Annotated in this window: 58 protein-coding genes (2 of these 58 only partly in view); 33 read left to right on the top strand and 25 right to left on the bottom strand. The window is 67.0% G+C overall.

The annotated features are described in order from the left end of the window. Both ASF79_RS16680 and ASF79_RS16675 read left to right on the top strand, forming a co-directional pair. Positions 1-2,260, top strand: the 3' portion of a protein-coding gene (locus tag ASF79_RS16680; RefSeq protein WP_235500806.1) for a family 16 glycoside hydrolase. The gene continues 977 nt to the left of window position 1, outside the view; the window shows 2,260 of its 3,237 coding nt (coding positions 978-3,237); the start codon falls outside the window, past its left edge; the stop codon is at positions 2,258-2,260. Positions 2,261-2,365: 105 nt separating this feature from the next. Next, positions 2,366-4,555 carry an MMPL family transporter gene (locus ASF79_RS16675; protein ID WP_055857201.1) on the top strand — a complete coding sequence of 730 codons (2,190 nt, stop codon included), beginning with the start codon at positions 2,366-2,368 and terminating at the stop codon, positions 4,553-4,555. Here the strand turns inward: ASF79_RS16675 and ASF79_RS16670 are convergent, their stop codons facing one another. The 3 genes from ASF79_RS16670 to ASF79_RS16660 are packed head-to-tail and all read right to left on the bottom strand — an operon-like array spanning position 4,556 to position 8,324. Then, a complete protein-coding gene (locus tag ASF79_RS16670; protein ID WP_055857198.1) occupies positions 4,556-5,845 on the bottom strand; it encodes an MFS transporter in 1,290 nt (429 codons plus the stop codon). It lies immediately after the preceding gene. Beyond that, on the bottom strand, positions 5,842-6,852 hold the full coding sequence (locus tag ASF79_RS16665) for an ABC transporter permease (protein WP_055857195.1): 1,011 nt from the start codon (positions 6,850-6,852) through the stop codon (positions 5,842-5,844). The genes ASF79_RS16670 and ASF79_RS16665 overlap by 4 nt, the downstream gene beginning before the upstream one ends. Further along, positions 6,849-8,324: a sugar ABC transporter ATP-binding protein gene (locus ASF79_RS16660; protein WP_055857342.1), complete on the bottom strand. Its 1,476-nt coding sequence runs from the start codon at positions 8,322-8,324 to the stop codon at positions 6,849-6,851. Before ASF79_RS16660 ends, ASF79_RS16665 begins: the two co-directional genes overlap by 4 nt. 226 nt (positions 8,325-8,550) lie before the next feature. On the opposite strand from ASF79_RS16660, the gene ASF79_RS16655 reads away from it, so the two are divergent. Then, positions 8,551-9,606: a substrate-binding domain-containing protein gene (locus ASF79_RS16655; protein WP_055782166.1), complete on the top strand. Its 1,056-nt coding sequence runs from the start codon at positions 8,551-8,553 to the stop codon at positions 9,604-9,606. 82 nt (positions 9,607-9,688) lie between these two features. Next, the gene (locus tag ASF79_RS16650; RefSeq protein ID WP_268751152.1) at positions 9,689-10,831 is read left to right on the top strand and encodes a Gfo/Idh/MocA family protein; all 1,143 of its coding nucleotides are present in this window, start codon (positions 9,689-9,691) and stop codon (positions 10,829-10,831) included. A gap of 68 nt (positions 10,832-10,899) precedes the next feature. Here ASF79_RS16650 and ASF79_RS16645 read toward each other — a convergent pair whose 3' ends face one another. Further along, entirely contained in the window at positions 10,900-12,087 is a 1,188-nt protein-coding gene (locus ASF79_RS16645) for an ROK family transcriptional regulator (RefSeq protein WP_055857192.1), read from the bottom strand. Positions 12,088-12,146: 59 nt separating this feature from the next. Then, the gene (locus ASF79_RS16640) at positions 12,147-12,527 is read right to left on the bottom strand and encodes a PLDc N-terminal domain-containing protein (protein WP_055857190.1); all 381 of its coding nucleotides are present in this window, start codon (positions 12,525-12,527) and stop codon (positions 12,147-12,149) included. 114 nt (positions 12,528-12,641) lie between these two features. On the opposite strand from ASF79_RS16640, the gene ASF79_RS16635 reads away from it, so the two are divergent. After that, the gene (locus ASF79_RS16635) at positions 12,642-13,049 is read left to right on the top strand and encodes an arsenate reductase ArsC (protein ID WP_055857339.1); all 408 of its coding nucleotides are present in this window, start codon (positions 12,642-12,644) and stop codon (positions 13,047-13,049) included. Positions 13,050-13,052: 3 nt separating this feature from the next. Continuing rightward, on the top strand, positions 13,053-13,556 hold the full coding sequence (locus tag ASF79_RS16630) for a 2'-5' RNA ligase family protein (RefSeq protein ID WP_055857187.1): 504 nt from the start codon (positions 13,053-13,055) through the stop codon (positions 13,554-13,556). Here the strand turns inward: ASF79_RS16630 and ASF79_RS16625 are convergent. Continuing rightward, positions 13,553-14,146: a DUF998 domain-containing protein gene (locus ASF79_RS16625; RefSeq protein WP_055857184.1), complete on the bottom strand. Its 594-nt coding sequence runs from the start codon at positions 14,144-14,146 to the stop codon at positions 13,553-13,555. The genes ASF79_RS16630 and ASF79_RS16625 overlap by 4 nt on opposite strands. A 59-nt stretch (positions 14,147-14,205) precedes the next feature. Next, entirely contained in the window at positions 14,206-16,353 is a 2,148-nt protein-coding gene (locus tag ASF79_RS16620; protein WP_055857182.1) for an acyltransferase family protein, read from the bottom strand. 86 nt (positions 16,354-16,439) lie between these two features. On the opposite strand from ASF79_RS16620, the gene ASF79_RS16615 reads away from it, so the two are divergent. The 3 genes from ASF79_RS16615 to ASF79_RS16605 all read left to right on the top strand — a co-directional run bounded on the left by ASF79_RS16615 (position 16,440) and on the right by ASF79_RS16605 (position 18,869). Continuing rightward, positions 16,440-16,862 (top strand): VOC family protein, encoded by a 423-nt coding sequence (locus ASF79_RS16615; RefSeq protein ID WP_055857178.1) that lies wholly within the window; start codon positions 16,440-16,442, stop codon positions 16,860-16,862. A 130-nt stretch (positions 16,863-16,992) separates the two neighbouring features. Continuing rightward, positions 16,993-18,072, top strand: a complete 1,080-nt coding sequence (locus ASF79_RS16610; protein WP_055857175.1) for an NYN domain-containing protein — start codon at positions 16,993-16,995, stop codon at positions 18,070-18,072. Positions 18,073-18,146: 74 nt separating this feature from the next. Further along, positions 18,147-18,869, top strand: a complete 723-nt coding sequence (locus ASF79_RS16605) for a tyrosine-protein phosphatase (protein ID WP_055857172.1) — start codon at positions 18,147-18,149, stop codon at positions 18,867-18,869. 148 nt (positions 18,870-19,017) lie between these two features. On the opposite strand, the gene ASF79_RS16600 is transcribed toward ASF79_RS16605, so the two are convergent. Beyond that, positions 19,018-19,671 carry a YitT family protein gene (locus ASF79_RS16600; RefSeq protein WP_082496003.1) on the bottom strand — a complete coding sequence of 218 codons (654 nt, stop codon included), beginning with the start codon at positions 19,669-19,671 and terminating at the stop codon, positions 19,018-19,020. A 99-nt stretch (positions 19,672-19,770) separates the two neighbouring features. On the opposite strand from ASF79_RS16600, the gene ASF79_RS16595 reads away from it, so the two are divergent. Further along, the gene (locus ASF79_RS16595) at positions 19,771-20,244 is read left to right on the top strand and encodes an Lrp/AsnC family transcriptional regulator (RefSeq protein ID WP_055857169.1); all 474 of its coding nucleotides are present in this window, start codon (positions 19,771-19,773) and stop codon (positions 20,242-20,244) included. Positions 20,245-20,323: 79 nt separating this feature from the next. Here ASF79_RS16595 and ASF79_RS16590 read toward each other — a convergent pair whose 3' ends face one another. The 6 genes from ASF79_RS16590 to ASF79_RS16570 all read right to left on the bottom strand — a co-directional run bounded on the left by ASF79_RS16590 (position 20,324) and on the right by ASF79_RS16570 (position 23,504). Next, positions 20,324-21,058, bottom strand: a complete 735-nt coding sequence (locus ASF79_RS16590) for an SDR family NAD(P)-dependent oxidoreductase (protein ID WP_156366310.1) — start codon at positions 21,056-21,058, stop codon at positions 20,324-20,326. Between the two features lie 8 nt (positions 21,059-21,066). Further along, positions 21,067-21,591 carry a hypothetical protein gene (locus ASF79_RS16585; RefSeq protein ID WP_055857162.1) on the bottom strand — a complete coding sequence of 175 codons (525 nt, stop codon included), beginning with the start codon at positions 21,589-21,591 and terminating at the stop codon, positions 21,067-21,069. A 37-nt stretch (positions 21,592-21,628) separates the two neighbouring features. After that, on the bottom strand, positions 21,629-22,105 hold the full coding sequence (locus tag ASF79_RS16580) for a hypothetical protein (protein WP_055857161.1): 477 nt from the start codon (positions 22,103-22,105) through the stop codon (positions 21,629-21,631). 30 nt (positions 22,106-22,135) lie between these two features. Then, positions 22,136-22,228, bottom strand: coding sequence for a hypothetical protein (locus ASF79_RS17905; protein ID WP_442853845.1), 93 nt, complete (start codon positions 22,226-22,228; stop codon positions 22,136-22,138). A gap of 31 nt (positions 22,229-22,259) precedes the next feature. Beyond that, on the bottom strand, positions 22,260-22,880 hold the full coding sequence (locus tag ASF79_RS17600; RefSeq protein WP_055857158.1) for a DUF2510 domain-containing protein: 621 nt from the start codon (positions 22,878-22,880) through the stop codon (positions 22,260-22,262). A 93-nt stretch (positions 22,881-22,973) separates the two neighbouring features. Continuing rightward, a complete protein-coding gene (locus tag ASF79_RS16570) occupies positions 22,974-23,504 on the bottom strand; it encodes a hypothetical protein (protein ID WP_055857155.1) in 531 nt (176 codons plus the stop codon). An 81-nt stretch (positions 23,505-23,585) separates the two neighbouring features. Here ASF79_RS16570 and ASF79_RS16565 point away from each other — a divergent pair, with 81 nt between their 5' ends. The 5 genes from ASF79_RS16565 to ASF79_RS16545 all read left to right on the top strand — a co-directional run bounded on the left by ASF79_RS16565 (position 23,586) and on the right by ASF79_RS16545 (position 27,279). Then, positions 23,586-24,662 carry an alpha/beta hydrolase gene (locus tag ASF79_RS16565; protein ID WP_055857153.1) on the top strand — a complete coding sequence of 359 codons (1,077 nt, stop codon included), beginning with the start codon at positions 23,586-23,588 and terminating at the stop codon, positions 24,660-24,662. 51 nt (positions 24,663-24,713) lie between these two features. Next, entirely contained in the window at positions 24,714-25,304 is a 591-nt protein-coding gene (locus ASF79_RS16560; RefSeq protein WP_055857151.1) for a hypothetical protein, read from the top strand. Between the two features lie 71 nt (positions 25,305-25,375). Further along, positions 25,376-25,642, top strand: coding sequence for a hypothetical protein (locus ASF79_RS16555; RefSeq protein WP_055857148.1), 267 nt, complete (start codon positions 25,376-25,378; stop codon positions 25,640-25,642). 123 nt (positions 25,643-25,765) lie between these two features. Next, positions 25,766-26,518: an SDR family NAD(P)-dependent oxidoreductase gene (locus ASF79_RS16550; protein ID WP_055857332.1), complete on the top strand. Its 753-nt coding sequence runs from the start codon at positions 25,766-25,768 to the stop codon at positions 26,516-26,518. 77 nt (positions 26,519-26,595) lie between these two features. Continuing rightward, positions 26,596-27,279, top strand: a complete 684-nt coding sequence (locus ASF79_RS16545) for a cyclodeaminase/cyclohydrolase family protein (RefSeq protein WP_055857145.1) — start codon at positions 26,596-26,598, stop codon at positions 27,277-27,279. A 15-nt stretch (positions 27,280-27,294) separates the two neighbouring features. Here ASF79_RS16545 and ASF79_RS16540 read toward each other — a convergent pair whose 3' ends face one another. Continuing rightward, positions 27,295-28,272 (bottom strand): NAD(P)H-quinone oxidoreductase, encoded by a 978-nt coding sequence (locus ASF79_RS16540; RefSeq protein ID WP_055857144.1) that lies wholly within the window; start codon positions 28,270-28,272, stop codon positions 27,295-27,297. A gap of 347 nt (positions 28,273-28,619) precedes the next feature. On the opposite strand from ASF79_RS16540, the gene ASF79_RS16535 reads away from it, so the two are divergent. The 3 genes from ASF79_RS16535 (at position 28,620) to ASF79_RS16525 (ending at position 35,526) form a co-directional block, all read left to right on the top strand. Further along, positions 28,620-32,936: a beta strand repeat-containing protein gene (locus ASF79_RS16535; protein WP_055857141.1), complete on the top strand. Its 4,317-nt coding sequence runs from the start codon at positions 28,620-28,622 to the stop codon at positions 32,934-32,936. A 91-nt stretch (positions 32,937-33,027) separates the two neighbouring features. Beyond that, positions 33,028-34,530 carry a SpaH/EbpB family LPXTG-anchored major pilin gene (locus ASF79_RS16530; protein ID WP_055857138.1) on the top strand — a complete coding sequence of 501 codons (1,503 nt, stop codon included), beginning with the start codon at positions 33,028-33,030 and terminating at the stop codon, positions 34,528-34,530. Between the two features lie 9 nt (positions 34,531-34,539). Further along, the gene (locus ASF79_RS16525) at positions 34,540-35,526 is read left to right on the top strand and encodes a class C sortase (protein WP_235480648.1); all 987 of its coding nucleotides are present in this window, start codon (positions 34,540-34,542) and stop codon (positions 35,524-35,526) included. Here the strand turns inward: ASF79_RS16525 and ASF79_RS16520 are convergent. Continuing rightward, positions 35,456-36,955, bottom strand: a complete 1,500-nt coding sequence (locus tag ASF79_RS16520) for a SulP family inorganic anion transporter (protein WP_055857135.1) — start codon at positions 36,953-36,955, stop codon at positions 35,456-35,458. The two genes, ASF79_RS16525 and ASF79_RS16520, sit on opposite strands and share 71 nt — an antisense overlap. Before the next feature lie 72 nt (positions 36,956-37,027). Between ASF79_RS16520 and ASF79_RS16515 the strand changes: the two genes are divergently transcribed. From ASF79_RS16515 to ASF79_RS16505, 3 genes are read left to right on the top strand one after another with little or no spacing between them, the layout of a single operon-like run. After that, positions 37,028-37,651 carry a MerR family transcriptional regulator gene (locus ASF79_RS16515; RefSeq protein ID WP_055857133.1) on the top strand — a complete coding sequence of 208 codons (624 nt, stop codon included), beginning with the start codon at positions 37,028-37,030 and terminating at the stop codon, positions 37,649-37,651. Continuing rightward, on the top strand, positions 37,651-38,646 hold the full coding sequence (locus ASF79_RS16510) for a hypothetical protein (RefSeq protein ID WP_235500805.1): 996 nt from the start codon (positions 37,651-37,653) through the stop codon (positions 38,644-38,646). Before ASF79_RS16515 ends, ASF79_RS16510 begins: the two co-directional genes overlap by 1 nt. Beyond that, entirely contained in the window at positions 38,643-38,993 is a 351-nt protein-coding gene (locus ASF79_RS16505; protein ID WP_055857130.1) for a DUF2834 domain-containing protein, read from the top strand. The genes ASF79_RS16510 and ASF79_RS16505 overlap by 4 nt, the downstream gene beginning before the upstream one ends. Positions 38,994-38,996: 3 nt before the next feature. Here the strand turns inward: ASF79_RS16505 and ASF79_RS16500 are convergent, their stop codons facing one another. Then, entirely contained in the window at positions 38,997-40,037 is a 1,041-nt protein-coding gene (locus ASF79_RS16500) for an NAD(P)-dependent alcohol dehydrogenase (protein ID WP_055857126.1), read from the bottom strand. A 164-nt stretch (positions 40,038-40,201) separates the two neighbouring features. On the opposite strand from ASF79_RS16500, the gene ASF79_RS16495 reads away from it, so the two are divergent. Further along, positions 40,202-41,881: a RecQ family ATP-dependent DNA helicase gene (locus ASF79_RS16495; RefSeq protein ID WP_235500804.1), complete on the top strand. Its 1,680-nt coding sequence runs from the start codon at positions 40,202-40,204 to the stop codon at positions 41,879-41,881. 16 nt (positions 41,882-41,897) lie between these two features. On the opposite strand, the gene ASF79_RS16490 is transcribed toward ASF79_RS16495, so the two are convergent. After that, positions 41,898-42,080 carry a hypothetical protein gene (locus ASF79_RS16490; protein WP_055782239.1) on the bottom strand — a complete coding sequence of 61 codons (183 nt, stop codon included), beginning with the start codon at positions 42,078-42,080 and terminating at the stop codon, positions 41,898-41,900. Between the two features lie 157 nt (positions 42,081-42,237). On the opposite strand from ASF79_RS16490, the gene ASF79_RS16485 reads away from it, so the two are divergent. Then, complete coding sequence (locus ASF79_RS16485; protein ID WP_086462586.1) at positions 42,238-42,444, top strand: hypothetical protein; 207 nt, start codon at positions 42,238-42,240, stop codon at positions 42,442-42,444. An 11-nt stretch (positions 42,445-42,455) separates the two neighbouring features. On the opposite strand, the gene ASF79_RS16480 is transcribed toward ASF79_RS16485, so the two are convergent. Next, positions 42,456-43,112: a TetR/AcrR family transcriptional regulator gene (locus tag ASF79_RS16480; protein ID WP_055857119.1), complete on the bottom strand. Its 657-nt coding sequence runs from the start codon at positions 43,110-43,112 to the stop codon at positions 42,456-42,458. 164 nt (positions 43,113-43,276) lie between these two features. On the opposite strand from ASF79_RS16480, the gene ASF79_RS16475 reads away from it, so the two are divergent. Further along, positions 43,277-43,597, top strand: a complete 321-nt coding sequence (locus ASF79_RS16475) for a DUF3072 domain-containing protein (protein WP_082496015.1) — start codon at positions 43,277-43,279, stop codon at positions 43,595-43,597. A gap of 23 nt (positions 43,598-43,620) precedes the next feature. Here ASF79_RS16475 and ASF79_RS16470 read toward each other — a convergent pair whose 3' ends face one another. Together ASF79_RS16470 and ASF79_RS16465 are read right to left on the bottom strand one after the other, a co-directional pair. Then, positions 43,621-44,697, bottom strand: a complete 1,077-nt coding sequence (locus tag ASF79_RS16470) for a Gfo/Idh/MocA family protein (protein ID WP_055857116.1) — start codon at positions 44,695-44,697, stop codon at positions 43,621-43,623. A gap of 19 nt (positions 44,698-44,716) precedes the next feature. Further along, entirely contained in the window at positions 44,717-45,082 is a 366-nt protein-coding gene (locus tag ASF79_RS16465; protein WP_055857113.1) for a DUF1801 domain-containing protein, read from the bottom strand. Positions 45,083-45,354: 272 nt separating this feature from the next. Between ASF79_RS16465 and ASF79_RS16460 the strand changes: the two genes are divergently transcribed. Then, positions 45,355-46,359, top strand: coding sequence for a hypothetical protein (locus ASF79_RS16460; protein WP_055857110.1), 1,005 nt, complete (start codon positions 45,355-45,357; stop codon positions 46,357-46,359). A gap of 108 nt (positions 46,360-46,467) precedes the next feature. Next, the gene (locus tag ASF79_RS16455) at positions 46,468-48,201 is read left to right on the top strand and encodes a chaplin family protein (RefSeq protein WP_055857107.1); all 1,734 of its coding nucleotides are present in this window, start codon (positions 46,468-46,470) and stop codon (positions 48,199-48,201) included. Positions 48,202-48,316: 115 nt separating this feature from the next. Here the strand turns inward: ASF79_RS16455 and ASF79_RS16450 are convergent, their stop codons facing one another. Genes ASF79_RS16450 through ASF79_RS16440 form a run of 3 tightly spaced genes read right to left on the bottom strand, consistent with a single transcriptional unit; the run spans position 48,317 to position 49,892 of the window. Continuing rightward, on the bottom strand, positions 48,317-48,805 hold the full coding sequence (locus ASF79_RS16450; protein WP_055857104.1) for an SRPBCC family protein: 489 nt from the start codon (positions 48,803-48,805) through the stop codon (positions 48,317-48,319). A gap of 11 nt (positions 48,806-48,816) precedes the next feature. Further along, entirely contained in the window at positions 48,817-49,221 is a 405-nt protein-coding gene (locus tag ASF79_RS16445; protein ID WP_055857100.1) for a ribosomal maturation YjgA family protein, read from the bottom strand. Next, positions 49,218-49,892 (bottom strand): nucleoside/nucleotide kinase family protein, encoded by a 675-nt coding sequence (locus ASF79_RS16440; RefSeq protein ID WP_235500803.1) that lies wholly within the window; start codon positions 49,890-49,892, stop codon positions 49,218-49,220. Before ASF79_RS16440 ends, ASF79_RS16445 begins: the two co-directional genes overlap by 4 nt. A gap of 66 nt (positions 49,893-49,958) precedes the next feature. Between ASF79_RS16440 and ASF79_RS16435 the strand changes: the two genes are divergently transcribed. The 5 genes from ASF79_RS16435 (at position 49,959) to ASF79_RS16415 (ending at position 54,361) form a co-directional block, all read left to right on the top strand. Beyond that, positions 49,959-50,606, top strand: a complete 648-nt coding sequence (locus ASF79_RS16435; protein WP_055857096.1) for a dienelactone hydrolase family protein — start codon at positions 49,959-49,961, stop codon at positions 50,604-50,606. A gap of 117 nt (positions 50,607-50,723) precedes the next feature. Beyond that, on the top strand, positions 50,724-51,626 hold the full coding sequence (locus tag ASF79_RS16430; protein ID WP_055857093.1) for an ABC transporter ATP-binding protein: 903 nt from the start codon (positions 50,724-50,726) through the stop codon (positions 51,624-51,626). Next, positions 51,623-52,477 carry an ABC transporter permease gene (locus ASF79_RS16425; RefSeq protein ID WP_055857091.1) on the top strand — a complete coding sequence of 285 codons (855 nt, stop codon included), beginning with the start codon at positions 51,623-51,625 and terminating at the stop codon, positions 52,475-52,477. The genes ASF79_RS16430 and ASF79_RS16425 overlap by 4 nt, the downstream gene beginning before the upstream one ends. A gap of 61 nt (positions 52,478-52,538) precedes the next feature. Next, on the top strand, positions 52,539-53,759 hold the full coding sequence (locus tag ASF79_RS16420) for a sensor histidine kinase (RefSeq protein ID WP_055857088.1): 1,221 nt from the start codon (positions 52,539-52,541) through the stop codon (positions 53,757-53,759). Further along, positions 53,756-54,361: a response regulator transcription factor gene (locus ASF79_RS16415; protein WP_055782273.1), complete on the top strand. Its 606-nt coding sequence runs from the start codon at positions 53,756-53,758 to the stop codon at positions 54,359-54,361. Before ASF79_RS16420 ends, ASF79_RS16415 begins: the two co-directional genes overlap by 4 nt. On the opposite strand, the gene ASF79_RS16410 is transcribed toward ASF79_RS16415, so the two are convergent. After that, positions 54,358-54,879: a DinB family protein gene (locus ASF79_RS16410; protein WP_055857085.1), complete on the bottom strand. Its 522-nt coding sequence runs from the start codon at positions 54,877-54,879 to the stop codon at positions 54,358-54,360. The genes ASF79_RS16415 and ASF79_RS16410 overlap by 4 nt on opposite strands. A 99-nt stretch (positions 54,880-54,978) precedes the next feature. Between ASF79_RS16410 and ASF79_RS17770 the strand changes: the two genes are divergently transcribed. Continuing rightward, on the top strand, positions 54,979-55,278 hold the full coding sequence (locus ASF79_RS17770; protein ID WP_055857082.1) for a DUF2470 domain-containing protein: 300 nt from the start codon (positions 54,979-54,981) through the stop codon (positions 55,276-55,278). 108 nt (positions 55,279-55,386) lie between these two features. Beyond that, positions 55,387-55,931 carry the 5' portion of a biliverdin-producing heme oxygenase gene (locus ASF79_RS17765; protein ID WP_055857080.1) on the top strand. It continues 109 nt past the right edge of the window, so the window shows 545 of its 654 coding nt (coding positions 1-545); the start codon lies at positions 55,387-55,389; the stop codon falls past the right edge of the window.

The following is a 55,931-nucleotide window of genomic DNA, read 5'->3' as shown; positions in this document are numbered from 1 at the left end:
CGTGCACGACGACGAGAACTTCTACGTCAACCTCTCGGTCGCGATCGACAACGGGGGCGCGACGACGGTTCCCCAGCCCGGCGAGAACCGTGGAACGGCCATCAAGATCAACCGCACCACAGGCGAGGTCGGCTACATCGCCGGCGGCCTTCGCACCCCCAACGGTGTCGCGCTCAGCAGCAGCGGAGAGCTGTTCGCAACAGACAACCAGGGCGGCTGGCTTCCGGCCTCGAAGCTCGTTCACGTGAAGCAGGATCGCTTCTTCAACCACTTCACGACACCCGCGGGCATGTTCGACGCCAACCCGGTGACACCGCCCGCGGTCTGGATTCCGCAGAACGAGATCGGCAACTCGCCCAGCGCGCCGCTGATCCTCGAACAGGGTCCGTTCGCCGGACAGATGCTGATCGGCGACGTGACGTACGGCGGGCTCCAGCGAGTCTTCCTCGAAGAGGTCGACGGTGAATACCAGGGTGCGATCTTCCGCCACTCTGCCGGCTTCGAGGCGGGCATCAACCGCACGATCGTCGGGCCGGATGGCGCGATCTACGTCGGCGGCATCGGCGAGGGCGGCAACTGGGGCGAGTCCGACAAACTCAAGTTCGGCCTGCAGAAGCTCACCCCGGTGGCCGACAGCACGTTCGATATGAACACCGTCAAGGTCACCGAGACCGGGTTCGCGATCGAATACACGCAGCCCATCTCCGACGAGACGGTCGCGAACATCGCCTCCGCCTACCAGGCGCAGCAGTGGCGCTACGTCGCGACGTCGAACTACGGCGGGCCGAAGGTCGATGAGGAGACCCTGCTGGTCTCCGGTGCGACGGTCTCGGAGGATCGCAAGACGGTGAACATCGCGGTCGACGGTCTGAAGCCCGGCTACGTCGTTCACCTCCGATCCCCGCGTCCGTTCGCGTCGGCATCCGGTGCCGAGCTGTGGAATACCGAGGCGTGGTACACGCTCAACTCGATTCCCGGCTACGTGCCCCCGGCGGACCGCGGCTGGTACGAGGCTGAGAGCGCCTCGCTGACGGGCGGCACGAAGACCGACACCGAGCACAACGGGTATTCCGGCAGCGGTTTCGCCGCAGGAATGCAGAACACCGGCGCCGCGGTCTCGTTCACGACCTCGGTGGAGGCCGCGGGCAACTACCCCGTGAACCTGCGCTACGCCAACGGCCCCAACCCGTTCGACGGCACGAAGACAGTGTCTGTGTACGTGAACGGCCAGAAGCAGCCGACGTGGTCGCTGCCGAGAACCGGCGACTGGAAGACGTGGGCCACCGTGACCCGCAACCTCGATCTCGTCGCGGGCACGAACACCATCGCGATCAAGCAGGATGCGGGGGACTCCGGAAACGTGAACCTCGATGCGCTGTCAGTCGGTGCCAGCACCGACATCTGCGCGGCGGCACCCGTGGAGGAGGGCTACACCGGCCTCTTCGACGGAACGCTGGCGAGCTTCGAGAAGTGGAAGCTGTCGGGGCCGGGATCCTTCGGCCGCATCACCGACGATTGCACTCTTCGGGGAAGCGGGGGCCTGGGTCTGCTCTGGTACACACCCACGAAGTTCGACTCGTACAGTCTCAAGCTCGACTGGAAGCTCGTCGCCGACCACAACGGAGGTGTGTTCGTCGGTTTCCCTGATCCCGGCAACGATCCTTTCGTCGCGGTCAACAAGGGCTACGAGATCCAGATCGATGCCACCGATGCCGCCGACCGCACGACGGGATCGATCTACACGTTCCAGGGCGCGAACCCGGAGGCGGTGACAGCGGCCCTCAAACCCGTCGGCAGCTGGAACTCCTACGAGATCGTCGTTCAGGGGCAGACGATCAAGGTCGTACTCAACGGCACGGTCGTGAACGAGTTCGTCAGCACCGACCCGGCACGCGACATCTCCAAGGGATTCGTCGGAATCCAGAACCACGGCAACGGTGAGGCGGTCTCGTACCGCGACATCAGGATCAAGAAGATCGATCCGGCCATCGTCGTGACGGCGACCGCCGAGGTGCGCTGTGTCGCCGGCAAGGCGCTAGTCGCCGTGCGTGCGACGAACGGCGACACGGTGAATACCGACCTCGCCATCAAGACGACTTACGGCGATAAGTCGCAGGCCGCCGTGAAACCGGGCAGTGCCCTGTTCCACACCTTCACTACCCGCCTGAAGAGCCTTCCCGAGGGCTCGGCGACCGTGACCGCGACGGGATCAGGACGAACGGGAGAGGTCTCCGTGACCTGGCCCGCGAAGACCTGCTGACCTGATCCCTCGGGGGCGGGCCGACCGTGAAGACGGCCGACCCGCCCCCGAGGACTTTCCCGCATCACCCCCACCCGTCACATCCGGCCCCGGAAGGACCACCTCATGCTCGAATCGATCGGACGATGGGTCGCGCGGCGTCGCCGAATCGTGCTCACCGCCTGGGGCGTGCTCTTCGTCGGCGGGATCGTTCTGGGCGGCGGAGTCTTCGACAAGACCTCGCCGGTCGAGGACTCTCCGGCAGGCAGCGAGTCGATGGCCACCCAGCTGCGACTCGACGACCTCGATCCCGAGGGCGAGATCGTGACCGCGGCGATCACTGGAACAGACTTCTACTCCCCCGAACTCAGGCAGAACGCGACCGACGTGATGCAGCAGCTGCGCGAGGCGCCCGGTGTCGTCGAGGTGAAGGATGCCTACACGTCCGGTGGAATCGTCGGCGATGACGGCTCCAGCTCGCTGGTCACCGTCGAACTCGCCCAGGCACTCGACGAGGAGCAGCTCCTCGTCGCCACGGCAGAGATCTCGAATCTGCTGCACAGCATCGAGCCGGCCGATGTGTTGGTGGGCGGCAAGTTCCTCGCCGAACAGGAGTTCGTCGACCGGGCCGTCACCGACGCGGCACTGGGAGAGGGCCTCGCGATCGTCGCGCTGTTCGTGTTGCTCGCCGTCGTCCTCGGCGGATTCCGCGTCGCGGCCTTCCCGATCGTGGCGGCCCTCGCCGTGATCGCCGTCGCTCTGCTCGCACTCTCGGGCCTGATCACGGTCGTTCCCGTCAACGAGTTCGCCGTGAACATCGTCACCATCCTGAGCCTCGGTCTCGCCGTCGACTACAGCCTGCTCGTGCTCGCACGCTTCCGGGAGGAGCGTCGTCGGGCGCCCGGGGTCGGCCTCGAACACGTGATCGGTCTCACCGTGGCATCATCCGGTCGAGCCGTTCTCGTGTCGGGCCTCGCCGTGTTCATCGCACTGGTCGGACTGATGATGCTCGGCGACCCGCTGCTCTCGGGCATGGCGATCGGCGGAGCAGCCTCAGTGCTGCTCGCGACCCTCGCCGGGCTCACGCTGCTTCCCGCGCTCATCGCCCAGTTCCCGGCCTTCGTGCCATCCCAGGGCAGGCGGCTGTGGCCGCTGCGCTCAACACCGGATGGCGCATCGCCCCGCGCCGGGGCTCTGGCCCGCCTCGCGGGTACGGCCCAGCGCCGGCCCGTTCTCGTCGCCGTCGGTGCCGGGGCGCTCCTCCTCCTGCTCTCTGCCCCGATCGCCACGCTGACGCTCGGCAGCTCCGACATCCGCGCGCTGCCCGTCGAAGCCGAGGAGCGGCGGACCAGCGAGTTCATCACCACGGGCTTCACCGACGTGAGCGAGACGGCCGTCACGGTGCTGATCGACACACCGGTCAGCGATGCCCGCGTCGTGGCCCTCCTCGATGAGATCGCGGCCGACGACCTCGTGATCGACGCCGATCAGGTGCTCGATCTTCCCGCAGACGTGACCGTGGTCGATTTCGCGACCCGGGGAGACACCACCGGAGCCGACGCTCAGGAACTGGTGCGGAACATCCGCGAGCTCGGCGCAGCCGCCTCCGCCGACGGCGGCCCGATCGTGCAGGTCGCCGGTCCGGCCGCCGAGGTCGTCGACACCGAGTCCCATCTCATGGAGCGACTGCCCCTGGCACTCGGCGTGGTGCTCGTGGCGACGTTCGCACTGCTGCTGTGGCTCACCCGATCGGTGGTCATCCCGCTCAAGGCCGTGGTGCTGAACGCCCTCACCGTCGCCGCGACCCTCGGCACCCTGGTCGCCGTCTTCCAGTGGGGATGGGGCTCGAGCGTACTGGGCTTCGCTCCGTGGGGCGCCCTCGATGTGACGACGCCACTGCTCATCGGCCTGCTGTCGTTCGGGCTCTCGATGGACTACGAGGTGTTTCTGCTCGCACGCATCACAGAGGAATGGACGGCACGCAATCGCACGATCAGTTCGCGGCTCGCCAACGACCGCGCCGTTCTCCGTGGCATCACCGCCACAGGCCCGGTCGTCACGACGGCCGCAATCGCAATCGGGGTCGTCTTCGTCGGATTCGCGACGAGCAGCCTGGTCGGCATGAAGGAGGTCGGCGTCGGCATGGTGATCGCCATAGCGCTCGACGTCACCATCGTTCGAGGGTTGCTGCTGCCCGCCCTGATGACGCTGCTCGGCCGATTCAACTGGATCGGGCCCGGCCGCCGGAAAGTCATCGACCTCGAGGTGACGCGCAACGACGACGCTCGCGACCGGGTCACGGTCGGCGCCCGCTAGTCAGCTCCGTTCGAGCTGCCCGGGTCTGCAGGCCACGATGCCGCTCACGAGGAGCACGCCCAGGGTCACATAGAGAAAGACGTACGAGCCGCCCCAGCCGCCGCCGAGGTCGTGCAGCACACCGATCAGCAGAGGTCCGACGCAGGCCAGACCGTAGCCGATGCCCTGCATGGCTCCCGACAGCAACGACGAACCGGCCGGGGTCTTCGTGCGCACGTTGACGAGAGTGAGGCACATCGGGAACGTGCTCACCCCGAGCCCCAGGGCGATGACCCAGATCACCGCTCCGTCGAGCGGTGCGATGAGCAGCCCCGTGTAGCCCACGGCGAGCAGGGCGACGCAGACGATCACGATGACGACCGGATTGCGCATGCCCACCGCGAGGGGAGGCACGACGAAGGCGGCCCCGAGCCCGAAGACGGAGAAGAGGGCGAGCAGCGCCCCGCCCAGAGCCGGATCGGCGCCGGCGTCGACCAGGATGGTGGGCAGCCAGGTGATGATCGCGTAGGTATTGAGCGCCGTCATGCCGAACATCAGCACCATGCTCCACAGCAGACGCGACCGCCACGCACCGGGCACGGGCGACCTCGTGTCGTTGCGTGCAGCGACGGCGTCTGCAACGGTGTGCGCGGGCGCCACCGCCTCAGTGGATGCGCCGAGGGCCGCTGCACTCGCGCGGGTACGGCGGCGCGAGGCCGCGAGCGCTGCGACGAACCACAGCGCGAAGGCGAGCGCGGTGAGCACGGCCCACATGCCGACGGCCACCCGCCATCCGGCCGCCATCGCGACGGGCACGGCGAGCAACGGAGCCGTGAACTGGCCGAGCTGCAGGAGCGACAGATAGAGCGAGGTGATCGACTTGAGCCGGCTCGCGAAGTACTGCTTGACGATCGGCACGATGAGCACGTTGGTCATGCCCACACCGGCGAAGGCCACGACGGTCGACAGGATCAACGCGGTGGCACTCGGGCTGGCCGCGCGCAGCACGACGCCCACGGTCGTGGCGGCCGTCGCGATGACGAGCGTCCACTCCAGGCCGAAGCGGCGCGCGATGGCCGCGGCGGCGAAGCCGAAGACGGCGAACGACGCGGTGACGATGGTGCCGAAGGCCCCGAAGAGCGACGGACCGAAGGACAGTTCGGCGCCGATGGTGTCGAGGAGCGGGCTGAACCCCGTGACGGCTGTGCGCAGGTTGAACGCGGTCAGAACGATGGCGGAGATCAGCAGAACGGCCGATCGGCCCCCCGAAGTCGAGGGGCCGATCGGCTGTGCGGTCTGTGTACGCGTCACTTGCGCGAGCGATTCGCGAAGCGCTGCTGCAGCATCACGGCGACGACGATGATGGCGCCCTTCGCGATGGCCTGCACCGAGGTCGACAGGTTGTTCTGCGTGAACACGTTCGTGAGGGTCGAGAAGATCAGCACGCCGAGGACGGTTCCCATGATCGTTCCGCGACCACCGATGAGCAGGGTGCCGCCGACCACGACCGCGGCGATAGCATCCAGTTCGTAGAGCGTGCCGTGCGTCGACGTTCCCGCCGTGGTGCGGGCCAGCATCATGACGGCCGCGATTCCCGAGGTGAGGCCCGCGAGGATGTAGACGTACATGAGGTGGCGCTTCACCTTGATGCCGGCCAGCCGGGCCGCCTCGAGGTTTCCACCGATGGCGACCGTTCGGCGGCCGAAGGTGGTGCGGTTCAGCAAAAACCAGCCGGCGATGACCACGAGTACGAAGATCCAGATCAGGATCGGCACGCCGATGAGCTCTCCGCGCATCGCACCCAGAAATCCGGGCTCGTTCACGATCTGCGTGGTGCGGTTCGCCAGCACCTCGGCGAGGCCTCGCGAGGCCACGAGCATGGCGAGCGTCGCGATGAAGGCCACGACGTTCCCATAGGCGATCACGATCCCGTTGATGAGTCCCGCTGCCCCTCCCACGGCCAGTGCGACGACGACCATCACGATCCAGCTCGATGAGGAGGCGAAGTTCTGCACCCAGGAGAGGGTCGAGACGACCGTGGCCAGGCCCATGACGGATCCGACCGAGAGGTCGATGCCGCCGGCCGTGATGACGAAGGTCATTCCGATGCTGATCACGCCGATGATCGAGGCGAAGCGGATGATCGTGAGGATGTTGTCGAAGCTGGCGAAGCGATCTCCGGCCGTGATCGTGCCCACGATGAAGAGCGCGACCAGGGCGATCACGAGGCCGAGGCTGCGGCCGGCCGAGCCGCCGAGCATCCTGCTGAGAACGGGACGCGTGTCGCCGTCGTGGACATCTGCAGCGTGAGTGCTCATGCGGCACTTCCTTTCATGACGAGGTCGAGCACGTCGTGCTCGGTGATGGCCTCAGCGGCGCTTTCGTGGATGATGCGACCGTCGGCGACCACGAGGACGCGGTCGGACAGGCCGAGGACTTCTTCGATCTCGCTCGAGATGACGACGATCGCCGTGCCCTGCGCTGCCAGCTTTCTGATCAGCGAATAGATCTCTGCACGGGCGCCGACATCCACCCCTCGGGTGGGTTCATCGAGAAGAAGGATGCGGGTGCCGTGCACGAGCCACCGGGCCAGCAGGATCTTCTGCTGGTTTCCGCCCGAGAGCGTTCGCGCGGGCCGATCGGGATCGGCGGGGCGCAGCTCGAGCGCTTCGAGCTGCTCGCGGGCGGCCTGTCGTTCGGCCCGCTCGTTGAGGATGCTGCCACGTGCCCACCGGGCGAAGCTCGCCAGGGTGACATTGCGATAGACAGGCTCGTCGAGGATCAGGCCTTGGCTCTTGCGCTCCTCGGGAGAGAGTCCCATTCCTGCGTGAACGCCGGCACGCACGGATCCAGAAACAAGGGGTGCGCCGTCGACGAAGACGACCCCCGCGGTCGCCTTGCGCGCGCCGTAGACGGTCTCGACGATCTCGGAACGACCGGAGCCGACGAGGCCCGCGAGCCCCACGATCTCGCCGGCTCGCACAGAGAAGTTCACGTCGTCGAAGACACCGGCGAGCGCGAGCCCCTCTACAGAGAGGAGCACGGGCGCGTCGGAATCGACCGGAACGCGCTCGGGGAACACGTTCTCGAGCGAGCGTCCGGTCATGAGCTCGATCAGCTTGTTCGTGGGGGTCTCTGCGACGGGGAGGTTCGTCGCCATCGTCCTGCCGTCTTTGATCACGGTGATGCGGTCGCCGATCTCCCGGATCTCCTCGAGACGGTGCGAGATGTAGATCACGGCGATGCCGGCCTTCGTGAGTTCGCGCACGACTCGGAACAGGTTCTTCACCTCTTCGGAGTCGAGCACGGCGGAGGGCTCGTCCATGATGATCAGTTTGGCGTCGTGCGACAGGGCGCGGCCCATGCTCACGATCTGCTTGTTGGCGGCCGAGAGCGAGCCCACTTCTCTTCCCGGTCCGATCTGGGGGTGACCGAGACGCGCCATGATCTCGGAGGCCTGCCGGGCCGTGCTGCGCCGATCGGTGACGCCGGCGCGATCGACCTCGTGCCCCAAGAAGATGTTCTCCGCCACGCTCAGGCCGTCGACGACATCGAGTTCCTGGTACATGGTGGCGATGCCGATCGAGATGGCGGTCACCGGATCGGAGATGGACACGAGCTCGCCCTGCCAGAAGATCTCTCCATCGTCTGGCTGGTTGATGCCGGAGAGCGTCTTGATGAGCGTCGACTTGCCGGCTCCGTTTTGACCGAGGACGCAGTGGACTTCACCGGGCAGCACTTCGAGGTCGACTCCCTTGAGCGCCTGAACGCCGGAGAAGGACTTCTTCAGGCCTCGAACGTGGAGTAATGACTGTTGATGGTCGACTTTGATCACTCAATCAACATAACAGACCCCGCAGACGTTTACTTATGTCGATCAACCAAAATAAGTTGAAGCGTTCTCGTCGACTTCTGATATCGTGACTTTCGTCAGCGCAGACACGCACGAGTCCTCTCAGGCTCTGCAGTTGTCTCCCTCGGCACCCGCAGCAGCAATCACATCCAGGAGGAACACAATGCGAAGCACACGTCACGTCATGGGGAGGCTCGCCCTCACCACAGGAGCAGCGGTTGCAGCCCTCTCGCTCATGACCGCCTGCACGTCGGGATCGACAACCCCCGAGACATCGGCCCCCAAGTCCAGCTCCTCGAGCGAGGGTGGCGGCGGCGCGGCCGACGGCACGATCACCATCGGCTTCTCTGGCCCCGCAGCAGACCACGGATGGCTCGGAGCAATCAACTCGGCAGCGATCTCCGAAGCAGAGAAGTACGACGACGTCGACTTGATCGTGGCCGAGGGAACCAACGACGCCAACCTGCAGATCAGCCAGGTGGAGACGTTCATCAACGATGGCGTCGACGCGATTGTGCTGCTGCCGACCGACGGAGCCGCGCTCACCGATGTCGCCACGCGCGCCATGGAGGCCGGAATCCCGGTGATCAACGTCGACCGCGAGTTCTCCAGCACGTTCGCCGCGCGGACCACCATCCTAGGCGACAACTACGGCATGGGCGTCAGCGCCGGAAACTACATCTGCGAGCAGCTCGACGGCAAGAAAGACGCGGTGGTCGCCGAGATCGCCGGCATCGACAGCCTTCCGCTGACCCAGGATCGCAGCAAGGGCTTCAAGGACTCGCTCGAAGACTGCGGCCTCGAGGTGTCCAACCGGGTCGCCGCAGACTTCACAGTTCAGGGCGGTGAGGCTGCGGCCTCGCAGCTCCTGTCGGCCGCACCCAAGATCGATGCGCTCTGGAACCACGACGACGACCAGGGCGTCGGCGTCCTCGCCGCCATCGATGCGGCCGGTCGCGACGACTTCTTCATGGTCGGCGGCGCCGGTTCGGCGAACGTGATGCGCTCGATCCAGGCCGATGACACCGTGCTCAAGGCGACCGTCATCTACCCGTCGACCCAGGCCGCAGACGGTGTCTCGCTCGCGCGTCTCATCGTTCTGGGCGAGGGGCTCGACGAGCTCACCGGATCGTCCATCCCGCGCACCATCCAGCTCGATGCGCCGGTCGTGACCAAGGACAACGTCGAGACGTACCTGCCGACCGCCTTCGAGTCCTGATCCATATCGGGCGGGGAGACGCGGTCTCTCCGCCCGATAGCGCCTCGGCGCACCACTCACCACCAGAGAAAGACGTACCATCGTGACCTCCTCCCCCTCGCCTCTGCGAGTCGCACTCATCGGCAACGGATTCATGGGAGCAGCTCACTCCCAGGCATGGAGGGTCGCTCCCCGCTTCTTCGATCTGCCGCTCCGTCCCGAGATGACGGTGCTCGTCGGCCGCGACGCCGCTCGTGCCGAAGACGCTGCAGAGCAATGGGGATGGGCGGAGAGTTCCGACGACTGGCGCTCGGTCGTCGCCCGTGACGACATCGACGTGGTCGACATCGTCACTCCCGGCGACTCGCACGCCGAGATCGCCTGCGCCGCCCTCTCTGCCGGCAAGCACGTCATCTGCGAGAAGCCGTTGGCCAACAGCGTCGACGAGGCCCGAGCGATGGCCGACGCCGCGCGATCGGCCACAGCAGACGGCGTTCTCGCGATGGTCGGATTCACCTATCGTCGCGTTCCCGCCGTCACCCTGGCTCGCGACCTCGTCGCGCAGGGCCACATCGGCGACGTCAGGCAGGTCACCGCCTCCTACCACCAGGACTGGCTGGTCGATCCGCAGTCGCCCTTCACCTGGCGCCTCGACAAGTCGCTCGCCGGCTCAGGAGCCCTGGGTGACATCGGCGCGCACGCTATCGACCTCGCCCAATTCGTGACCGGGTACACCGTCACGTCGGTCAGCGGCACGATCGAGACTCTCGTGCCAGAGAGACCGGATGCCGACGGCCGGCTCTCGCCCGTCACGGTCGACGACCGCGCCGTGTTCGTCGGTCGGCTCGACAACGGAGTGCTCGGAAACTTCGAGGTCAGCCGGATGAGCACGGGCCGTAAGAACTCCTTGCGCCTCGAGGTGGCCGGCACGCTCGGCGCCCTCTCGTTCGACCTCGAAGACCTCAATTCGCTTCAGTTCTACGACGCCACCGTCGACCCCGCGCGCCGCGGCTTTTCGAAGATCGTCGTCACCGAGCCCGAGCACCCGTACATCGAAGCGTGGTGGCCGGCGGGGCACATGCTGGGCTACGAGCACGGCTTCTCGCACCAGGTGCGCGACTTCGTACACGCCGTCTCGGCCGGCGAGCAGCCGCGCCCCAGCTTCGACGACGGGCTGCAGGTGCAGCGCGTACTCGACGCCGTCGAGCGCAGCTCAGCCGCGGAGAGCGTCTGGAGCGCCGTCTAGCGACCGAGCCCGCCGACCACCTTCACGTGGTCGGCGCTACGCTGCCGATGCATGGCCTTCGCTACCGATTACTCGCTCAGCGACGACACCATCGCGTCGACGCGCTCGTTCGACAGAGCGTGCTCGATCGCCAATACACCTGCGCCCGCGATGGCGGCGTCGGCGCCGATGCGCGACCGGGTGATCTCGAGGTGCTGCGTCGCGAACGGCGTGGCCCGGGTGTAGATGGCCTCGCGAACGCCCGCGATCAGGAATTCACCCGCCGCAGAGAGTGAGCCGCCGATCACGATGGTCGACGGATTGATCAGACTGACGCACGTGGTGAGCACCTCGCCGATGTCGCGTCCCGCCTGACGCACTGCTTGGATCGCATCGATGTCGCCCTGGCGAACACGCTCGATGACATCGAGGCTCGACAGAGGGGATTCGGCATCAGTCTGAAGCATCCGCCCGAGGGCCGCTCCGCTCGCGAGCGCCTCGAGGCATCCCCTGTTGCCGCAGCGGCAGTAGATCTCCTCGCCGCGCGGCACGTACACGTGACCGAGGTCTCCGGCCGTTCCCTGCGCTCCTCGGCGCAGCGTGCCGCCCGAGATGACTCCGGCGCCGATGCCCGTGGCGACCTTCACGAAGAGCAGGTCGTCGACCTCGGGCCAGGCGAGACGGCGTTCACCGAGCGCCATGATGTTCACGTCGTTGTCGACGAGAACGGGCACGCCGAAGTGAGCCCCCAGCGTGCCGGCCACGTCGTAGCGATCCCAGCCGGGCATGATGGGCGGGTTGATCGGCCGGCCCGTCGCGTGCTCGACCGGCCCGGGAAGCCCCACACCGACGGCGAGGAGGGTGCGACCTCGCGACGCGGCGCGCTTGAGGAGCTCCGTGCCCAGGGTCGTCACCAGAGCGAGCACGGCCACAGGCCCCTCGGCGATATCGAGACGGTCCGACCCCTCAGCGATGACGGTGCCCGTGAGATCGATCACGGCAACGCGCACATGCGATGCGCCGACGTCGACGGCGAGAACCGAATGCCCCGCCGCATTGAGCGAGAACTGGGTGGAGGGCCGACCACCGGTGGAGATCGCGTCGCTCACGGGCCGCAGCAGTCCGAGTCGCATCAGGGCGTCGATGCGCAAGGCCACCGTCGACCGGGCGAGTCCGGTGGTCTGGGCCAATTCCGACCGCGTGCGGGGCTGTCCGTCGCGCATGATCTGGAAGAGATCACTCGTATTGCTGTCGCGATGCCCACTTATGTCAGTCATGTGACTAGGTTATATCGACAATCGACATTGACTGTTCCGCCGGGGGCAATGTCAAGCAACTACTCGGTTTTGCGTCGTCTCTCGTCGAGCTCGGCCTCGAGCTGACGGATGCGATCCTGCTGCCGATGGAACTCGATCTCGCGCTCGAGCTCCGCCAGTTCCTCTTCTGTCGTCTTGAGCCGCATGGACTGCCCGGCCGGGCTGGAGCTCGCGGGCCGCTCGCGTCGGCGCGGGTCTCCGAAGCTGCCGAGACTCACCACCTGGCTGTACTCACGCCCGATCGTGAACCACAGGATGCTTCCCACGAGCGGCAGGAAGACAACCAACAGCACCCAGACGATCTTGGGCAGGTGCTTCACCTGATCATCGCTGCGAAGAATAATGTCGATGAGCGCACCGACGAGCAGGGCGAAGAGAACCACGGAGATCACGATCGACATGCGCGCCAGTCTAGCCAGGCAGCCGTGCAGGAATCGAGCTTTCGATACAGATTGAATCGAAGCCGAGCAAAGCTCGGATCGTGCCCGTTCATCGACTCGGGCTACGGTGTGCACATGACCTCCGCACCGACCGTTCTCTTCGTCTGCATTCACAACGCGGGTCGCTCGCAGATGGCGGCCGGATACATGACCGCCCTCTCCAACGGCGCGGTCTCGGTGCGTTCGGGCGGCTCGGAACCCGGCCACGAGATCAACCCCGTCGCCATCCAGGCCATGGCCGAAGAAGGCATCGACATCTCGCAGGCCGTGCCCCAGCTGATGACGACGGAAGCCGTTCGCGAGTCGGACGTCGTGATCACCATGGGCTGCGGCGACGTGTGCCCCATCTTTCCCGGCAAGCGCTACGAGGACTGGGAGCTCGTCGACCCGAAGGGCAAGAGCCTCGACGAGGTGCGCGCCATCCGCGACTCGATCAGATCCCGTGTCAGCGCCCTTCTGGCAGAACTCCTTCCCGAGGCCTGATCCATGGCCGCGCTGTCGAGCATCGACGTGACCTTCGACGTCGCGACCGAGGCTGCCCTGCGGGGCGAATGGGATGCGCTGGAACGCGCCGGCTTCTCGAGTCTCGGCGCGCATACCGCGACCACGAACAGACCGCACCTCACACTCGTCGCGGGTACTCCTATCGAGCGAGTGAGCGCCCCATCGGCTGCGGCCCTGCCTCTCGCCGTCACCATGGGAGCACCCGTGCTGTTCGGCACCGGCGACCGGCGGGTGCTCGCCCGCCTGGTCACTCCGACCCGAGCGCTGCTCGACCTGCAGGCTCATGTCTACTCGACCGTGCGACCCGACGGTCTGGTGGCGCATTCGCACCCCGGCGCCTGGGTCGCACACGTCACTCTGGCCCGCCGCATCCGGCTCGATGACCTGCCGCGGGCACTCGAGCTACTGGGCGACAACATCATCGGCGAGGCGACCGCACTGCGCCTCTGGAACGCGGCGGAGCGCACGGTGACGCTGCTCGGCTAGGCGACGAGCGCGATCGCCACCGTGGCGATCCAGGCGAGCACCGCCACGTAGAGCAGTCTCTCGACCAGGCCGAAGTAGCGCCTGAGCGGCCCGACGAGGCTGGTCAACAGAATGAGCGCGCTGAAGACGGCCATCGCCCACGCCAGCACGCCCGAGGCCGGCGCGATGCCCGAGAGTTCGGCATCGCCGGCGAACGTGCCTGTGAAGAGGAACGCCGCAACGGTGGCTGACGCGAAGAACGCGGTGGCGAGGAGATTGTGCCGCACACCGGTCGAGGTTCGCGGGGCGCCGGGCGCGTCCATGGGTACCCACCCGATGGTGAGGCGCGCGAAGCCCAAGGTAACGAGAAAGACGATGCCCGCGGCATTCGCCTCGGTCAGAGCCTCGATCAGAGCGACGGCGAGCATCAGGGCCGCGACGCCGAGCGACAGAGCCGCAGCACGGTAGAACGTGAAGTAGTCCGTGATTCCGTACTCGCTCACGGGGTCTCGTACCGGGTTCAGGCCGGTCGGCGCCACGTGCAGGTACACCAGGCAGCCGAGGCAGACGGCCACGCCGAGCAGCGCGATCACAGCGATTGCGGTCACCATTCGAGAACTCCTTCGGCCCCGTTCACACGACGGCGGCGCTCACTGTCGATCATGCACCACTACATGAGCCCCTGCGCGATGAGCGCCCAACGGATGGCCGACGCCACATGCTCCGAGTACTGGACCGTCATGTGCACCTGGTCGTACTTCGTGGGCAGCGTGCCCGCGAAGGCGGGGCATTGCCCGTCGACGCAGCTGAAGGCAAGCGAGCTCACGGCGTGATCGCCCGCGGCGGGCGCACCCGCCTCGAACGCGGCCTCGAAGTCGTTCCAGGTCGGGTCGACGTTCACGGCGCAGTCGATCGGGCTCGATACCTTCGAGTAGCACTGGCCGAGCGGAGCCCCCAGCGGCGGCGGCGCGAGGTACACGACGCGACCGGGTGCGTTGTATCCGGCCGCCTCGGCGAGCGTCGCCGCGACGAGATCACCGGTCGACAGCGGCCGGCGGTCGCTCGACTGACCCAACGCGAAGGCGTTCGACATCACGATCAGTTGAGGCGCGTCGGCTCGGATACGATCGGCCACGTCCTGCTTGCGCTGCGTGCACGCATCCATCACCCCGTCGCCGTCGTTCTGCACGAGCACGTTGGTGAAGCGGCATCCATAGAGCCCGATGGTGGTGATCTGCCACTGATCGCCGCTGGCCTCGGCCATCGCCTTGAACGCCGGCGCGTAGGCCATCGCCGTCGAATCGCCCACCAGGTACATGTGCTGCGGCGCGCTGCGGTTGCCCCAGGTGCAGTCGTCGACGTTGGGGGTGCCGCCGATGTCGAAACAGCGCCGCGCAGGGTTGTTGGTCGAGGTCTGCGACATGGCGTCGTCGATCGAGGGAGACAGGTTGTCGGGCCAGGCGGTGGCGGTGAGCGCCGCAGCGAGGTCGGCCTGCAACTGCACTTCGGGGTTCTCGGCGGGAACGGGGGCCGCGACGGGAGCGGCCATCGGGGTGTGGTCGCGCAGCACGCTGAATGATCCGAGCCCGACGGCGGCACCCACGACCATGAGCGCGACGGTCGCGAGGATCGCGTGCGCGCCGAAGCGGTCTCGCCACGCCTGCCAGGCCTCACGACCCGCCTCGCGCGACTCGGCGCGACGCAGCAGTGGCGAATGGTGGAAGGGCTGCTCGATCAGATAGAACGAGATCATCGAGATGGCGAGGGTGAGCCCGAGGATGATCGCCGTGACCGTGGGCGTCTGCTCCGGCATGAGCAACAGCACGAAGGTCAGCACAGGGAAGTGCCAGAGGTAGAGGGAGTACGACAGATTGCCCAGGTACACGCTCACCGGGTTGTCGAGCACGAAGAGGTAGCGCTGGCGACCCCCGATGCCTCCGACGATGATGAGCATCGTGGCGCCGACCGCGAGCGCGGCTCCCGGCCCGGGGAACGGCGTCGCGTCGGTGACCTGCACGAATGACCACAGCAGCAAGAGCAGACCGAGCCATCCGACAACGAATCGGATGCCGGTGGGCAGCTTGGCCAGCACCGGCGCGGCGATCGCGAGCAGGGCTCCGGCGCCGAGTTCCCAGGCCCGCGAGAACGTCGAGAAGTACGCGGCCGCGGGGCTCGACGCCGTCTGCTGCACCGCATAGAGGAACGACACGACCACGAGCGCGGCCATGACGATGCCCAGCGCCACGCGAGCGCGGTGAGGCGAGCGCAGCAGCTTCACCGCGATGGCGAGCACGACGATGACGAGCCAGGGCCAGACGAGATAGAACTGCTCTTCGACCGACAGCGACCAGTAGTGCTGCAGCGGAGACGCGGGATCCGTGGCGTGGAAGTAGTCGGTGCCGAGAGCCGTGAAACGCCAGTTGGCCACGAAGAGCAGCGAGTAGACGCCATCCCAGATCGTCGACAGGCTGCGCGCACGGTTGAAGAGAAAGTATCCGACGGCCGCCGTCACCACGATCACGGTCAGGGCGGCCGGAACGATGCGACGCACCCGCCGGGCGTAGAAGCCGGCGAGCGAGATCTTGCCGTGCTGCTCGTGGTCACGCAGCAGCAGACCGGTGATGAGAAAGCCAGAGATCACGAAGAACACGTCGACGCCGGCGAATCCCCCGCTCGGCCAGGCGATCACATGGTTCACGATCACAGCGATCACGGCTACGGCACGAAGGCCCTGGATGTCTGCGCGGATGACGCGAGGTCGGGTCACCTCGGTCGCCTCGTCGTGTTCTGGCATGGTCGCGTTGTTCTGGTACGTCACGTACTACTCGTCTCCCCCGGTCTGAGCCGTGCAGAGCCTATCGTGCCGACGTTGAAAGCGCTCTCCGACAAGAGCAGAATCGAGGCATGACTCATCCCGCCTTTCGCCAGGTCGTGCTCGACACCGAGAACGCGCGCGAGCTCGCCGAGTTCTACCGGCAGTTGCTCGGCCTGCGCTACGAGCCCGGCGACGAGGCGCCCGCACCGGGCGAACCCGACCCCTCCGGCGACGACTGGCTGGTGCTGCTCGGTGCCGACGGTCGCCGACTGCTCGCATTCCAGCAGGTCGAGAGCCTCGCGACGACCACCTGGCCCGAGGGTCCCCGGCCGCAGCAGCTCCATCTCGACTTCAGCGTTCCGAACCTCGACGAACTCCGCACCCACAACATCAGGGCGCTGAGCCTTGGCGCGACCCTGCTCGACGACCGCATCGACGACCCCGACGAGGCGCTCGTCGTGCTCGCCGACCCGGCCGGGCATCCGTTCTGCATCTTCGTGACCGCCGAGTGACAGCCGATCGCGCGGCCGCGCGAACCTCGTCGCCATGCGGTCGTCTGTTTGCCTTGGACACACCCGTCGCGGGAGACTGGAACTCCGCACCGGATCGCTACTGAGTCTTCCGCCGACCTAGGAGCTCACCATGGCTGAAACAACCGAGCCGATCGACGCCCGCGTCGGTCTCTACATCGACTTCGACAACATCGTCATCTCGCGGTACCAGCAACTGCACGGGCGCAACGCCTTTCAGCGCGACGGCATCCGTGACTTCGACAAGTCCGACCCCAACAACGATCCCGAGATCGCCGCGCGCCTCGCGGCGGCAACCGTCGACTTCAGCGCGATCATCGACTTCGCGGCCAGCTTCGGAACCACCGTGGTCAACCGCGCCTACGCCGACTGGTCGGTTCCGGTCAACGCCAGCTACCAGCGCCAGCTCATGTCGCGAGCGGTCGACCTCACCCAGCTCTTCACGACCACGACCCGCGGCACCAAGAACGGGGCAGACATCCGCCTCGCCGTCGACGTGGTCGAAGACCTGTTCCGCCTGCCCGACCTCACGCACGTGATCATCGTGGCGGGCGACTCCGACTACATCGCCCTTGCCCAGAAGGCCAAGCGTCTCGGCCGCTTCGTGGTGGGCATCGGAGTCGCCGGCTCGACCAGCACCTCGCTGGCCGCCGCCTGCGACGAGTTCGAAGACTACGACTCGCTCCCCGGCATCGAGAAGCGCCCCGAGGTCGTCGCACCGGCCGGCTCGAGCTCATCGCGCCGTGGCGCGAAGAAGACGGTGGATGCCGCTGCCGGCGTCGTCGATGCCGGTTCGGGTTCGGGTTCGGGTTCGGCCGACGCTGAGGCCGAGGCCGAGCCGAAGAAGGCGCCCGCCCGGTCACGCCGTGTCACGATCCCCATGTTCTCGCACACCGAAGACGTGCCCTTCGAAGAGCCCGAGCCCGAGCCGGAGGACGCGCAGACCGTGGCCACGGAGCTGCTCGTGCGCGCACTCCAGATCGGTCACGCCAAGGGCGACGCCGACGAGTGGCTGAACACCGGTTCGGTGAAGAATCAGATGCGCCGCATGGATCCCTCGTTCAACGAGAAGCCGCTGGGCTACCGCTCGTTCACCGACTTCCTCGCCTCGCGCGACGACGTGGCCGAGCTGGCCGAAGAGGGGCAGCAGCGACTCATCCGCCTGCTCTCCTCGGCCGACGACAAGCACTGAGCCGACTTTCCCTCGGCTGTCCGTACCCTGAGTCGGCTCGCGTAGACACCAGCTGATCGCTGTAGCATCGCCGGATGCGCGAGCTGACGTGGGACGGTGGGCACAACATCCGAGACCTCGGCGGACTGTCGACCTCCCTGTCTCCCACCGGGGAAACAGTGTGGGGACGTGTCGCCCGGGGGCCTCGGCGCGAACGACTCACGAAGCGCGGTTGGGCAGATGCTTCGGTGTGGGGGCTCCAGACGATCGTCGACCTCCGCAATGCCGACGAGGTGGGCAAGCGCGCCGTCGATCCGGAGTCGACACCGCCTCGCGAGGTAGCAATCCACCTCGTTCCAACCGAGGACCAAACGGACTCCGATTTTCGGGCGACCTGCATGCCGATCCTCGACTCTCCGGAGTACTGGCTTCACAACATCCGAATCCTTCCGCAGCTGGTTCGCCGATCGCTTGAAGCGATCGCTGCCTCCACGCCGGGCGTCCTCGTTCATTGCGGAGCAGGCCGCGACCGAACCGGCATGATCAGCGCCCTCCTGCTTGCGAACGCAGGAGTATCGTCGGACGACATTTTCGTGGACTATGCGACATCTGTGCGCGCTATGGCCGCACGCGGGCCGCAGATGAGTCCGACATCAGATCGACAGGCGTCGTGGACCCACACCGAGGTCGCTCGCTGGCTGAGCGAGGTCGAGACCTTCGTCAGAGAATTTGTCGACGACGTTGAGGCGTCGATGACGCAATTACAGGTCGACGCAGCTACGCGCTCCCGGCTCCAGACGCTGCTCACCCAGCCGTGACAGATCCGACGGCGCGCCGTTATTCAGGAGGAACCGACGAAAGGCGCGGTTTTCGGTCGCCGCCGCCCCGGTTTTCCTGAATACGAGCGCGCCCAGTGCATCCGTCTCGACAGGCTCGACGGACGCAACGGACGGACGGATGGATGGATCAGCTCGGGGCGTAGCGACCCGGCCGGTGGTTGAACGCGAGCACGATGTTCGGAACGACAGCGCCCAGGGCCGAGAGCAGCACCATCCACGGCGGGGCCACGGCGAAGGCGGCGAGGACGACGGCGACATCGAGGCCCATCTGCACATACCCCGCGCGCCAGCCGAGCTTCTCCTGCGTCAGAAGGGCGAGAACGTTGAAACCGCCCATGCTCGACCCGTGGCGGAACAGGATCAGCATGCCGACTCCGGCAAGCAGATTTCCGACCAGCGTTCCGTAGACCGGGTTGAGGTGCTCGAAGCTCACGAGCGACGGAACGATCGACGAGAGCAGTGACACCAGGCTGACAGAGATAATGGAGCGCACCGTGAAGGCGAGCCCCTTCTTCCAGAACGCCAGCGCGAAGAACGGCACGTTCACGAGCAGGAACAGCGCCGAGAACGGCAGCGCGGTGGCATAGCTGATGAGCAGCGAGAGCCCCGCGGTTCCCCCAGTCACCGCTCCGGTCGTCTTCAGCAGCAGCACTCCGAGCGAGAGAGTGATGGTGGCCATGAGAATAGCCAGAACGTCCTCGAGCATGGTGTGTCCCGGCGATGCCTGCGTCACCGATCTCACAACAGGCGGCGTGGCAGTGGGCAGGGTCGAAGACGTCATTGCCCGATGCTCTCAGCGAAGCGAGCCTTGGCGCAAACGAGCCCTCTCTTACTGAGCAGAATGCAACGGTACGAAGGTTGGGAGTGACACAATGCATGCATGTCCGCCCTCGACTCCCTCGATGCCCGACTCCTGCTCGCGCTCGACGACGATCCGGATGCGACCATCCTGGCCCTCGCACGAACGCTCGGCGTCGCTCGCAACACGGTTCATGCGCGCTTCGCCCGACTCACCCGCGTCGGAGCGCTGAAGGAGCCGAGCCGCCGGGTTGACCCTGCGGCTCTCGGGTACTCGCTCGTGGCCTTCGTGTCGATCGCGATCAGCCAGGCCACGGGCCACCTCGCCGAAGCGGGCATCGCGGAGCTGCCCGAGGTCGTCGAGATCCACTCCACGACGGGCGAGGCCGATCTGCTCGTGAAGGTTCTCGCTCGCAGTACAGAGGAACTGCGCCGCATCACGGTGGAGATGCTCGCCATCGAGGGCGTGGTGCGCACGAACACGGCGATGTCGCTGGTCGAGACCATGCCACTCCGCCTACGACCACTCCTGGAGCGTGCCGCCGAAGCCGAGTGAGCAGTTTTCGTCCGTCACAGGCGTCTGAACAGGCTAGAACTGCACACTCGCCCGAGTAGAGCCCACCGAATGAGCAGCGTCAGTGCATGATCATGCCGCCGGTGACGTTGAACGACTGGCCCGTGAGGTACTCGCCATCGACCGACGCGAGAAACAGGGCGAACCCGGCCACGTCATCCGGTGTGCCGAGGCGCCCCAACGGCGACTTCTTCGACCACGCGGCGACGTCTTCTTCGGTGCGCGTGTCTTTGCCCATGTCGGTGAGCACGTAGCCGGGAAGCAGTGCGTTCACCCTGATCTGGTGCTCGCCCCATTCGAGTGCGGCCGCCCGGGTCAGGCCCACGACGGCGGCCTTCGACGCTGCGTACGCTCCCTCGTCTGCTCCGCCCGCTTTCGCGGCCATGCTGGCGATGTTCACGATCGTGCCGCCCGTTTTCTGCGCGATCATGGCTCGGGCCGCGTGCTGCATCGCGAAGAGGGTGCCACGCGCGTTGATGTCCATCACGAGATCCCAGCGATCGGGCGTGAAGTCGAGCAGACTGCCGCGCGCCAGAATGCCGGCGCTGTTCACCAGCACGTCGACGCCGCCGAGCTCGGCTAGTGCCACCGCGAAGGCGGCCTCGACGGTCACGGCATCGACCAGATCGCAATGCAGGATGCGTCGGGCCGGGCCGCCCGCATCGCCAGACCCGCGCGAGGAGTCGCCGCGCGCGAGGTCGAGCACGATCGCATCGGCGCCCTCCTCGGTGAACCTCTCGGCGATGCGACCGCCGATCCCTCCGCCGCCACCCACCACGATGACGCGTGTGCCCACGAATCGGCTCATGCGCGGTCGAGCGAGAGGCCCGAGAGAGCGAAGTATCGGTCGAACTCGAGGCCTCCGCGCAGTTGGTCGATCAGCCGCACGAGCAGAAAGCTGCGTCGGGAGACGTGCCACGTGGGCACGGCTCCCGGCACACCGCCGTCGGCCGTGACCGAGTGCGGCAATGGCAGCGCCGCCCTGTACTGGTCGATCCACACGGCGATCACCCGGTCGACGAGGTTTCCGCCGTAGAACAGGTCGACGAAGAAGGGGCGCGCGTTGTCGTACTCGAAGTTGGCGGGCTTCACCCAGTCGAGCAGCGCATCGATCTGGATCGTCGCTGCTTCCATTCCGAACTCGATCGAGATATTAACGTCGTCGTTCAGCACCGCGCGTGTGCCGTGCTGCGCCACTCTCACCACGGACCCGCCCTGACCGCTCGACGAGGCCGAGAGATTCTGATGGAACATCGGCCCGAACGTGATGGCGTTCCAGTGGGCGGGGCCTGTCGGCTCTATCGAGAGGTAGATCTGGGGCAGCTGCACTGTGCGTCCTTTCGAGGACCAGAAGTGGTGCGACGGGTCAGTAGATGAGCGGCAGTGCGATGGTGAAGATCAGGCCGTTGATGACGCCGAGCAGCAGCGCCACGCCGAGTGTCGCACCGACGATGGCGAGAAGCTTCGACGGGCCGCCCTTCAGGTAGCCGAGCACGCCGAGCGCGACGGCACCGAGGCCGAGCAGCGCATCCAGAACCGAGTGCACGCCACTGATCGCGCCGTAGGCCCCAGAGCTGCTCGTCGCATACATGCCCAGCTGGATGAAGGTGAAGATGAACCCGAGCGCGAATCCGGAGGCCCCGAGGATCGCCGAGACCATACCCATCGTGTTCTTCGCTCGTGCCGGCTTGCTCTGCTGCGGCTGCTGGCCGTAGCCCGGATGCGGCTGCTGCGGCTGCTGCGCATATCCGGGGTGGGGCTGCTGCGCATAGCCGGGCGTTTGCGGCTGCTGGGGCCGCTGCGGTTGGGGCTGCTGCGGCATGGCCGGGGGTTCGAAGGTCATGGTCGTCCTCTGTGCTCGCGGTGCGTGTGCTTAGAGTATGGCGGCGGTGACCCCGTCGACGCACGCGTACCGCTCGATATCCCACCCGGCGAGTCGGGCGCCCGCCTCGTACGCCGCCTGCAGAAACTCGAGGGCCGCAGCACGCGGGTCTTTGCTAGAGCGCCAGCAGCTTGCGTTTGGCGGCGGCGAACTCCTCGTCGGTCAGCACCCCGTCGCGGTGGAAGGCGGCCAACGCGCCCAACTCGGCGATGAAGTCGCGAGCCGGCGCCGCGGCATCCGGCGTCTGCTCGGCAACGGCCTCGGGCCGGGCGGATGTCAGCCCGCCGTTCGCCGCGAGCCGTGCGTCGGCGATGGCCGCGGTTATGGCGGCGACGCCGTCGCGGAACTCGCGCACGTCGTCGAGGGTCAAGTGATTGGTGTCGTCGCCGTGGCAGACGGCGATGCGGATCGTGGCGAGCCCGCGCGTCTTCTGCAACGTGCTCTGAACCACGTCGATCTCGGTGATATCGACGACGGCGACGTCATGCAGAGTGCGGGCCGCGTCACCCAGGTGAACGAAGAGGTGGTCATGGATAAGCAGGTAGCGCCCGCCACCCACCTTCGAGATGGGATTGCCCACCGCGGCCCAGCGCGTGCCCTCGGGCAGCTTGGGCTTGGGGGCGTACGACGCCGTCGGCTTCGGCATGTCGGCCTGCCTGGTCGTCCAGGCGCGCCCGTCCCACCAGCGTTTTCCACCGGATCCATCGTCGTACCAGCCTGCGGCGACATCATTCATAGCTCTTTACCCCCACCCGAGCGTAAACCGCCGACGAGCGCGGCGCATCCACCGCACCTCCAGCGGTGGCGACGGAGCACCTGCCGCGAGCGCTTACGGCCCCTCCACCACGAATCCGGTTGCGGCGATGTGCTCGTCGAAGCTCGTGCCCTCTTCGAGCGTGTCGACGAGCCGACAGAGCGCGTGATTCCAGCGACCCACCCGCCACGCAGCGACATTCGTGAATCCGAGATCTGTCACGGCATCCTGCGGTTTGAGATGGGGTGCGGGCAGCAGGGCCGCGAGATTGTCGACCCAGATCGCTGTCACTCGGTCGACCAGGGAGCCGCGGAAGAAGACGTCGACGTAGATGGGCAGCACCGCTTTGGTCGAAAAGCCAGCGTCTCGGATCCATTCGCGTGCGTTCTTCGCATGCTCGCCCACTCGCGCCTGCAGACCCCACTCGAGTGCGACATCGATGTTGCTCACGAGGACGGCCCTCGACGCCGGCCGGTCGACGATCGGATGACCGGTCATGTTCGACGGCTTGACGCTGGTGGCCTCGTGAAAGAGGGGACCATCGACGACAAGCCAGTCGGTGCTCGGTGTGTTGGCGATCAGGCCGCGCAGTTCGGTCAGGTACATGTCCACCTCCAGCGATGTTCGACACACAGTGTATTGTCGCGAGGCCTTCGTACTGGGAGACTGGTCGCGGATCGGGGGATCATGACCAAGCACACAGGTACAGACAGAGACGTTCCCACCTGGGGCACACCTCATCGCCTCTCTCGACGGGCACGCCGAACCATCTCGATCCTCGGCGGCGTGCTCGCCGTGGCGCTCGTGATCTCGATCTTCACGTCGAGCTCTCCGTGGGCGTCGAGCATGCTCATCCGCGCCGTCTTCGAGAAGGGCGGCCGCGACACGGTGGCCGAGATGCTTCCGTACGTTCCGGCATCCGGGGTCACCGAGACGCTCGACGTGCAGTACGGCGACGGCACAGCCGGCGCCGCGACGACTCTGGATGCGTTCCGGCCGCAGTCCTCGAACGGCCCCCTTCCGACGGTGGTCTGGATTCACGGCGGCGCCTGGATCTCCGGCGACAAGAGCAACGTCGCCCCGTACCTGAAGATCCTGGCTGCCGAGGGGTACACGACGATCGGCCTCAACTACTCGATCGCTCCCGAGTCCATCTACCCGACGGCGATCTTCCAGCTGAATGACGCGCTAGCCTACATCGACGAGCACGCGGCCGAACTCGGCATCGATCCCGAGCAGATCGTGCTGGCCGGCGACTCGGCCGGCGCACAGCTGGCGAGCGAGCTCGCCGGAATCACCACGAATCCCTCCTATGCGACGGTCGTGGGCATCACACCCGCGCTCTCGCCGACCCAGCTCGTCGGCATGATCTTGAACTGCGGCGTCTACTACCTGCAGCGCATGTCGGAGCTGAACGGCATCGAGGCATGGGGGTTCAAGATCTCGCTGTGGGCCTACACCGGCACCAAGGACTGGTCGGACACCTCTGCAGGCGCGACCATGTCGAGCTTGGGTTTCGTCACCTCCGACTTTCCCGCCACCTACATCTCCGGCGGCAACGGCGACGCTCTCACCTGGGTCGAGTCGGTGCCGATGTCGAACGCGTTGAAGGCAGCGGGGGTCGAGGTCGACGAGTTGTTCTGGGCCGCCGATCACGAGCCGGCACTCCCCCACGAGTACCAGTTCCACCTCGACTACGACGATGCGCACACCGCTCTCGACCGCACGCTCGCCTTCCTCGAGGCGCACACCGACGCATCCTGAGCAGCCCAGTGCTTCAATGGATGTCGACACCCACCGAATGAGAGAAGCCCTGTGCCGTCGATCTCCGAGCTGACCATCCCCAGCAAGCGCAACGTCAAGGGGCTCACAGCGACCATCGCAGAGCTGAAATCAGGCGAGCTCGTGAGGGCCGTGTTCTCGACGCCGCGCTATGGCGTCGTGTCGATCGAAGGCCGGGCGCACTTCTCGAAGACGACGAACTCGTTCATGATCGCGGGCCGGGCTCTGGATGCGAATCTCAAGCCCGACAAGTCGCTGCAGCTTCTCGAGGTCATCGATCCGCAGGCCGCCTTGGCCGACGACGGCGTGGCCGCACTCAGCGACGAGGAGGTCGCGGCACTGCCCTCGGGTGATCCGGCCGATGTGGTTCCGACCCTCCAGCACGGCGACGTGATCGCGGCGCGGTACTTCGAACTCGCCTACGGGGCGTTTACCGTGATGGGCGCCTGCGTAGCAGCGCCGGGAGCGTCTCTGATGCTCGGCACCTGGTTCGTCTCGCGCGACGGGGTCCCCGCCAGCCGACTCAACCATGTCGACGTGGTGGCCCGGGCCGCCGATGGCGAGCTGCGCATCCCCGCGGCCATCTCGTCGTGGGGCGACGAGTCGGGCTCCGACGAACTCTGACCGGTCTGGGCTCCGCCCGCCTCGGTGTTACGGGGTTGTCTGAGCCTTCGCCGCGCGCCTAGCCTCGAAGTATGGCCATCGACCCCGACGAGAGCATGCAGTCCGACGCGTTCGATCCGGCATCCAATCATCTGGATGCGCGCATCGATACGGTGCGCACCTGGGCGTTGCGCTGGCGCCATGAGCTGGTCGTCACGCGCCACGACACCGGCGCCGTCGAGTTGCGCACCGATGCCGGAAGACAGGAGCAGGCGGGGCGGCTGCTCGCGCAGGTGCACAACGAGCTGCACTCGAAGACCGTGATGGAGTTCTTTCGCGACTGGCGGCTCATCTCCTGAGAAAACCGACAGATGTCGCTTAGCAGGAATATTCTGGATAGGTCGACGTCTTGAACTCAATGCAAGCGCATGGAGATGCGAGTCTCCGCGACATCAGTCTGTAGAGAATGGAAAGTGATCCTCATGGCCAGGTTCGACAACAAGGTAGCGATCGTCACCGGCGGAGGCAGCGGCATCGGCGCCGAGATCTCGCGTGAGCTCGCCGAGCAGGGCGCGTCGGTCGTGGTCACCGACATCAAGTTCGAGGCCGCCCAGAAGATCGCCGGCGAGATCGTCGCCGCCGGCGGCAAGGCGGCCGCCTTCGAGCAGAACACGGCGAAGTGGCAGGACTCGCAGGCTGCTGTCGAGTTCGCCCAGTCGACTTTCGGAGCGCTGCACCTCGCCGTGAACAACGCCGGCATCAGCGCCGCTCCCCAGAAGATCGGCGACTACGACATCGCCGCTTGGGATCGCGTTCGCTCCGTCGACCTCGACGGGGTGTTCTACGGGCTCAAGTTCCAGCTGCCGGCGATCGTGTCAGCCGGCGGAGGCGCCGTCGTCAACATGGCGTCGGTTCTCGGCTCGGTGGGACTCGCCGAGAACGCGGCCTACGTCACAAGCAAGCACGCGCTGATCGGCCTGACCAAGGTCGCCGCACTCGAGTACACCTCCGAGGGCGTGCGCACGAACGCCGTCGGCCCCGGATTCATCGACACGCCGCTCGTACGCTCGAGTCTCTCGCCCGAGGCGCTGTCCGCGCTCGAGGCCGAGCACGCCTCGCGCCGGCTCGGCACCGACAAAGAGGTCGCCGCGCTGACCCTCTTCTTGCTGAGCGACGAAGCATCGTTCATCTCGGGCAGCTACCACCTCGTCGACGGCGGCTACTCCGCTCACTAGTCGCTACAGAAACGCCGAGACGACGTGATGCAGGTCATCGCTTCGCCTCGGCGTTTCGTATTGGCAGACTGAGACGCATGAGCGAATCGGCCGGCGTCACCACGCGCACCTCCACCGTCGACGACTGGACCCGTGCCCTGGCAGGTGCCAACGGTTCGCCCGGTGGAGGCGCAGGGGCCGGCGTGATGCTGGCGATGGCGGCAGCACTGATATCGATGGTCGCGGCATACTCGGAAGATCGCGAAGCCAGGAGCACCGGGCACGCCGTTGATCACGACGTCGATCTCGCCGAGCTGCGGGCACGCGCGCAGTCGCTGCGACAGACCGCCCTTCGCCTGGCCGACGAGGATTCGGCGGCGTCCTCCGCCTTCGGCGCCGCGTACCACCTCGACAAGGGGCCGGCGCGAGATGCCGCGGTGCGGGCCGCCTCGGTCGACGCCGCACGCTCCTCGAGCGTTCTCGGGCGACGCGCATCCGAAGCCGTCGACGACCTCGAGTGGCTGGCACTGCACGGAAACCCCGCATTGATCGCCGACGTCGTCGTCGCCCTGGGCGCCCTGCGGGCCGCAATCACGGGCGCGCGCACGAATGTGAGCTTCGACCTGGCCGCCGTCTCCCGCGCCGGGGAGCCTGTAGAGCAGGTGCGAGAGGAGAACCCGGAGGTCTGGGATTCGGTCGGGCAGTTCGACCGGGCTCGCGACCGCATCGACGCGATCATGGCGGCGGTCGACGACCGCGCGGCACCCACCGACCACGAGTAGAGCCGCTCTGGCTCGTCAGCCGAACTGCAGCAGGATCTTTCCCATGTGAGCGCTCGACTCCATGCGCCGATGGGCGTCGGCCGCGTCGTCGGGTGCGAACACGCTGTCGACCGTGGGCTTCACGAGCCCCTGCTCGATGAGCGGCCACACCGACTCGCGCACCGACGCGATGATGGCTGCGCGCTCGGCCAGCGGTCGGGCACGCAGCGTCGTCGCCCAGATGCGCCCGCGCTTGGCCATCAGCGAACCCACGTTGAACGAGCTCGAGTCGCCGCTCTGGTTCGCGATCACCATGATGCGACCGCCCACAGCCAGGGCCCGGATGTCGCGTCCGATGTAGTCGCCGCCCACCATGTCGAGAACCACGTCGACGCCGGTTCCCCCCATCTCGTAGTTGACGACCTCCACGAAGTCTTGTTCGCGGTAGTTGATGCCGATGGCGCCGAGGCGCTCGGCGAACGCGACCTTCTCGGCCGACCCCGCCGTCGCGAAGACGCGCGATCCCCGGGCTACGGCAATCTGGATGGCCATGGCTCCGATTCCGCTCGACCCTCCGTGGGCCAGAAAGGCCTCGGTCGACGCCAGCTCGGCGCTCATGAACACGTTCGACCAGACGGTGGCGGCCACCTCGGGCAACGCGGCTGCATCGAGGAGAGACACCCCGGCCGGCACGGGAAGGACGAGACTCTGATCGACGACCACGCGCTCGGCGTACCCTCCCCCCGGAAGCAGCGCGCAGACCTCGTCGCCGACGCGCCACTCGGAGACGTCGTCGCCGGTGGCGCTGACGATGCCCGACACCTCGAGTCCGGGCCAGAGCGGGGCGCCGGATGGCGGCGGGTAGTTGCCTCGACGCTGCGAGATGTCGGCGCCGTTGATGCCCGCGCCCACGACATCGATGCGCACATCCGACGGGCCGACCGGAGGCTCGATGACCTCGGTGACTGTCAGCACTGAGGGGTCGCCGAATCGGGGAAGTGTGATGGCTCGCATGCGGCGAGTCTACGAGCCGAGGCGGCCGAGACAGCCACGATCCGGTCGCGGGCACGCACCATACATGACTCGAAATCCGCGAACCTCGAGGGCGACGGGGGCCTCAGTAGTCCCTCCCTAAAAAACCAGTAGTACTGATTTTTACTGAGGATTTTGTTCAGTAGTGCAGCTTGTCGAACCGGCTTGTGACACGCGGAAACGTGCCTATAACTTCAAGCTGTCAGCGCGCTCCCGGGCGCGTCGACTCCTCGGGGGTTCGGTGCATTTGCGCAATCAGGGCGACGTTTACGGTGCCCACGTTTCGCACGTCTGACACATTCACATTCATCTAGTAGACGCGATAGCCGATGTCCCGACACCTGAAGAACCCGCGGCACTCCGCGGGTCGAGCCGACGTTCGGCGCGGGTTCGGGGCGGTCGTGATCGCCCTCGTCGGTGCGCTCGTCGTGGGCGCCTGGGGAGTCGCCCCTGTAGCCGCCGAAGTCTCGCCGACCCCTGAGGCGACAGAATCGATCGGCTCTCCCGATGGTCCGGACACAACCGCCGAGGAGACACCGGCGCCTGCGAATCCCGTCCCATCGGCGGATCCCACGGAAGAACCGGCCGCACCTGTCGAGGAACCGGTGCCCGGCCCGGACGAACCCGGCGATTCCGTCGCACCTTCGACGGACACACCGGATCCGGCCGCGGAGCCGACCGATCCCGGCCTGCAGGACGAACCGACGGCATCCGAACCCGCCCCGGAATCCGACCGGGCGCCGCCCGAGACGGCTCGGGCCGGGGGCGATTTCGGCACCCTCGCCGCGGGAATCCCGGAGGCACCGCGGCAGGTGTGGATCGAGGCCTTCGAGCAAGGTCTCACCAACACGGCCAGCGGAATAGCCGCATATTCCGGCGGCCGGTACACGGCATCGACCGGATGGGCGAACGGAACCGCCTGCACGGGCGTGCTCGTCAACTACCTCTCGCCCTACCCGAACCCCGCTTTCTGCCCCACCCAACCGCTGCTCGTCGTCGGCCAGTCGTCGGTGGCCGCACGGGAGATCCGCAGGGTGGCCGACGTGCTCGGCCAGGTCGCGGCAGGCGTGGCCGGATCGACGTCGGCCTCGTCTCCCACCAACGGTTCGACGACCGGCACCGCCGGGAGCCAGGGCAACCACGCGCTGGTCTCCCTTCCCTACGGCACGGTCGCCGGGGGTACGACGGTCCTCACCTCGGCCACGGGGATAGGCGTGACCGCGCCGGCATCGCGGTACTACGCGCTTCGGATGAACGCCGTCGGCGCCCAGTGCGGAACGAATAACGCGTCGCTCTCGCTGAACCTGGTGTCGGGTGGCACGACTCTCCTGACGGGATTCGCAAGCCCCGTCGTTCCCTGCACGGCGACAGGAAACGTGTTCTACACGTCTCCTGCCCAGCCCGGCCTTCCCACTCTCGGGGGCGTCCTCGATCCGGCGTTGTCGGCCTCGGTGCGGGCTGCCAACTACTCCGGCACGAACACCGCTCTGCTCTCGCCGGCGCAGATCGCCGCCGCGCAGGTGCAGCTCGTGAACACCGTCACCGGTGCGGGCAGCGGATTCGGGGTCGACAACCTGCGTGTGATCGAGGTCACCCCCGCACTCGATGCGAGCTTCGGTGGCGCGGCGGCCACGGCCACCGTCCCCACCACGCTCACGTTCACGATCACCAACACCGGCGAGCTGCTCGCGAAGACCGACTGGGGGTTCGCCACGGCTCTCCCCGCCGGCCTGACGGTGGCTCCGACGCCCGCGGTCGCGGGCTCCTGCACGAACGTCGCCGGAACCGCCTTCGCCGTGACGGCAGCGGCAGGCTCCTCCACGGTGACCGCCTCTGGAGGCGACCTCGCAGCAGGCACCGCCTCCTGCACGATCACTGTCGACGTGGTCGCCTCCGGGGCAGGAACGTACAGCAGCGGCACCGTCACGCCGACAGGACTCATCGCGTCGGCACCGGCGAGCATCACCGTGGCGGCCGCCACGACGATTACCGTGCGCAAGAACCTGCCCGCGCGCACCGCGGCGGCCGACCAGTTCACGGTGTCTCTGCGAACCGGAACCAGCGTTCTCGCGTCGGCCACGACATCCGGCACCGCCACCGGCATTCAGGCGGCCCAGGTCAGCCGCTACGTCGTGCAGCCCGGCAGCACCTACACAGTGCACGAAGCCCAAACATCGGGAGCCGGCATCGGCTACTCCAATGGATACGAGTGCACACGGGGTGGCACCGTGATCGGATCTGGCTCCGGGGCGTCGGGCGCGATCACTGTTCCGAACGAGGTGGGCGCCGAGGTGATCTGCACGTTCACCAACACTGTGCAGACTCCGCGGCTCTTCTGCGACACGAACCACTTTTACTCCATCACCGCCGCAGGTGCCCTGCAGCAGGGAGACATCGTCTCGGGAACGCTCGCGCAGGTCGGTTCGTGGACAGGAGCCACCGCGAGCAATGCACTCGGCATCGGCGCGGGCGGAACGGTCGCGTACGCCATCGAGCGCTCCGCCGACGCCACCGACGTGGCATCCATTCTCAAATGGACCCCGGGATCGGGATTTCAGACGCTGGCCAACAGCTCGTACACGACGGTCGCGGGCGGCACCGCGATCACGGGAAGCCTCGTGGCCGGTGCCGTCGACCTGTCGGGGAGCCGCTACCTGTTCGGCACCTTCCTGAACAGCCAGTTCTACATCTGGAGCTTCACCGAGTCGAACCCGACCGCCACACGTTTCGCGTTCCTCGGGTCGTTCCCCACGGGGGCGGCGCCCAACGGCAACGGCGACATGGCGTTCGACGCCCGCGGCAACCTCTACGTGGTCGGCGCCTCGACCGTTAACGGAGCGAGCAGCGCTGCCATCTACACCGTCACGGCCGAGACGCTCGCGGCCGCGTCGGGCGGCACACTCGCGGTCAATACGTCTGCGACTCGCGCCCTGACGGGCACCGACGCTGCCTTCGCCAACGTCAACGGCATCGCCTTCTCCCCCCGGGGCACCGCCTACCTCGCCAACGCGGGCAGCGCCTACGAATTCGATGCCACGACGTGGAACCGCGTGAGCGGCACGGCACGCGTCCCCGTCGACTCGGTCGACCTCGCCGGCTGCTCCTCTCCGTCGACGATCACCCTGCAGAAGAACATCGTCGGGCGCCAGGCGGCGAGCGACCAGTTCCAGCTGACCGCCTCCGCCGGAACCCCCCTGACCGCCTTCGCCACGTCGACGACGACCGGGGCGACCCTCGGCCGGCAGACCGCCCAGATCGGTCCGTTCCCCGCTCCCATCGGCAGCACGGTCACGGTCTCCGAGGCCATGGCCGCGGGATCCGCCTCTGCGATCGCGGCCTACACGACCATCTACGAGTGCTGGGCCGACGGGGTGCGACTCAGCTCCGGAAACACGACGACCGGCGCCGTCACGATGCCCACGAGGCTCAGCGTCAACGTCAACTGCACCTACTTCAACTCTCCTCGTCCGGCGTCGACCGTGCGCATCACCAAGACGATCCAGGAGTTCTCCGGCCTCTCCCGGCCCGGGGTGGACTGGACGGTGGGCACGACCGCGACGGCCACCACCGGAACCGCGACGGCCCTGCCGAGCGAGGCTCCCCGACAGCAGACGGATGCCGCGGGCCAGGCGAGTTGGACCGTGCTGTTCGGCTCCGACGCATCTCGCGCGACGGTGACCGTCTCTGAAGTTCAGCAGACGGGATTCGCCTTCGTCAGCGGCTCGTGCACGGTGAACGGCACGGCGCGCGCCGTCGCCTTCACCCAGACGGGAACCGTCGTGAGCGGCAGCCTCACGGGCATAGCCTCCGCGTCTGCCATCGAGTGCACCATCGTGAACCGCCCCACGGCGAGCCTCACGTTGGTGAAGACGGTGGGTTATGGCAGCGCCCTGCCGACAGATTGGACCCTCAGCGCGACGGGCCCCACCGGAGCGCTGCCAGGCCCCACCGGCCGCTCGGGCACCACGGCAGCATCCGGTGTCTCGGTGACTCCCGGCGTGGCGTACCGACTCGCCGAATCGGGCGGGCCGCTGACCTATGTGCAGACGGGCGCGTGGCAGTGCCGCACGGCCACGGGGGCGACGGTGGCGGTCAGCGCCGCCGGCGATGTGACGCCCGTCGCAGGCGCCGCCGTCACGTGCACCGTGGGCAACTCGACGTCATCCATCACCCTGGTCAAGCAGGTCCTGAGCCCGAGAACCGGATTCCAGGCCTCCGATTGGCGAGTGACCGCGACGCCGGCGGCGATCGCCGGGGGGACGCTGCCGACCGAGACCAGGGCAGGCGCCGAGTACAGCACCTCGGGCAACACCGCCAGCACCTTCGACGTGCGACCGGGCCACGGCTACACCCTCTCGGAGGCCGCCACAGATCCGAACCGGCGGCTGGCGTACCAGGAGCTCCGTCTCGAGCGCCTGACCGGGTCGACGTGGACCGCCGTCACCTCACGAACCATCCTCGCCCCCGCGGCAGGCGAGACGGCGGTCTACCGCTTCGTCAACGCCCCCGTGGAACCCACCCGGCTGCCCCTCACGGGTGGCACGAGCGCCGATGCGTTCCTCATCGGAGGAGGAGCCGTGCTCACAGCGGCATTCGCCCTCCTGGTGTGGACACAGCGTCGAAGGTTGCGAGGCGCCTTCCGGTGATGCACCTACCGATCCGTCCGTCCCGAAGTCCCTGCCCATCACGATCCCGATATTTCTCACGCACCACTCTCATCATCCACAAGGAGTAATAATGTCCAGTCCCTTCCTCCGGAGGCTCTCCGCGGCCGCCGGCGTCCTCGCGCTGAGCGCCGCGGCGGCGTTCGTCTCCGTCGCTCCGGCTCAAGCCGTCACACTCCCGGGCAACATCGACCCGGCCATCCCACGCACGCTGACGATCCACAAGTTCGCACTCGGACCGGAGAACGGCCAGCAGATCGGAACGGGCCAGGAGGTCTCCGTTCCGGGCACGCCCCTCTCGGGTGCGACCTTCACCGCCGCCCGGGTTCAGGGTGTCGACCTCACGACGCCCGAGGGGTGGACGCAGGTCTCCAACCTCACGCCGGCGACGGCTGCCGGCCGAGTGATCGCTGCCGACACGTTCACCGCCACCACCGGCACCGACGGCGTGGCGCGCTTCAACTCGGGCGACACCCTGCCCCTCGGTCTCTACCTGGTGACCGAGACGGAACTGCCCGCCGAGGCGACCAACCCGTCGGCACCGTTCCTGGTGACGCTGCCATTCCCCACCGGCCCCGGCGGCGCACCGGCGAACCAGTGGGTCTACGACGTGCACGTCTACCCCAAGAACGCCGTCACCGATCTCACGAAGACCCGGGTTCCCGCGCCGGCGAACTCGGTCGAGGCGCGCAACCCCGACCTCATCCGCTGGGCGATCGCCTCGGACGTTCCCACACTGGCCGCGGGTGACACGCTCGACACCTTCACCCTGACCGATACGCTGCCGGCCGAATTGAACTACCTGCCGACCGGCCCGACCGGTGTCGCACCCTCCGGCGTGACCATCGCCAACGCGGCGGGAATCGCAGTGAACTTCGTCGCGGGCACCGACTACACGCTCGTCTACGACGCGATCACTCGCAATGTCACCCTCACCTTCACACCGACCGGCCTCACTCGCCTCTCAGGTCTGCAGGGCGGCGATGTGACCCTCACCGTGCTCAGCCGCGCGGTGGCGATCCCTGCGAACGGCATCATCACCAACACGGCGACGAGCGTCGTGAACGGAGCCACCGACACGGTCACCGGCAGCACTCCCATCGGCCAGCTCACCGTCTTCTCATTCCAGAGCGAGAACGGCGTGCGCACGCCCCTGGCGGGAGCCGTCTACCAGGTGTTCCTTAACCAGAACGATGCCAATCTCGGTCAGAACCCTGTCAGCATCAACGGCATCCTGAACTGGACTACCGAGGCGAACGGAATCGTCGCGATCCCGATCATCACTCCGGGCAACTACTACGTGCGTGAGATCACGCCGCCGGCCGGATACCAGCTGCCGACGCCGAGCCAGGTTCAGACGCAGGTCGTCGCCGGTCCGAGTTCGACAACGGCGCCGGTGCAGAACTACGTCGAGTTCGAGCACGACCAGGTTCCGGCCTTCGCGCTGCCGCTCACCGGTGGTGATGGCGCGCTGTGGTTCAGTGTCGGCGGAATCGCGATCCTCGCCGTCGCCCTGGGCTCGGCCGTGGCCGTGTCGCGTCGTCGTGCCGCCGTCGTGGCGCACCCCGCCGCGTAATCTGACACCGTGAAGACACAGGCGGAGCGTCCCCCGGGCGCTCCGCCTGTTCTCGTTTCACGCTGGCGCCTGCCCGTGCTGCCGCTGGTGATCGCGGTGGCGAGCATGGTCGGCGTCGGCCTTCTGCTGTATCCGTCGATCGCGGCCTGGTTCAGTTCGGTCGAGCAGTCGCAGAAGATCGACGGGCTCACGCAGGGAATCACCGACCTCGGCGCCGAGACCCTGCGGGAGAGGCTCGCGGAGGCCCGCGCCTACAATCAGACCCTCACCGGCGGTGGCGCGGCGGTCGCTGCGAATGAGCGACTTCCGCTCGCGAACGATCCTCGCACCGGAGACACCGCCCAGTACTTCTCGATGCTACGAGGAGACTCGGAGGGCCTCATGGCACGCCTCAAGGTTCCCTCGATCGGTGTCGATCTTCCGATCTACCACGGCACGAGCGAGGCGGTGCTCGAACACGGTGTCGGTCACCTCGAAGGAACGGCCCTGCCGGTGGGAGGCGAATCGACCCACTCGGTGCTCACCGGCCACAGGGGGCTCGCCACCTCGGAGCTCTTCACGCATCTGGATCGAGTCTCGGTCGGCGACACGTTCACGGTCGAGGTGTTCGGTGATGTGCTCACCTACCGGGTGATCGAGACTCTCGTCGTCGAGCCCGACGACACGGAGAGCCTGCTCATCCGCCCCGGTCGTGACCTGCTCACCCTCGTCACGTGTACGCCTCTCGGCATCAACAGCCACCGCATCCTGGTCACAGGCGAGCAGGTCATTCCGACCCCGCAGTCCGACATCGACGCCGCCGGAGACTCACCAGACGTACCCGGGTTCCCGTGGTGGATGCTCGTGGCCGGCGGCACGGTCGTACTCGCCGTCACGTACGTCTGGCTTTCAGGCCGGCCGCCGCGGGCGCTGCGATCGCACGCGTCTACGAACCGAGGCGGCCCGACAGACGCGAGTGGAGCGCCGAGCTCCGCCCATCCAGACCTTCGAACCTGACCGTCACGCCGTGTTGACGGTACTTGTTCTCGACCGAGTCGAGTGCGGCCACCGTCGACGCGTCCCAGATCTGCGCCGCACCGAAGTCGATCGTCACGTTCGGCGGATCGATCGCGTACGAGAAGCGCTCGACCAGATCGTTGCTGCTGCCGAAGAAGAGCGGACCGTGCACGGTGTAGCGCGCCGACGCTCCATCGTCCGCGACGACGCGGTCGACCCGGATGACATGGGCCACCCGACGCGCGAACAGCACCATCGCGAGCACCACACCCACGAGCACGCCGAGCGCGAGGTTGCCTGTCGCAACGACGACCACGACGGTGACGACCATCACGATGGTCTCGGGCACCGGCATCCGGCGCAACGTCGCCGGGCGAAGGCTGTGCCAGTCGACCGTGGTGATCGCCACGATCATCATGACCGCGGCGAGCGCCACCATGGGGATCTGCGCCATGAGGTCACTCAGCAGGGTCACGAGGGCGAGAAGCACAAGACCGGCGACGAAGGTCGAGATGCGGGTGCGCGCGCGACCCATCTTGACGTTCACGACGGTCTGGCCGATCATCGCGCATCCGGCGATTCCGCCGTAGAAGCCGGCGAGGATGTTGGCGACCCCGAGCGCCCACGACTCGCGGCTCTTGTGCGAGCGGGTCTCGGTGATGTCGTCGACGAGCTTCGCGGTGAGGAGGGTCTCCATGAGCCCCACGAAGGCGACACTCAACGCCGTGGGCCAGATGAGCTGCAGCGTCTCGAGATTCACAGGAGCGAGGAACGGCGTGATGCCGGGCAGAGCCCCGCCGATCTCGCCCTCGTCGCCCACGTTGGGAACGTTCAGATGCGCGATCATCACGATCGCCGTGACGACGACGATGGCCACCAGAGGCGCGGGCACCGCGGTCGTGAAGCGCGGCAGGATCAGGATGATCGCGACCGTGAGGGCGAACAGCGGATAGACCAGCCACGGCACGCCCAGAAGATGCGGCACCTGGGCCACGAAGATCAGAATGCCGAGCGCGTTGACGAAGCCGATCATGACGGAGCGAGGGATGAACCTCATGAGCCTGGCCAGACCGAGCGCACCGAAGGCGATCTGCACGATGCCCGCCAAGATGATCGCCGGCAGCAGGTACTCGACGCCGTGATCCTTCACCAGGGGCGCCACCACCAACGCCACCGATCCGGCGGCGGCGGTGACCATCGCGGGCCGCCCGCCGAGGATCGACATGGTGATGGCGAGAACGATGGATGCGACGAGACTCACCTTGGGATCGACACCGGCGATCACCGAGAACGAGATGACCTCGGGGATCAGGGCCAGCGTCGTGACGATGCCGGCGAGCACCTCGCGGCTGAGGAGTCGCGGGGAGCGAAGCGCGTCGAGCGTCGTGACTTCGAGCTGAGGGGCGGTGGATCCGGGGAGCGCAGGCACCGGAACAGCCTACGTCGACGGTCGCCGACGAATTGCTGGTACTGCCGCTATCGGTAGTGCTACTATCAGCAGGTGCTCATCTCCCAGGTCTCCCAGCTCTCCGGCGCCCCCGCGGCCACCATCAAGTACTACGTGCGCGCCGGGCTCCTTCCCGCCGGCACCCGAAGCGGCGAGAACCGCACCAGCTATGACGAATCGCACGTCGATCGGCTCCGGCTCATCCGGGCCATGCTCGAGGTAGGCAAGCTGTCGGTGAGTTCGGCTGCCGCGGTGCTCGCGGCCCTCGACGACTCGTCGAAGCCGATCGCCGAGACCTTCGAGGTTGCCCAGAACGCGCTCGCCCGCGACGCCGTGGCCGACGTGAGCGAGCCGTCAGACGAGAGCATCGCGCGCGCCGACGCCGTGATCGACCGCGCCGGATGGGCGAACTGCGGCGACAATGTGGGGCGACGCATCGTCGCTCAGACCATCGACGGCTTCGCGAAGGCCGGGCATCACATGAGCGACGAGTATCTCGATCGCTACGCGGCGGCCGCCGACATCGTGGCAGCGGCCGACCTCGACGCCGTCGGCGCGATCGCCGACCCCTCCGAGCGCACCGAGCTCATGGTCGTGGGCACCGTGCTCGGCGACCCCCTCTCCCTCGGCCTGCGGCGCATCGCCCAGGCTCACCGAACCTCCGAACGGAACCTGTGATGTTGTCTCTGAAACGCGCCTACGCCTGGCATCGGCCGCTGATGGCGGTGGCCGCGCTGATGGTGCTGTGCGCCGCAGTGTGTCTCGTCGGCGTCGTCGTCGACCCACGGCAGGTGGGCGGTGCCGACACGTGGCTGAAGCCCCTGAAGTTCTCGCTGTCGATCCTTCTCTATAGCCTCACCTGGGCCTGGCTCATCGCGCACCTGACACGGTTCAGAAAAGCGGCGCACACCGCCGGCACCGTGATAGCAGTGGCCGTGGCCGTCGAGCAGCTCGCGATCGTCGGCGCGGCCGCATCGGCCACGACGAGTCACTTCAACGTCTCCACCCCTTTCGCCACCGCACTCTGGGGTGTCATGGCCGTGTCGATCACGATCCTCTACGTGGCGACGTTCGTCACCACGGTGATGCTGTTCTGGATGCCGCTGCCCACCGTCTCGCTGACCGTGGCCGTTCGCACCGGCGCGGCTATCGCGCTCGTCGGCCTCGGCCTCGCGTTCCTGATGACGGGTCCGACCGCCCAGCAGCTCGACGACTATCAAGGCATCGTGGGAGCGCACACCGTGGGCATCGCAGACGGCGGGCCCGGTCTTCCTCTTCTCGGATGGAGCACCGTGGCCGGCGACCTCCGCATCCCGCACTTCGTCGGAATGCACGCACTCCAGCTGTTGCCGCTGTTCGCGATCATCCTCGGCGCGCTGGCCGGGCGCATCCGGCTTCTCGCCGACGATCGCGTGCGTACCCGGCTGGTGGTCGTGGCCGCGGCCGCCTTCGCGGCGACGCTCGCCGTGCTGACGGCACAGGCACTGATCGGCCAATCGATCGTGCGGCCGCAGGGCGGGATCCTGATCGCCGGATGGGGCGTCGCTATCGCAGCCGGCCTCGCCGCCGTTGTCATCCTCGTCGCCGCCGCGCGGCATCCGCTGCAGAGCGAAAGGCGGCCCGACGATGAGCAGACGCCGATCGCCGAGAAGACAGAGAAGGTGCGCTCATGACCCGGCTTCGTCGCGATTGGAGCACCGCCTCCGTGGTCTACCTCGTTCTGGCCGTGGTCGGACTGGTCGGAACCTGGGCCTTCAACATCACCGCCATCGTCGAGGAGCGCGACTTTCTCGGAGAGTGGTTCGGCAGCGGGCCGTCGGTAGGCTCGCTCGGCGTCGACCTCGCAGTCGTGGCGGTCGCCGCGATCGTGCTGATGGTCGCCGAGGCTCGGAGGCTGCGCATGCGGGGCATCGTGATCTACATCGTGCTCGTCCCCCTGGTCGCGCTCGCGTTCGCGTTTCCGCTCTTTCTCTGCGCACGCGAGCGCGAGCTGACCCGTCAGCGGGCGACCGAGCACTGAGACTCAGCCGTTGGGCAGGATCACCGCGCGACCCCGAATGGAGCCCTCGTGCAGGCGCTCGTAGGCCGCGGGGCCTTCGTCGAGGCCGAACGTCTCGATCTCGACCGAGATCTGGCCCGCCCGAGCCATGTCGAGCACCTCGATGAGTTCGGCGCGCGAACCCCAGTAGGGCGTGCGCACGGCGGCATCGTAGGCGATTGCGCCGAAGCCGACCGGCAGCATCCCGCCGCCGATGCCCACGATGGTGACGTCGCCCTCGATGGCGACCGATGCGCCGGCGATCTCGACGGTCGGCTGCACGCCGACGAAGTCGAAGACGGCGTTCGCGCCGAGGCCTCCGGTGAGATCTTTGATCGCAGCGACGGCGTTCTTGTCGCTGAGTATCGCGTGGTGAGCGCCGACCTTCTTCGCGAGCTCCAGCTTCTCGTCGTTCACGTCGAGCGCGATCACCGTCGCGCCCGACAGCGCGCGCAGAATCTGGATGCCGACATGGCCGAGCCCGCCCGTTCCGATGACGACGGCGAAGGTTCCCGCGCCGAGCTTCGGAAGCGATCGCTTGATCGCGTGATACGGAGTCAGACCGGCGTCGGTCAGCGAGACGTTCTTCACGGGATCGAGGTCGCCGAGTGGCACCAGGTGGCGCGGGTCGTCGATGAGCATGTACTCGGCCATGGAGCCCGGGGCTCCGAGCCCGGGAGGCATGATGCCCTCGGCCTGCGCGTTGGTGCAGTAGTTCTCTTTGCCCTCGGAGCAGTTATGGCAGCGGCCGCAGCCCCACGGACCGTAGACGGCGACCGCGTCGCCGACCGAGAGATGCTCGACGCCCTCGCCGAGCTCGTGAACGATACCCGCGCCCTCGTGACCGAGAGTGAGCGGGAGTCCGTAGGTGTACTGGTCTTCGGGCAGGCCCATGACGAACTCGTCGGAGTGGCAGACTCCGGCCGCGGTGACCTTCAACAGAACCTGGCCGGGACCGGGAGTGGGGATCGGAATATCGACGACCTCGGGGGCCTTGCCGATGGTCGTGTACTGGAGAGCCTTCATTGATCTGACCAATCCGCGGGCGGCGAGATGTCCTGATTGCGGTAAACCGTCCGCTGCTTCTACGGTACCTCCTAAACCGACAACTGTCTGATTGCGTTTGCCACCAGAGTCGAATGTTCGCAAGGGTCACCCTGAAGATCCGAGTCCTGTGGTTTCGTAGTCGCGTGACCTCAGCACAATCAGCAGCACAATCCGCCGCACAACCCTCAGCACCCGCCCCGCTCATCGCCGAGACCGCCCGTCGCGTCTTCGGATGGCCGTCGTTGCGCGAGGGGCAGATCGACGCCGTGCAGGCACCGGTATCCGGCCAAGACGTGCTCGCAGTGATGCCCACCGGCTACGGAAAATCTGCCGTCTACCAGCTGGCGGGAACGCTGCTCGGGGGCGTGACCGTCGTGGTCTCGCCGCTCATCGCCCTGCAAGACGATCAGGTGCGCTCGCTCCAAGAGGTTCATCGGCGCACCGCTGTCGCCATCAACTCGTCGCTCTCCGAGAAAGAGACCGAACACGCGTGGTCCACGGTCGAAGCGGGCGAGCAGTGCTTCGTCTTCCTCTCGCCCGAGCAGCTCGCCAAACCCTCCGTCGTCTCACGCCTGGCAGCGCGTGGCGTCACCCTCTTCACCGTCGACGAGGCTCACTGCGTGTCGTCGTGGGGGCATGACTTCCGCCCCGATTACCTCGGGCTCGGCGAGGTCATCGAACAGCTCGGGCATCCTCCCGTGATCGCCCTCACCGCCACGGGCTCGGGCCCGGTGCGCACCGACATCGTCGAGCGCCTCGGGCTGCGAGAGGCCCTCGTGCTGGCCCGCGGCTTCGACCGGCCCAACATCAGACTCGAGGTCGTACGTCACGAGAGCGACGACGACAAGCGTCGTGCCGTCGTGCGGCAGGTCATAGATGCGACGGGTCCCGGCCTCGTGTACGTTGCGACCCGCGCAGACGCCGAACGGTACGCCGACGCCCTCCAGGCCGAGGGCATCGTGGCGGACGCCTATCACGCGGGGCTTCCCGACGCCCACCGGGAGGACGTGCACAACCGCTTCACCGACGGCACCCTCGACATCGTGGTGGCGACGAGCGCATTCGGCATGGGCATCGACAAATCCGACGTGCGTTTCGTGGTGCACGAGGCGGTGACCGACTCGATCGACAGCTACTACCAAGAGGTGGGGCGCGCTGGTCGCGACGGAGAAGAGTCGCTGGCGACGCTGCACTACCGTTCCGAAGACCTGGGCCTGCGCACCTTCTTCGCGTCGGGCGTGCCGTCGAAGGAGTCGATCGCTCGCGTCTATGCGGCCGTCAAGAAGACGCCCTCGATCTCCCTGACCGACCTCGCCGACGCACTCGAGTTGTCGCCGCGCACCTGCCGAGGCCTGGTCAATCTGCTCGAGGAGGCCGAGCTTCTCACCTCGACGGCCAGCGGTCTGACCGCCGTCGGCCGCCGCTCACCATCGACGGCAGCCCGCATCGCTGTGGAACGCGCAGAGGCGCAGCACCGTGTCGAGAAATCGCGGGTGCAGATGGTTCGGGGCTACGCGGAGACCCTCGAATGCCGCCGCATCTTTCTGCTGGGCTACTTCGGAGAAGACCTGCCGGATCCCTGCGGCAACTGCGACACGTGCACCTCGGGACTCGCCTACGAGGAGTTCGCCCGTGAAAACAGCGACGATGCGTCGCCGGTGTTCGTCGTCGACTCCCGCGTCACGCACAAGAAGTGGGGCACCGGGGTCGTGATGCGCGTCGAAGACGATCGCATCACCGTCTTCTTCGACGACGAGGGCTACAAGGTGCTCTCGGTCGAGGCGGTGCAGCAGAATCGACTGCTGACTGTGCTGCCCGCCTGACCGGAGCTCCTCCGACTCAGTTCTGAGCGGGGTCTTCGAGGTCTTTCTTCGCGCTGTCGGAGTCGCCGTCGGCCTGCTCGTCTTCTTCGATGTTGAAGTGCGACGCCTCGCCGTGACCCAGCGCGATTCCATCGTCGGAGTTGGGGATGGTTCCGTCTTCGCCGAGCTTCTCGCCCTCGGTGGGAATGCTGTCTGACATGCTGCTCCTTCATTTCGGTGACGAGCACCAGTCAAATGCGATCTGCCTGGCCGTGCCAGGGGCTGGCGCGTCGAGGTCGGACGTGCTTGCCTGGATGAGCCGTCGAAGACGGCGACGATTCGAGGTCGGGCACAGGCCCGCCAGATTGGACGAGATCATGAGCGACCAGCAGAGCGAGTTCGACAAGAAAGAGGTCGACGAGGGCGAACAGATCGTTCCGGGCGTCGAGACCGAGGGCGTAGCGGCCACCGAAGCCGTGTCGCACTCCTTCGGCGCGGTCGAAGAGCAGCTGCCGACCGATGGGGTGGGCGATGACGACCTCGACCTGCGCTCACCGGGAGCGGGATCGACCGAGGCCGACTAGCGAGACGACGCTCAGTCGTCGAGGTAGCGCTGCGTGCGCTCGAGGTAGTCCTCGAGGTAGCCGATGGCCAGACGCGTGCACTCGTCTATGAAGAACTGGTCACCCGTCGCGTCGGTCTCGAACGCCTTTGCCGTGAGGGTGTCGACGATCTCGATCACGACCTCGACATGCTTGAGCAGATCGGGCCGCTTGCGCGACACCTCGAAGCGCTCGAAGAACAGCTCTCCGAGCTGGTGGGCGAGCACCGTGCGATTGCTGTCGGTGTTGTCGATCAGGTTGCGATCGATGGCATCGCCCAGCCGCAGCCAGCGGAAACCCGGCTCCGTCTTATAGAGGGTGCAGTACGCCTTGATGACTCGACCGAGCAACTCCTGCCACTCGGCGTCTCTGCTCTCGAGAGCCTCCTGAGATGCCTGCATCAGGCGAGTGAGGTTTCGCGTGGCGAGGGCGGCGGCGATCGCTGTCATGCCGTCGAAGTAGCGATAGATCCCCGGGCCGGACATACCCACGCGCTTCGCGATGAGGGTCGGTGACACATTGCCATAGCCCGCTTCGTCGATCAGAGCGGCGGTCGCGTCGAGAATCGACTCGATCCGCTGGGCACTGCGATCCTGGCGCGGGCTTCGGCGCAGGGCTGCGCGCGCGACATCGACGGGTTCATGAGGCATAAGGCACAACACTACCGAGTTTTGCTTACCCCGAATCGGGGTCACGAAGCGAACATACAGCCCGTCTGCAGCCCCGCACTGTGGAGTTGAACTCTCGCTACTCTGCCGAAGCCGGATGCGCCACCCCCGGCCGGGTGTCGGACGTCCCCCGTAGCGTGGTGGGCATGTCAGACATTCAGAACAGCGACGCGGCCGTCGAGCCGGCAACACCTTCGATCACTCAGAACGACTCCCCTGCAGAAACGAGTACCGCAGGCGGCGAGGCCGAGACGCTGGGTGCGCCTCGACCCGATGGCGACGACTCATCCGCCGCCAAAGATCCCGAAGACTGGGTCACCGGCGACGAGCCGATGACCGGCCCGCAGAAGAGCTACCTCGACACGCTTGCGCGCGAGGCCGGCGAAGAGCTTCCCGCCACCCTCACCAAGGCCGAGGCTTCCGAGCACATCGACCGCCTGCAGAAGGTCACCGGCCGCGGCCAGTAGATCGCGCGCCGTCGGCTCGCGAGCTATTCGGCGTTGCTGCCGTACGAGCCGACGGCGGTGTGGATCAGCTCGATGATCTCGAGCGAGCGCAATGCGTCTCGCGGGTCGACGGGCAGCGGTCCGCCGTGCAGCAGCGCTTCGGCGAGCAGCTCGTAGAAGGTCGCGTATTTTCCCGCCTGCGTGGGCAGTGCCACGACCTCGCCATCCACCCCGAGTAGCCCCCAGCGGTCTTCCCCATAGACGCCGAAGCCGTCGTCAGTCGGCAGAGCGCCGCCGCGCAGCTGCGCCTCCTGGGGGTCCAACCCCCAGCTCGTGTAGGCCGAGGTCGAGCCCAACACGTGAAAGCGCGCGCCGACCTGGGCCGCCATGCCGTTCATCCACAGCTGGGTGCGCACTCCCGAGCGGTGCTCGAGCAGCACGGTGGTGTCGTCGTCGGCTACTCCGCCTTCTCTGCGCGTGAGTACCTCGGCGTGCACGCCCTCGACATCGCCGAAGAGTTGCAGGGCCTGATCGATCAGGTGCACTCCGAGGTCGTAGAGAATGCCTCCGCCCTCCGCCGCGGTGGCCTCCGCCTTCCACGACTTCGCCTGCACAGGCTTCCACCATTCGAAGCGGGATTCGAAGCGACGTACCTCGCCCAGCTGCCCTGCCTCGAGCAGCGACGAGAGCGTCAGAAAATCGCCGTCCCAGCGTCGGTTCTGAAAGACGGTGAACGGAAGACCGAGCCGCTCGGCCTTCTCGATGAGAGCAACACCCTCTGCGCTGGTGACGGCAAACGGCTTGTCCACCACGACGGCGACCCCGGCATCCAAGGCCCTGTCAGCGAGTTCGGCGTGGGTGCCCGACGGTGAACCGATGACCACGAGATCGAGCTGCCCTTGAGACGCGCGCTCGAACAGCTCGTCGACGGTGGCAACGATGGCGGCGGCCGGATGCAGGTGCGCGGCCTCGGCTGCACGTTCGGCATTCGACGTGACGATGACCGACACCTCGAAGTCGGGGTTCGTGGCGAGGAACGGCGCGTGGAACACGCGACCTGACAGGCCGAATCCGATGATTCCTGCGCGGATGGGGCGAGAGAACGGTGTGGCGGTCGACATGCCTCGAGGCTACCGGGCACTACCGCGAGTTCGCGACGAGGGCGTGCAGCACGCGGGTGAGTTCGGGCAGTTTCTCTGCAAGTTCGTCTGCGCTGCGCACGAAGATCATGCGGCGTCCGTCGGGGTAGTCGCCCTCGAGAATATCGCTCTCGATATCGGGGGCCGAGGGATGGTGAACGACGAGATGAAGATGGTCATCGGGGCGCAGCATGAACGTGTACAGATAGTCGGTCCCGAGGCGAAAGCTGGGGGCGTTCCACTTCCACTCCTCCACGATCCGAGCATCGACGGCGAGGGTGTGTTTGCGAAGAAGATCGATCTGATCGCGCAACGGATGCGCGCGCCGGTCGAGGGCTTCGTCGACAGAGACCGGCTTCTGGGGCATGCGCTCAGGCTAGTGGCCGGGCGGTTCCCACCGCCGAATCGAAGATTCCTCTGTTCATAATTTCGCGAGTCGACTTATCTGTCGACGTCGCTCAATGCCCCCAAGCGCCCGCGGAATCGCGGGTATTCGCCCGCGCGAACCGCTTCGACACTCGTCGTACGAACGCACCGATCCGTCACGAAAGCTTCGCCACCCGAAATATCCGAGCTCCTTTACCGCGCTTCATCGTCATGCCTAGATTGGGGGTACTCAGCCGCTTGGGGGTGATTGACATGGATGCCATCGAAGAGCACCGTCCTGTCAGTCGCCTGCGGCTTCTTCTTCTCGGCGGCCTTGTCGGAGCGGGATTCGTCGTCGGCGGAATCTTCATGACGGCTACTCCAGCGCACGCTGGCGGAGGACTCCTCGACGGCGTCGGGGACGTCGTCTCTGGCGTGACCCAGCCCGTGAGCCAGGTGGTCGATGCGGTCGTCGAGCCCGTAGCGCCCGTCGTCGACAGCGTCACGTCGATCGTTCCGGCGCCGGTCGCCGAGGCGGTGCAGCCCGTCGTCGAACCGGTCGTGGAGCAGGTTGTCGTGCCCGTTGTCGAGGCCGTACCCGAGGCACCCGTGTCCGAGATCGTTCAGCCCGTCACCGATCTCGTCGACCCTGTCGTCGCGGCGGTTCCCGTCGTGAACGACCTCCTCGGATCCACCCCCACTGCGAGCGTCACGGCACCTGTCGTCGACCTCGTCGACACCACTGTCGGTCAGGTGACGAACACCGTGACCGCTGTGACCCCAGCTCTGCCGGGCGCATCCACTCCGATCGGACCGGGCATCGACCTCCCCTCCCTTCCCGGCCTAGATCTTCCCGACTCCGCGTCTCCCGGAACGGTTGTAACGATCCTCGGGGTGACCGTCACGGTCCCGTCGGCCTCCGCCTCGGAGCCGTTCTCCAGCCCGACGTCGGTGCCGTTCCGCGGAGCAGCCGCGTCCGCTCCCACTCCTGGTCTCCCCGCCCCGGGGCAGGCCGGTTCCGTCAGCTCTTCAACGCCTTCGTCCCCGGGTTCCCCTGCACCCGCCGGGCCTTCGGAGGGTTCTCCCGTGGTCTTGCCCACTCCGTCTGGAAGTGGCGGCCAGGGAACGGGCGGCGGGGCCGGTTCCGGCGCCCCGGCAGCACTCGAATCCATCTCCGGTGCCATCTTCGGACACGCCGCTCTCACTCTGCGCGCTCTCGCCTCCGACGACGCGCTCCCCGCTTCACCCACGTTCGACCTCGGTTCGACTCCTGACTGACTGAGTTCGCACCTGCCCGATTCCAGAGGCAGACACCGCGAACCATCTCCCCCGCCAACCGCGCGGCTGGAGCTCATCAGTCTCACCATCTTTTGGAGTTGAATCATCATGAAGAAGTTCATTCAGAGAGGGCTGTACTTCACCCTCTTCGTCGGTGGCCTTTCGTGCCTCGGCGTAGCCGCAGCGAACGCCGCTGACACCACCTCAGGCGACGACGGCCTGCTCTCGGGAACTCAGATCGGCGTCGGTCTCGACGTTCCGGTCGACCTCTCGGGCAACTCGATCAGCATCCTCGGGGATGCCACGTCGACGGCTCCTGAGGCGGCTCCGGCCGCTCCTGTCACCGAACCCGCCGCCCCGGCAGCCGAACCCGTCGCCGAGGCGACGACGTCCGGCGACGACGGTGTCGCATCCGGCAGCCAGGCCATCGTGGATGTCGCCATCCCGATCGATGTGTCGGGTAACGCGATCAGCGTGATCGGCGACTCCGAGCAGTCCGGGGCCACCGAGTCCGCGCCCGCCCCCGAAGCCGCACCGGCAGAGTCGGCACCCGTCACCACGACGGGAACCGACTCGCTGCTGGGCGGAACACAGGGCCTTGTGAACATCGATATTCCGATCACGGTCGGCGGCAACGCCATCACCGTCATCGGAGACTCGAGCAGCACGGACAGCACAAGCGGCCCGGGCACATCGAACGGAGCGTCCGACGCTCCCGCCGGCGCCGGCGCCTCCACCTCGGGCGACGACGGCATCCTCGGCGGAACGCAGGTCGTTCCGGTCATCGGAGCACCGGTCACCGTGGGCGGCAACGCCATCACACTGATCGGCGACGCAGAGTCGACCGACTCGACCGTCACCGGCGGAACCACCGGCGGAACCGGATCCGGCGCGACCGGACCCGGCGCATCCACCGACGGAACCGACAGCGTTCTCGGCGGCACCCAGGTGCTCGGCGACATCGGAGCACCGGTCACCGTGGGCGGCAACGCCATCACACTGATCGGCGACGCAGAGTCCACCGACTCGACCGTCACGGGCGGAACCACCGGATCCGGCACGACCGGCACCGGCGCAACCACCTCGGGCGACGACGGCATCCTCGGCGGAACGCAGATCGTGCCCGTCATCGGAGCACCGGTCACCGTGGGCGGCAACGCCATCACACTGATCGGCGACGCAGAGTCCACCGACTCGACCGTCACCGGCGGAACCACCGGATCCGGCACGACCGGCACCGGCGCAACCACCTCAGGCGACGACGGCATCCTCGGCGGAACGCAGATCGTGCCCGTCATCGGAGCACCGGTCACCGTGGGCGGCAACGCCATCACGGTGATCGGCGACCCGACCACCACGGGATCGGATGTCACCGGTGGCAGCACCGGCGGCTCGTCGGAGAACACCACCGGCGGCAACGGAAGCATCGGAGGAGGAACGCAGATCATTCCGGTGATCAACATTCCGATCGATCTGGGCGGCAACGCGATCACGGTGATCGGTGACCCGACGGTCGACCCCGCCGGACCGACGACGCCGACGGACCCGACCGACCCCACCGACCCGACGGACCCCACGGACCCGACGGACCCGACCGACCCGACGACCCCCACGGACCCGGGTACGCCGACCACCACCACCACCGTGGTCCCCGCCGGTAGCGTCACCTCCGGCAACGTCACCGCCGCCGGCGTCTCGGCTTCGGGTTACACCGGAGGCGGCACATCGGGTCTCGCCCTCACCGGCGTCTCGGCGGCTCCGCTCGCAGGAGCCATCGCGCTCCTGCTGCTGGCCGGACTCGCTCTCATGATCGTGTCGCGGAAGAAGGCCGCTCGCATCTGAGAGTCAGCCCGCACCAGCCCGCGCCGGGCACCGCATTCTCCATCCGCGGTGTCCGGCACGGGCGCGCGTGCAGCACGTCATCACGGCGACCCGGATGCTCGCCGGGGCGTGCTGATCAGCGTGCGGGTGCGTTCACTGCGGCCAGCACCACCGGGTCTTCGCACCCCGCGGCGTAGCCCCGGATGCGACGGTCGATGTCACGCTGAAGCACGACGGCGCCGATCCGTTCCGCGAGAGGCGCGAGCCACTTGGGTTTGCACGTGAAGTTGTACCGCCAGACGGCGAGGGTGCTGCCCGGAGCGCCGTCGACGGGGGTGAATCGCCACCCGCCGCCGAGCTTCTCGAAGAACCACGACCCCTTGGTCATCTTCATACCCACATTCGACGGCGGCTTGTACGAGACGTACTCGCTCTCCATGCGAAAACCGAACCGCTGCACCGTGTAGGTGAACACGCCCTTCGCCGGCACTGTGGCCCCGTGCAGAAAGTACTGCTTTCTGATGAACGGATCCCAGCGCTTGCGGATCTCACCGGTCGTCTGCGAGATGGCGAAGGCCGTCTCGACGTCGACCGGAACAACACAGCGGGACTCAACGACGGGCATGCTTCATCCTGTCATGCGGCAGGAGGCGCAGCACTCTTCGGCCGCGCGCCGAGCACCCTCAGCACAACGTTGTCGACGGACCAGACCGCGAGCGCGCCGATCGCGTACGAGGCCAGGTCTACGGCAGAGAACGATGCCCCCAGCAACAGCCTCGCCGGAGCGAACGCATCACCCCACTGCTCCGGAAGGCCGGTGAGCTGGAGCACCTCCACAAGGGCGCTGAACGCGAACGCGACGACCGCGAGCATCCAGCGCCGAGCCCTTGCGAACACGAGACGCAGAATCAGGTAGACGAGCACCGTGTACAACGAGTCCGCGACGAATGCCGCCACCGGGCCCTCTGCCGTGTGCAAAACCAGACCGATCGCGATGACCGCGCACGCCGCGATGGCGAACGCGATGCGATGCCGGATCACACCTGCTCGGCGTCGGGCGCCCACTCGGTCAGATCCAGGATGCGATCGGCTGCGCCTTCGCGCGACTCGATGAGCCGCGCGTTCGGCTCGTCGACGGCCTGCACCCACTCGCGCGCCGCATCCGGAGTCTTGCCGAACGCCTCGTGCCGGGCGAGCAGCCGGCGATGCCGGAGCGACGAGTCTGTGACGACGTGCCACGAGGTGTCGAGTTGTCGGCGCACCGCACCCCAGGCCTCGCCGGCGAGGAGCAGATAGTTGCCCTCGGTCACGATGATGTCGTCGCTCGGCTCGATGGCGCGGGCTCCCGCGAGCGGCTGCTCGAGACGGCGATCGAAGTCGGGCACGTAGATCGTATGCCGGGGTCGGGCGCGAAGAGTTTCGAGCAGGCGCGCATACCCGAAGGCGTCGAACGTCTCGGGGGCGCCCTTGCGCTCCAGAAGGCCCTGGCGCGCGAGCTGCTCGTCGGCGAGGTGAAAGCCGTCCATCGGCAGGTATGCCGCTCCCGGGCCGATGGACCGCACGAGTTCTCGCGCCAGGGTGGACTTGCCCGATCCTGGCGACCCCGAGATGCCCACGATCACGCGGCCACTCGTTCCTCGGGGAAGCTCCCGGACGAGCGCGGTCAGTTGGGCCTCGACGGCGGAGACGACGATGGGAGCGGGTCTGGTCACGGTGACTACCGTACGCACTCACCGCTCGCTCGCTAGACTTCGACAGCAGCCAAAGAAGGATTCCTCGTGACAGAGCTCGTCGACATCCCCTCCCCCGGATGGCCCCTCGTCTTCGGCAGCGAAGGCATGCCCGCGATAGTGCTGGTGCACGATGACTACGGGCGGCTGCCGTATCTCGAGGCGTACGCCACCGCACTCTCGAAGCAGGGGTTCTTCGTCGTCGTGCCCGACCTCTTCAACGGAGTCGCCGCTGTCGACGCGGAGGGCGTGGAACTGCTCCGATCGCGCCTCGACGAGGGTTTCGCCAGCGCGACACTCTCCGACGCGATCGCCCTCGGTCGCAGTTCCGGCGCGGCGCGCATCGGCATCATCGGCATGGGGATGGGTGGCCGACTGGCATTGCGCAGCGCGCAGGAGGGTTCGGTCGATGCGGTCGTCGCCTACTACGCCGGATTGAACGACTCGGAGGGCGGCATCGTTCCGTGCCCCGTCGCGTTGCACTACTCCGAGTTCGACGAATGGGGCTCCGGCCTGGCCGCCGACCTCTTCATCAGCCGCCTCAAGGAGGTGGGCACACCGGTGACCCGGCACAACTACATCGGCACGTCGACCTACTTCGCGAACGCGACGATCTCGACGGTGCTCGACAAGAATGCCGCGGCCCTGGCGTTCGCTCGCTCGACCTATTTCATGCAGGGCCAGTTGCTCGACTGATCGCTCTCGCCGCAGCGGAACCCCCACCCCGCGAAGCAGGCAGAGGTGACGGATGTCATAGAGCGAAGGTGACAGGCCTCAGACGTGCCCGACGGTTCGGGCCGCCAGGCTGGAGCCATGACCTCCCCCTCCATCCCTGCCATCCACGCGACGGCACTCGCAAAGAGCTTCGGCGACGTGCGCGCCGTCACCGGCGTCGACCTCACCGTGCAGCCCGGCGAGATCGTCGCGTTCCTCGGCCCCAACGGCGCCGGCAAGACCACGACCATCGACATGATGCTGGGCCTCACCCCTCCCGATGGCGGAGATGTGAAGGTCTTCGGCCTCGCCCCGCGAGCCGCCATCTCGCGCGGCCTCGTATCGGCCGTACTGCAGACAGGCGGCCTGCTCAAAGACCTGACCGTGCGGGAGACCCTCGATCTGACCGCCAGCCTCTTCGCCGATACCCGTCCGGTCGCGGAGGTGCTCGACCGCGCGGGCATCACCGACATCGCCGCCCGACGAGTCGGTCTGTGTTCGGGCGGCCAACAGCAGCGCCTGCGCTTCGCGATGGCCTTGCTCTCGGACCCCGGGCTGTTGATTCTCGACGAACCGACGACCGGTATGGATGTCGAGGGGAGACGAGCATTCTGGAGCGCCATCCGCGCCGATGCAGACCGTGGCCGCACGGTGCTCTTCGCCACGCACTATCTCGATGAGGCCGACGAGTATGCCGACCGCATCGTGCTGATGAGCCGAGGCACGATCGTGGCAGACGGGGCTACGGCCGACATCAAGAACCTCGTCTCCGGCCGCATCCTCCGAGCGACGCTGCCGGATGCCGACGTCGCCGAACTCGCGGCCCTCCCGTCGGTCGACGACGCGTCGGTACAGGGCGAGCGCATCACCCTGCATACGAGCGATTCGGATGCTCTCGCTCGACATCTGCTCACCCACACGGCCGCTCGAGACATCGAGATCACGAGCCAGAACCTCGAGAGCGTCTTTCTCGCCCTCACCTCAGAAGGAGTCTCCGCATGACCACCCACATCGTGCCCGCCGAGTCGAACAGGCAGCAGACCACTCCATCGTCAGCCGCCCGCGTGCAGCTCGACCGCCGGGTTCCGCCGTTCGGCGGCTTCACCTGGACCTATCTGCGCATCGAGCTCGCCCGCAAGCTCCGCAACCGACGCACGCTCATCTTCACCCTGATCTTCCCGGTCATGATGTTCTTGATCGTCGGCTATCCCATGCGCGACGTTCCCCTCACCGATACCGCCGTCGCCGATGGCGGCCCGTCGGTCGCGGCCTTCATCATGGTGTCGATGGCGATGTACGGCGCGATGATGTCGGCGACCCAGACCGGCGCATCCGTCGCCGTGGAGCGAGCGCAGGGATGGAGCCGGCAGTTGCGGCTCACGCCCCTCAACCCGCTGGTGAACGTGCTCATCAAGATGATCGCGGGCATGCTGCTCGGGCTCGTCGCGGTGATCGCGACCTACGTGGTCGGCGCTGTCAGCGGCAACCAGCTCTCGGCTGTGCAGTGGATCTCGACAGGCCTCGTCGGATGGCTGCTCGCCAGCGCTGTGTTCACGACGCTCGGGCTGATGGTCGGCTACCTCGTGCCGGGTGAGAATGCGGCGCAGGTGACGAGCCTCGCCATCGTGCTGCTCGCCTTCATCGGCGGACTCTTCTACCCCGTCTCGAGCATGCCCGACTTCATGCAGACGATCGCGGCGTTCACCCCCGTGTACGGCATCAGCGAACTGGCCCGCGCCCCGCTGACCGGCTCCGGCTTCCACGTCGCGGCCCTCGCGAACGCGCTCGTCTGGTTCGCGGTGTTCCTCGTGGGCACGGTCGTCTTCTTTCGTCGCGATACGAAGCGGGTGTGAGGATGGCGAGGCTCGACGGGCGTGCAAGCCCGTCGGCGACCGCGGCCTTTAGGGTGGGCGGGTGACGAAGATCGACGAACCGCGTAGATTCGGCCCGGGATGGCCGATCCGGTCTGCGACCGCGGGCCCGGATCCGACGACGACAATGCCTTTCGCCTTGACGTCGTCACGCGCCTACAGCTGGTACATCGGGGCGACGTTCTCGCTGTTCTGGGTGTACTCAATCATTCCGGACATCGTGAGGGTGTCTCGCTCGGCCGTCGAAAGCACCGTTGGCGTCGGCCTGGTCGTGATCTTCAGCCTCTGCTTTCTCGCGGCAGCCCCCATCGCCTGGACCCTCACGACCCGCGGTCGGATCCTCGTATGCGGGGCGATCCTCGCTCTGACAATGCTCTTCGTACCCTGGGTGGGCACCGAAGTGACCGGCCTCTGGACCTACGCCGGCGTGATCATCGGCATGTGCGTCTTCCCTTGGATCTTCACGCTCACGGCGATCGGCACCCTTACCGCGGCCGCGTTAGCTCTGCGCCTTCTCACCGGGCCATGGTCGGATGCCCTGCTGATCGTGCCCGTCATCATCCTGTCGATCTCACTCATGATGGCGGCCTTCGCCCGCACGATGGCCGTCATCAACGAGCTCCGCGCCACCCAGGCAGAACTCGAAGCCGTGACCGCCGAGCGCGAACGGAGCAGAGTGGCACGCGACATCCACGACATTCTCGGCCACTCCCTCACCGTCATCACGGTGAAGTCGGAGCTCGCGGCACGATTGATGGATGCCGACCCCGAGCGTGCGCGCTCCGAGATCGAAGATGTCGAGACGATTGCTCGGGGGGCCTTGGCCGACGTGCGCGCGACCGTCTCGGGTGTGCGCGGCGTCACCGCCAGCGGAGAGCTCGCGGCCGTACGGAGGGCCCTCGCCGCAGCGGGCGTCGAGGCGGAACTCCCGTCGTCGACCGACACCGTTCCAGCGGAACACCGCGAGCTCGTCGGCTGGGTGATCCGCGAGGGTGTCACGAACGTCATCCGGCATGCTGGGGCCTCGCGCTGCCGCATCCGCATCTCCGAGCACGACGTGACGATCGACGACGATGGACGTGGTCCGGGAGTGCCCATCGGGTCAGGCTCGGTGTCGTCGACGGGACTGCGGGGTCTGCGCGAACGCGTTGAAGCGGCCGGCGGATCTCTGCGGTTCGGTCCGGGCGAACTCGGCGGCTTCACCCTCACGGCGTCGCTGCCCGCCGCGGCGACGCTTCCTCAGACGGCTGGGGCACAGTCATGATCCGTTTGCTGATCGCCGACGACCAGGCGCTGGTGCGCGGTGCGCTCACCGCGCTGCTCTCGCTCGAGGCAGACATCGAGGTGGTCGCCGAGGTGGGGCGTGGCGACGAGGTCGTGGATGCCGCCAGGGCGTCCGCCGCCGATGTCGCTCTGCTCGACATCGAGATGCCCGGCATCGACGGCATCGCCGCCGCGGCAGAACTGCGCAAGGCGGTGCCGCTCTGCCGGGTGCTGATCGTCACGACATTCGGCCGCCCCGGCTACCTGGTGCGGGCTATGCAGGCGGGAGCCTCGGGTTTCGTCGTCAAAGACACTCCATCGGCGCAGCTGGCCGATGCCGTACGTCGCGTCGCGAACGGTTTCCGGGTGGTCGACCCCTCGCTCGCCGCCGAGTCCCTCGCGCAGGGCGACTCTCCCCTCACGGAACGCGAGACCGACGTGCTCGCGGCCGCTCGCACGGGCGGATCGATCGCCGATCTCGCGCGCATCCTGCATCTGTCGCAAGGCACGGTGCGCAACCACCTGTCGGCGGTCATCGGCAAGACAGGTGCGCGCAATCGAGCGGATGCGGCGCGCATCGCCGAGACGAACGGCTGGCTCTAGCGCTTCGATACGTCGTGCAGGTGATGCACCGGATCGTGGATGAAGTACTGAGCCAGCGTCTCGACGGAGAAACTGGCGCCGTCACCCCGCCTGCCCGACCGGCCCCACGCATTTGACGGCACGGCGTCGAAGGCGTCGGCGATCTCTCGACCGGCGTCGAGCAGCTGGGCCGACACGACCGCGGGGTCCTGCTCGTTGTAGCGTTCCTCGACGGCGGTCGCGTCCTGATCCCAGTTGGCGAACAGCGGATCGTTCTCGACGAGCATCAGCTCGAGCCGGCCGCGCATGACCGTGAACACGTCGCGTACGTGCGCCGCGTACTCGAGCGGCGACCAGGTGTCGCCATCCGGTCGCTCTCGCACGTCGGCGCGTCGAAGCACGGCGGGCCAGGCTGCCGCATTCTGACGGGCGAGTTCGGCGACCCCTCGGGCGTCGGCGGTGGATGCGTCGAAACCGCACTCGGGGCACGGCTTCTCGAGCACCCAGGTCCAGCTCTTGGTCTCGGGAACGATAGGCATGGGCCGAGTTTAGGGAGCCGCCGAGTCGCGCCACCAGGCCATTCGCGCCAGCCATCGACGACTTCGTGCCGACGTATGTCGGGCGTATACGCTCGACGGATGAGCACCTTCAGCCCCGACGTCGTCACCGCGATCCTGAACCACATGAACGGCGACCACACCGATGACAATCTGCTCATCGTGCGGGCGTTCGCGAACCCCGCGGCCACGGCCGCCGTCATGACGGGCTTCGACGGCTCGGTCGCCACCTGGGATGCGACCGCTGCCGGAACCACGAGTGAGGTGCGTATCGCGTGGCCCGCCGGCCCGATCACCGAACGCGGCGAGGTGCGCCGCGAGGTCGTCGCGCTCTACGACGCAGCCTGCGCCAAGCTCGGCATCGAGCCGCGCCCGCACTGACAAAGCCCTGAGTGGAACAACTGCGTCTAGCGATCGAACCCGCGTGTCCGATAAAGTAAGGGCAACCTAACTTCACGGTTAGTGAACCACTCATTTGGAGTCGCGATCATGAGCAACGTCATCCCTTTCTCGCAGGCCCTGCGCGAGCGCACCTGGACCAGCCACAGCGAGAGCGAGGGCGCCAGCTTCATGGGCGACCTGATGAGCGGCAAGGGCACGCGCGACGACTACATCGCCCTGGTCGCGCAGCACTTCTTCATCTACGAGGCCATCGAGGCCGCGGCCGACCGCATGAAGAACGACCCGGTCGCGGCACCCTTCATCACCTCGAAGTTGACGCGTCTTCCCGCCATCGAAGAAGACCTTCGGTTTCTCATCGGCGATGACTGGCGCGAGCAGATCGAACCTCTGCCGACGACCGCTCGCTACGTGGCCCGAATCAACGAGGTGGGTGCCACCTGGAACGGCGGATTCGTCGCCCACCACTACACGCGTTACCTCGGAGACCTCTCGGGCGGCCAGGTCATCCGCACCCTCATGAAGCGCCAGTTCGGATTCGAGACCAACGGCGTGGGCTTCTACCTCTTCGGCGACATCGCCAAGCCGAAGGAATTCAAAGAGACCTATCGGGCCCAGCTCGACGCGACGGGTTG

It is taken from the genome of Agreia sp. Leaf335, from assembly GCF_001423605.1.
GTDB lineage: Bacteria > Actinomycetota > Actinomycetes > Actinomycetales > Microbacteriaceae > Agreia.
This window is presented reverse-complemented; position numbering and strand designations above follow the sequence as displayed.

Excerpts from the sequence above, each read along its gene's own strand:
- ASF79_RS16675 (WP_055857201.1), top strand. The coding sequence starts at position 2,366 with ATGCTCGAATCGATCGGACGATGGGTCGCGCGGCGTCGCCGAATCGTG.
- ASF79_RS16665 (WP_055857195.1), bottom strand. The coding sequence starts at position 6,852 with ATGAGCACTCACGCTGCAGATGTCCACGACGGCGACACGCGTCCCGTT.
- ASF79_RS16655 (WP_055782166.1), top strand. The coding sequence starts at position 8,551 with ATGCGAAGCACACGTCACGTCATGGGGAGGCTCGCCCTCACCACAGGA.
- ASF79_RS16645 (WP_055857192.1), bottom strand. The coding sequence starts at position 12,087 with ATGACTGACATAAGTGGGCATCGCGACAGCAATACGAGTGATCTCTTC.
- ASF79_RS16640 (WP_055857190.1), bottom strand. The coding sequence starts at position 12,527 with ATGTCGATCGTGATCTCCGTGGTTCTCTTCGCCCTGCTCGTCGGTGCG.
- ASF79_RS16635 (WP_055857339.1), top strand. The coding sequence starts at position 12,642 with ATGACCTCCGCACCGACCGTTCTCTTCGTCTGCATTCACAACGCGGGT.
- ASF79_RS16630 (WP_055857187.1), top strand. The coding sequence starts at position 13,053 with ATGGCCGCGCTGTCGAGCATCGACGTGACCTTCGACGTCGCGACCGAG.
- ASF79_RS16625 (WP_055857184.1), bottom strand. The coding sequence starts at position 14,146 with ATGGTGACCGCAATCGCTGTGATCGCGCTGCTCGGCGTGGCCGTCTGC.
- ASF79_RS16615 (WP_055857178.1), top strand. The coding sequence starts at position 16,440 with ATGACTCATCCCGCCTTTCGCCAGGTCGTGCTCGACACCGAGAACGCG.
- ASF79_RS16610 (WP_055857175.1), top strand. The coding sequence starts at position 16,993 with ATGGCTGAAACAACCGAGCCGATCGACGCCCGCGTCGGTCTCTACATC.
- ASF79_RS16605 (WP_055857172.1), top strand. The coding sequence starts at position 18,147 with ATGCGCGAGCTGACGTGGGACGGTGGGCACAACATCCGAGACCTCGGC.
- ASF79_RS16600 (WP_082496003.1), bottom strand. The coding sequence starts at position 19,671 with ATGACGTCTTCGACCCTGCCCACTGCCACGCCGCCTGTTGTGAGATCG.
- ASF79_RS16595 (WP_055857169.1), top strand. The coding sequence starts at position 19,771 with ATGTCCGCCCTCGACTCCCTCGATGCCCGACTCCTGCTCGCGCTCGAC.
- ASF79_RS16580 (WP_055857161.1), bottom strand. The coding sequence starts at position 22,105 with ATGACCTTCGAACCCCCGGCCATGCCGCAGCAGCCCCAACCGCAGCGG.
- ASF79_RS17600 (WP_055857158.1), bottom strand. The coding sequence starts at position 22,880 with ATGAATGATGTCGCCGCAGGCTGGTACGACGATGGATCCGGTGGAAAA.
- ASF79_RS16570 (WP_055857155.1), bottom strand. The coding sequence starts at position 23,504 with ATGTACCTGACCGAACTGCGCGGCCTGATCGCCAACACACCGAGCACC.
- ASF79_RS16565 (WP_055857153.1), top strand. The coding sequence starts at position 23,586 with ATGACCAAGCACACAGGTACAGACAGAGACGTTCCCACCTGGGGCACA.
- ASF79_RS16555 (WP_055857148.1), top strand. The coding sequence starts at position 25,376 with ATGGCCATCGACCCCGACGAGAGCATGCAGTCCGACGCGTTCGATCCG.
- ASF79_RS16550 (WP_055857332.1), top strand. The coding sequence starts at position 25,766 with ATGGCCAGGTTCGACAACAAGGTAGCGATCGTCACCGGCGGAGGCAGC.
- ASF79_RS16545 (WP_055857145.1), top strand. The coding sequence starts at position 26,596 with ATGAGCGAATCGGCCGGCGTCACCACGCGCACCTCCACCGTCGACGAC.
- ASF79_RS16540 (WP_055857144.1), bottom strand. The coding sequence starts at position 28,272 with ATGCGAGCCATCACACTTCCCCGATTCGGCGACCCCTCAGTGCTGACA.
- ASF79_RS16535 (WP_055857141.1), top strand. The coding sequence starts at position 28,620 with ATGTCCCGACACCTGAAGAACCCGCGGCACTCCGCGGGTCGAGCCGAC.
- ASF79_RS16530 (WP_055857138.1), top strand. The coding sequence starts at position 33,028 with ATGTCCAGTCCCTTCCTCCGGAGGCTCTCCGCGGCCGCCGGCGTCCTC.
- ASF79_RS16510 (WP_235500805.1), top strand. The coding sequence starts at position 37,651 with ATGTTGTCTCTGAAACGCGCCTACGCCTGGCATCGGCCGCTGATGGCG.
- ASF79_RS16505 (WP_055857130.1), top strand. The coding sequence starts at position 38,643 with ATGACCCGGCTTCGTCGCGATTGGAGCACCGCCTCCGTGGTCTACCTC.
- ASF79_RS16500 (WP_055857126.1), bottom strand. The coding sequence starts at position 40,037 with ATGAAGGCTCTCCAGTACACGACCATCGGCAAGGCCCCCGAGGTCGTC.
- ASF79_RS16490 (WP_055782239.1), bottom strand. The coding sequence starts at position 42,080 with ATGTCAGACAGCATTCCCACCGAGGGCGAGAAGCTCGGCGAAGACGGA.
- ASF79_RS16485 (WP_086462586.1), top strand. The coding sequence starts at position 42,238 with ATGAGCGACCAGCAGAGCGAGTTCGACAAGAAAGAGGTCGACGAGGGC.
- ASF79_RS16480 (WP_055857119.1), bottom strand. The coding sequence starts at position 43,112 with ATGCCTCATGAACCCGTCGATGTCGCGCGCGCAGCCCTGCGCCGAAGC.
- ASF79_RS16475 (WP_082496015.1), top strand. The coding sequence starts at position 43,277 with ATGTCAGACATTCAGAACAGCGACGCGGCCGTCGAGCCGGCAACACCT.
- ASF79_RS16470 (WP_055857116.1), bottom strand. The coding sequence starts at position 44,697 with ATGTCGACCGCCACACCGTTCTCTCGCCCCATCCGCGCAGGAATCATC.
- ASF79_RS16465 (WP_055857113.1), bottom strand. The coding sequence starts at position 45,082 with ATGCCCCAGAAGCCGGTCTCTGTCGACGAAGCCCTCGACCGGCGCGCG.
- ASF79_RS16460 (WP_055857110.1), top strand. The coding sequence starts at position 45,355 with ATGGATGCCATCGAAGAGCACCGTCCTGTCAGTCGCCTGCGGCTTCTT.
- ASF79_RS16455 (WP_055857107.1), top strand. The coding sequence starts at position 46,468 with ATGAAGAAGTTCATTCAGAGAGGGCTGTACTTCACCCTCTTCGTCGGT.
- ASF79_RS16450 (WP_055857104.1), bottom strand. The coding sequence starts at position 48,805 with ATGCCCGTCGTTGAGTCCCGCTGTGTTGTTCCGGTCGACGTCGAGACG.
- ASF79_RS16430 (WP_055857093.1), top strand. The coding sequence starts at position 50,724 with ATGACCTCCCCCTCCATCCCTGCCATCCACGCGACGGCACTCGCAAAG.
- ASF79_RS16425 (WP_055857091.1), top strand. The coding sequence starts at position 51,623 with ATGACCACCCACATCGTGCCCGCCGAGTCGAACAGGCAGCAGACCACT.
- ASF79_RS16415 (WP_055782273.1), top strand. The coding sequence starts at position 53,756 with ATGATCCGTTTGCTGATCGCCGACGACCAGGCGCTGGTGCGCGGTGCG.
- ASF79_RS16410 (WP_055857085.1), bottom strand. The coding sequence starts at position 54,879 with ATGCCTATCGTTCCCGAGACCAAGAGCTGGACCTGGGTGCTCGAGAAG.
- ASF79_RS17770 (WP_055857082.1), top strand. The coding sequence starts at position 54,979 with ATGAGCACCTTCAGCCCCGACGTCGTCACCGCGATCCTGAACCACATG.